The sequence below is a fragment of the Falsochrobactrum shanghaiense genome (assembly GCF_003149535.1).
In the GTDB taxonomy this organism is placed as follows: domain Bacteria; phylum Pseudomonadota; class Alphaproteobacteria; order Rhizobiales; family Rhizobiaceae; genus Brucella; species Brucella shanghaiense.
The window spans coordinates 113062-170732 of sequence record NZ_QGDB01000003.1 but is presented as its reverse complement, the minus strand read 5'-3'; the positions used below and the strand labels follow the sequence as shown (position 1 = coordinate 170732).

Sequence of the window (57671 nt, the reverse complement as noted above, 5' to 3'; positions counted from 1 at the left end):
GCCATCCTCGACGGACTGAACTGGCTCGGCCTGAATTGGGACGGCGATGTTATTTCCCAGTTTGAGCGCGCACCGCGCCATCGTGAAGTCGCCGAAGAACTGGTGGCGAGGGGAAAGGCCTATTACTGCTACGCCAGCCCGCAGGAACTGGAAGAAATGCGTGAGAAGGCCCGCTCCGAGGGGCGCCCGCCGCGTTATGACGGACGATGGCGCGACCGTCCTGCTTCGGAAGCCCCCGAAGGGGTCAAACCGGTCATTCGAATCAAGGCACCGCAAGATGGCGAAACGATCGTTCGGGACGCCGTACAGGGTGATGTGCATTTTCCGAACAAGGATCTGGATGATTTTATCATCCTGCGCTCGGATGGCACGCCGACCTATATGCACGCGGTCGTGGTTGACGATCATGATATGGGCGTGACCCATATCATCCGCGGCGACGACCATCTCACCAATGCGGCTCGCCAGACGGTCATCTACGACGCAATGGACTGGGATGTGCCGCAAATGGCGCATATCCCGTTGATTCATGGCGCGGATGGTGCAAAGCTTTCCAAGCGTCACGGCGCTCTTGGCGTCGATGCCTATCGCGCCATGGGCTATCTGCCAGAGGCGCTTCGCAATTATCTCGTCCGCCTTGGCTGGAGCCATGGCGATGATGAAATCATGTCTGACCAACAGATGATCGAATGGTTCGACGTCAAGGACATTAACAAGGGCGCCGCCCGCTTCGACTTCCAGAAGCTTGAAGCGATTAACGGCCTTTATATGCGCGCCAGTGGCGACCAATCCCTGTTTGATGCACTCATTGCCGTTTTGCCGGAACTGGAAGATTGTCAGGACATAGCGGACGCACTTAACGATGAACGCCGCCGTGCCCAGCTTCTTGCAGCAATGCCGGGGCTCAAAGATCGCGCCAGAACTTTGAAGGAACTGGCTGATGGCGCACGTTTCATCTTCGCAACGCGTCCCCTCGCTTTGGATGAAAAAGCCGCATCGCTGCTCAATGATGAGGGCCGGGCGATTCTCCGCGCGACCCTGCCGCATCTCGAAGCTGTTGAGGAATGGACTGTGGAATCACTGGACGCCGTGATACGCGCTCAGGCCGAAGCACAGGGATTGAAACTCGGTAAAATTGCGCAACCGCTGCGCGCTGCCCTCACCGGCAGGGCGACTTCTCCGGGTGTATTCGATGTACTATCCGTGCTTGGCCGCGAAGAGTCGCTTGATCGCATCCGCGATCAAATCGGTTAAGTGGCGGCTTTCACGACGACGTGACAAATGCGGCAGAAATAGTTCAAATTTTGCATTGCATCGCGAAATCATTGGGATAGTTTGGCGGACGAAATCGTAAGGATAATGCCCTCGTGCGAAGTTTTCTATCAAATGATGAATTCCCGATTTAATAGAAGACGAGTAATAACGACGAATAGAGTTCTGCCGTCGCAAGGGCAGTCAAGTGGATACGAAAGGAAACAGGATGTCAGATAAGACAGCAAGCTTTATCCTCGGCGGGAAAACGTTCGACCTGCCTGTACGACAAGGCACTGTCGGGCCGGACGTCGTCGAGATCGGTCCGCTTTACAAGAATGCCGACGTGTTCACCTATGATCCGGGCTTCACTTCCACAGCCTCGTGTGAATCGAAAATAACCTATATCGATGGCGACCAGGGCGTTCTGCTTTACCGCGGATACCCGATCGATCAGCTTGCCGAACACGGCGACTTCCTCGAAACCTGCTATCTGCTCCTTTATGGCGAATTGCCGACGGCGACTCAGAAAGCTGATTTCGATTATCGCGTGACCCATCACACGATGATCCACGAGCAGATGACGAAGTTCTTCACCGGCTTCCGTCGCGACGCCCATCCAATGGCCGTCATCGTGGGCTGCGTCGGCGCGATGTCTGCTTTCTATCATGACTCGACCGACATCACCGATCCGCATCAGCGCATGGTCGCCTCCATCCGTCTGGTCGCCAAGCTGCCGACACTGGCCGCAATGGCCTATAAATATCATATCGGCCAGCCATTCATGTATCCGCAGAACGATCTCGATTTCGCGTCGAACTTCCTGCATATGTGTTTTGCTGTTCCATGCGAGGAATATAAGGTCAATCCGGTTCTGGCCCGCGCCATGGACCGTATTTTCATCCTCCACGCCGACCATGAACAGAACGCTTCCACTTCAACGGTCCGTCTTGCTGGCTCTTCAGGTGCAAATCCATTCGCATGTATCGCCGCAGGCGTCGCATGTCTGTGGGGTCCGGCCCATGGCGGCGCCAATGAAGCAGCCCTCAACATGCTTGCTGAAATCGGCTCGGTCGATCGTATCCCCGAATATATCGCGCGTGCAAAGGACAAGGACGATCCGTTCCGCCTGATGGGCTTCGGTCATCGCGTCTACAAGAACTACGATCCGCGCGCCAAGATCATGCAGAAGACCTGCCACGAAGTGCTGGGTGAACTGGGTATCAAGGACGATCCGCTTCTCGATGTCGCGATGGAGCTGGAAAAGATCGCCCTGACCGATGAATATTTCATCGAGAAGAAGCTCTATCCGAATATCGACTTCTATTCGGGCATTACGCTTAAAGCGCTGGGCTTCCCCACTGAAATGTTCACTGTCCTGTTCGCCCTTGCCCGCACTGTCGGCTGGGTGGCACAGTGGAAGGAAATGGTCGAAGACCCGCAGCAGAAAATCGGTCGTCCGCGCCAGCTTTATACCGGCTCGCCCGAACGCGATTATGTTCCGGTTGCAAAGCGCCGCTAATCTGCGCTCTCAAGAATATAAAAAGCCCCATGTTTATGAAAACATGGGGCTTTTTTTAAACAACGACTCAGTTTTGTTCAGACACGAACCGCTCTAACGCTTCCTGCCGTTCTCCGCGAAATCGAGCAGGATTCGTGCGCCTATTTCCCCTGATGGCTGTTGTGTCGCCATAAGTGACGCCACTTTGTCGAAACCATCCAGTTGCGCTTGCCGTGCCGAGCCGGGGCGCATGAGCATTTCGACATAACGTGACAGCATGCCCGCCCGGACGAGTTCATTAAAAAACTCGGGAACGACCGGCTCATCGGCGATGATATTGGGAAGCGCGGCACTCCAGATCGTGATTCTCGGCACCAGGAACTGGCGCGCAAACCAGTCCGCCTTGTAGCACAGGACTGTTGGAATACGCGACAAGGCCAGTTCCAGTGAAACCGTGCCCGACGCCGCCAGCGCAGCATCCGCACTGCGAAAAGCCTGCCATTTTGCGTCTTCCCCCACGACGACAAGGGGCTTGACCGCCCAGTTGCGTGAAATATCACGCACCATTTCTTCAATCCGCGGCAGCGTCGGCAGGATCACTTCAAGCTTGCCGATACGCCCCGCAAGTTCTTCGATAGTTCTTCCAAAAGGCTCCATCAGCATCTGGATTTCAGAGCGCCGCGATCCGGGCAAAAGCAGCAATCGCCGCGTATCGCCATTCCAGCGAATCGGCTCCGCAGCCAGTTGTGCCGCCTGCGTTGCCACTATCGGCGCATGGCTGCTCAGCCTATGACCAACATAGGTCGATTGAGGCCCGTTAAGCCGCTGCATGACCTCGACCTCGAACGGCAATACGGTCAGCACATGATCGACATAAGCGCGCATCGCGCTGGCGCGTTGCGGTCGCCAGGCCCACACGCTGGGCGCAATATATTTGACGATGGGGATGGAAGGATCAGCCGCACGGATCTTTCTGGCAACCCTGTGCGTGAAATCCGGGCTATCGATCAGCAGAACGCAATCAGGCTTTTCGGCAACGATCTTCAGGGCTGTCTGGCGAATGCGCACAATCAGCCCCGGAAGATTTTTCAGGATCGCGCCCAGCCCCATCAGTGCGATTTCATGCGGATCGAAAAAGCTTTTCAGACCTCGCTGCGCCAGATGATCTCCACCCACCCCGACAATATCCACCAGCCTTTCCGTCTGGCGACGCATGGCGTCGATAAGGTCGGCCCCCAGAAGATCGCCGGACTCCTCTCCGGCCACGATTGCAATTTTCAAGGGCCGGCTGGTGCTGTTCACTTGGCTAGTCCTTCCCGCCTCGACTGATCGTTTCTATGAAAAGGCCTTTTTCATTTGCTGCCGCAATCGTTTCGCCAAAACCGAGAATGAATGTCCGCCCCGCTTCAAGCGCAATTCCCGATAGTCCCGCACGCGCGGCATTTTCAATCGTCGAAGGTCCGATGGCTGGCAGATCGGCCCGCTCATCCTGTCCCGGTTTGGCCATTTTGACAAGAACACCGCCGCGCTTTGAAATTCTGCCCGACTGCCGCAATTCACGGACACGCTCGAGCATGAGATCGGTGCCTTCCGCTCCCTCAAGGGCAACCACGCGGCCACCTGCCGCAACAGCACCCTGCCCCACATCCAGATTACCGAGCTTTAACGCAGCTTCCATTGCCAGTGCAATGTCGTTTCTCGCGCGTGCATCGGGCTGTAAACGGGTAAGGCAGCGCGCCGGAGCAGGAGAAAGCAGATCGGGAACCACTTCATGCGCGCCGACCATTTCAAAGCCGAATCGCTCCAGCAGCCGCATGAAAGCCCGCAGCAATGCATCATCGCCCTTGCCAAGCGCACCCAGCACATAGGGAACGGCCCGCAAGGTCGGCCAATTGCACTTCAAATCGCTCAGATGCGGGCGATTGAGAACCCCGCCGGCCAGCACCACCCGCGACACGCCTGCTTGACGCATGGCGCGGATCAGCAGGCCAAAATCCATGACGGAAATTTCCTGATGTTCATATTCATAAAGCGATGGATCGGCTTCGCCGCGAAGCGGAAGCACAAAAGGCGGACTTCCATCCGCCTTCAAAGCCGCCGCCACCCGGATCGGAAGCAGGCCGTTGCCCGCAATAATGGCCGTACGGGAGCGGGATATTGCGCCCTGACCCCGATCATGATCAATCGTCGTCACCATCCTGCGCTCCGCCGATGGAGTTGCCGAGCGGCGGCGTACAATAGGCCCGCTTCGTACTGACCGAAACAAATGCAATCAGGTCTGCGACTGGCGCGGAATTAGGAAAAGCCTGCTGCACATCCAGCGCACGTTCACGCATCGGCTTCGTGCGGTCAAACAGCATATGCACCGCATGACGCATTTCATGAATGCCCTGCCGCTTCATGCCCGAACGCTTCATGCCGATAATATTGAGACCGCCGAGATAGGCATGCACGCCGATTGCACTGCCATAGGGAATGAGATCATGAGCCAGCGCCGCCATTCCGCCGACAAAGGCATGATGGCCGACGCGGACAAACTGATGAACCGCAGCACCTCCGCCCAGAATGGCATGATGTCCGATAACCGTATGACCGCCAACCATGACATTATTGGCGAAAGTGACATAATCGCCGACATCGCAATCATGCGCGACATGCGCATAGGCGAGAAACTGGCAATTGTCGCCAATCGACGTATAACCACGGCTGCTGTCGGAGCCGCGATGCATCGTCACGCCTTCGCGAATCTGGCAATTGATGCCGATTTCCAGTGTCGTCGGACCGCCCTTGTGCTTGCCGTTCTGCGGATCACACCCCAGCACCGCATGTGGATAAACCCTGGCGCCTGCGCCAAGCCTGACGCCACTGGTTGCCACCACATGGCTCATCAGCTCGCAATTGTCGCCAATCACGGCTCCCGACTGTATATGACAGAAAGGCCCGACGGAGACGCCAAGCCCCAGTTCGACCCCAGGCTCAACGAGTGCGGTGGGGTGAATGAAAGTTTCTTGCATAGAGGTGCTCACAGCTTTTCTTCAGCTACGCCAACCATGGCGGCGACTTCAGCTTCGGCAACCTTGATGCCATCGACCTCTGCCGTACATTCGTATTTCGAGATATTGCCGCGCTTTTTTACTTTTTTCACATGCAGACGCAGCTGGTCTCCGGGAACGACCGGGCGACGGAATTTTGCCTTGTCGATCGTCATGAAATAGACGACGCCCGGCGCATCGGCGCCCATATTGAGAACCGTGATCGCCCCGGCGGTCTGTGCCATGGCCTCGATGATCAGCACGCCCGGCATGATGGGCTTGTTGGGGAAATGGCCCATGAAATGGGGCTCGTTTATAGTAACGTTCTTGATTCCCGTCGCCGAATCTTCGCCATCGATGTCGATGATGCGATCGATCAGAAGAAACGGATAACGATGGGGAAGCGCGCACAGGACCGCTTGAATATCAGCGCTTTCCAGCGTCTTCGGCTTCATGTCATTCATCTGAGGATTGCTCCTTTCTCGATTGCCCGATGCTGCGGATATTCGCAATATCACGGAACCATTGCTTGATTGGCCGGGCAGGAAGCCCTCCCCAGCGCTCGCCGTCAGGTATGTCGTTCATGACACCGCTTCCCGCTGCAATCTGCACCCGTGATCCGATGATCAGATGATCGGCAAGCCCAACGCGTCCGCCCAGCATCGTCTGGTCGCCGATAGTGCAGCTTCCGGAAACGCCGCAATGAGCCGCAATAAGGCAGAACCGGCCAATGCGAACATTATGCGCAATTTGCACAAGATTATCGATCTTCGTGCCTTCACCGATTATCGTGTCACCCAGTGCACCGCGGTCAACGGTCGTATTCGCGCCGATTTCCACATCATCCTGAATAATCACGCGGCCCAGTTGCGGTACTTTTTCGATGCCCGCAGGCCCCGGCACATAGCCGAAACCATCCTGGCCGATGCGCACTCCGGGATGTAGATTGACCCGATTTCCAATAAACGCATGCTGGACAGCAACACCCGGCGCTATATAGCTGTCGCGCCCGATCTGGCAATTTTCACCGATAACCGCCGTGGCAGCGATCAAAGTACCCGAACCGATGCTCACACCCTTGCCGATAACCGCGCCCGCCTCGATCGTCGCGCCATCCTCAACCTTAGCGGATGGATGGATATAAGCCCCTGTCGAAACACCCGTTTCGCCAAGCCAGCTTGTGGGCCGGGTCGAGCCGGGAAACAGCATGCGCCCGACTGAAGCAAAATCTCGTTGTGGATGACGCGTAACAAGAGCCGCAATATTGGAAGGAACGATGTCAACCACCGCTTCCGTGCACAGAACGCCCGCCGCCTTCACACTCTCCAGCGCCTGCGCGTTCTTCTTGCCGTCAACAAAGATAAGCGCATCTTCATCCGCATCATTGAGGGAAGCAAGACGCACAACAGAACGCGGTGCAAGGTTCGGATTACGAAGTCTTGCACCGGTGAAATCTGCAACATCGCCGATCGTGAGTTCTCGCGACGGCTTGAAGAAAACGGGATCTGCCATCAAAGCACTTTCTTGCCCGGGGCATGACTGCCCCGGGAAAAGGCAAATCTATCGGAGCGGTTCATCTTAACTAAAATTCAGAACCACTCTAACTATTTGTCTTACATACTTCCAGATGGAAAAGCAGAAGCTGCTTTTCCTGAAGATGCCTAGAACCGGGTCGACACGCCAAAGTTAAAGTTCTGAACCTTGTCGGTGTTAGCCTTCGCAACCGGGAATGCGTAGTCAAAGCGCAGCGGACCGAACGGCGACGCCCACATCAGGCTGAGGCCGGCCGAGGCACGAAGCTTCTTGTCGTCTCCCAACGCGCCCTCTACGTCATTACCATAAAGCGTTGCTGCGTCGGCAAACACGGCGCCACGGATACCGAGACTTTCGGGAACCAGAGGCATCGGGAACTGCACTTCAGCCGTACCACTGAAATAGGTCGTGCCGCCCAGCCAGTAACGGTTGCCGTTTCCGGCATCCTGATAAGGACCGATACCGTTGAATTTGAAGCCGCGAATAATGTCCGTATTGTTCTTGAAAAGATCAAAAATACGAACGCCATCGCTATCGAATTCATGGATATAACCGGCACCCACGCCAAGCATACCGATAATGTCGGCTTCCTGCATGAGGGTGGCGTAATAATTGCCCTTGAACGTCGTCTTCATATATTTCGCATCGCCGCCAAGACCTGCGAATTCCTGCGTGAACCTGCCGAAAATGCCTTCACGCGGGTTTTTCATGTCGTCGATGGAATTATAGGTCAGCGTATAGCTGACGGACGAACGCAGCCATGGGCTGTGCTCACCGGCTTCAATCAATGCCGGTGCGTAATAATTCGGATCAGGTTCGCCATCAACTGTCCTCGTCAGGTCATATTTTTCCTGAACCAGATTATAGGCAAGTCCAACCGAGAAATTGTCTGTGATCGGAAGACCAAAACGGATGGTGCCGCCAGTCTGCTCGACATCATAGCGACCGCTTGTATCCACGCGGTACGACCGCCGGAAGACATCAAAGCCTGCGGACATGCGATAGCCAAGGAAATATGGCTCGGTAAACGACAGGCCATAATTGCGCATATCGTCCTGACCGGCACCGGCGCTGATACGGATATATTGGCCGCGCCCAAGGAAGTTACGCTCGGTAACAGCAGCTTCCACCGAAGCACCCGGCGTTTCGCCGCCCGTGGTATAACCGCCACCGATGGAGAACTCACCCGTCGACTTCTCGACAACATCCACGACCAGCACCACCTGATCCGGCTCAGAACCGGGAGCAGTGGAGATATTGACCGTCTGGAAGAAATCAAGCGCTTCGAGGCGACGTTTTGCGCGCTGGACCATAACCTGGTTGAAGGCATCGCCTTCATTCACGTCGAACTCGCGACGGATCACGAAATCGCGCGTCTTGTCGTTGCCGCGAATCTCGATGCGCTGAATATAAGCGCGCGGACCCTGATCGACACTGTAGATAACCGAAATCGTATGATTTTCGAAGTCACGGTCACCGCGCGGCTCGACCTTGGCGAAGGCATAACCGCTTCCAGCGACATTCTCGGTGATCGCCAGAACGGAATCTTCGATTTCCTTGGCGCTGTAAGGCTTGCCGCTGCGCGTATCAACGAGATGCTCGAGCGATTGCGTATCAACACCTTCGACCGTGCTTTCAACGCCGATATTGCCAAACGTATAACGCTGGCCTTCATCGACAGTGATCGTGATCGTATATTCATTGGTTGCCGGATCAAGGACCGCATCCGACGAGAGCACGCGGAAGTCCGCATAGCCGCGATTATAATAGAAACGACGCAGCGTTTCCTCATCGGCCTGCAAACGGCCTTCGTCATAAACGTCATTACGCGTCAGCCACGAAAGCGGGTTCGAGCGCTTTGTGGAAATAACGTCACGCAGACGGCGGCCACTATAGGCGCTGTTGCCGACGAAATTGACATCCGCAATCTTGGTACGCGAGCCTTCCGTGATTTCATAAACCACATTCACGCGACCCTGCCCCAGATCGACCGTGCGCGCATTCACGACCGCATCGCTACGTCCGATATGAGCGTAGGCGGCCTTAATCGTTTCCTTGTCCGATTCCATGGTCGCGGGATCGAAAGGCGAACGCGGCTTCAACTGAACAGCGCGGGCAAGATCAGGATCCTTGACCTTCTTATTGCCCTGAAACAGCACATTATTGACGACCGAGCGTTCACTGACCTGCACGATCAGCGCGCCACCGGACTGATGAATGCGAACATCGGAAAACAGGCCCAGCGCGAAAAGACGCTTCACAGCAGCATCAATATCGGTCGCGTTGAAAGCCTTGCCGGGGCGAATATCGATATTGTCCCGGATCGTCTGCGCGTCGACGCGCGAATTACCCCGAACCTCAATGCGACTGACAACCGCTGCCTCAGCAGCATTGACCGACGCCAGGGAGAGCGCGACCGTACCCGAAGCTACTAGAGCTACCGACATGGCGAGCGCAGAAGCTGCGCCAAAGAATTTAGAACTTGCCGTCATAGGCTTTCCGAACCTTCGTTTCTGTCTGTCCCCGGGACGATTCACCCAGAAAAGCACGCATAGATAAAACCGTAATAGCCGGTTTTTCCATACAAGCAAGCGCTGTGGTTAAATTCTGTTTACTTAGGCAATCAGCGTGACATCGATGCCACGCGATTCAATGGATATGGTAAACAGATCACTTCACTTTTCTGGCTTCCGCTCCCATCGTTCACTTCTAATTAATGTCTTGGCACGGTTTTCCATGCACCTGGGCTTCATGGGAATCCGCGTTTCTCGCCATTCCGGCGCCACGCATCCGCCGTCAGCCTGCCGCAAGTGGTCTAGCAGGCAAACAGGTCATTGAAAAGTACGAACCCCATGAATCCCATGACAAAGAGGAACCCCACCCGATAAAATACTTCCTGGGCGGCAACCGAAACCGGACTGCCCTTGATCGCCTCCACCGCATAGAACACCAGATGCCCGCCATCGAGCGGCGGCAACGGAAACAGATTGAGAATCCCGATGCCGATGGACAGCATGGCCGTCAATTGTATAAGCCAGTCGAACCCCTGACTGGCGGCCTTGCCCGCCATATTGGCAATTTTCACCGGCCCGCCCAACTGACATTTGTCTTCACGCCCTACGGCAAAACGCTTGAAGAATTCCCCCGTGCGGCTGATGATATGGCCGGTTTCAACGACGGCCTGCCAGACCGACTCGAGCGGTCCATATTCGATACGCCGAAAATTGCCGATCTCCTGCGTCGTTTCCACGCCGATCACGCCCATCCGGATCGTATTACCCAGCGGGTCGGTTCTTTCGACCAATGCCGGAACGGCTTCCAGATCGACCAGTTTACCGTCGCGTTCAACCGTGAAATGCAAGGAATCGCCGGAGCGCCCTGAAACAATACGCTGAACATCGCCAAATGTGACGATCTTCTCGCCCTCTACACTGACGAAGCGGTCACCGGGTTCGAACCCGGCTTCAGCAGCCGGGCTGTTCGGCTGCACGGCAGCAACCAGCGGATCTGCAACCTGCCGCCCATAAAGAGCAAAAAATACACTGAAAATCGCAATCGTCAGAATGACATTAAAAGCAGGGCCGGCAAAAACCGTAGCCGCCCGCTTCCAGACCGCCTGCGTATGAAACGCCCTGTCGCGTTCTTTTTCGTCAAGTTTTGTATTATCGACGCCGACCGGAGAACTCGTCGCGCTCTCGTCACCGATGAACTTTACATATCCGCCCAGCGGTATGGCCGAAAGCTTCCAGCGCGTCCCGTGCCGGTCGGTAAAGCCGAGCAGTTCTGGACCAAACCCGACTGAAAAGGTGCTTGCGCCGATGCCGCACCATCTGCCTACCAGATAATGCCCCATTTCATGAACGAAAACGACGATCAGCAGCACAAAAAGAAACGGAATGATGGTTCCGACAAGCAGGCTTTCGCTACCGAAAAAATAGGCCAATGCGTCCTGCAAATTACCACTCCTACAAGTTCAGCAGCACTCAAAAACTAAAAAAGAAAGCGGACGGCACGTCTGGCTCCGCCATGAGCGCGCCAAAGAGATATAAAGCCGCAGCCGCAGCGACAAGCCCGTCAACACGATCGAGAACGCCGCCGTGCCCCGGCAGCAACCGTCCGGAGTCCTTTGCTCCAAACTGGCGCTTTACCCATGATTCCGCAAGATCGCCGATCTGTGAAATAATCGACAGGCACAGCGCCAGCAAAGGAACACGCCAATTGCCTGCCGGAACGGCGAATGACGCAACCAGTATGCCGCCCGCGATTGCCGCAGCCGCGCCGCCGATTGCCCCCGACCAGGTCTTGTTGGGTGAAAAGCGCGGCGCCAGTTTCGGCCCGCCAAGAGCGCGTCCGTTAAAATAGGCTGCGATGTCGGTGGCCCAGACGATTGCGAAAAGAAAGATAATCGCCGTAAAGCCAAAGGGCTCATCCCCGCGCAACAGGGAAAGGGAGACGGTCGCGAATCCGGCGTAAAACAGACCCGCCGCCGCCCAGCCGCGCGCGGTTTTCCATTGCGTCGCCAATAAGATGAGACACCCGGCGACAAGCACCCCGATCGTCAGCAATGCGCTATAGTCAAGCACAAGAAGAATGGCGGTGACAATCAGCCAGCCCCACCCGAAAATGCGGGAAAATACCGTCTGCCTGGTCGCAGTCAATCCGATCCACTCGTAGAACATCGCCAATCCGATGGCGACGGAAAACAGGCTGAATCCCAACCCGCCGACCCAGGTCAGCCACAAGGCTGCTGCGCCCAGAATTACGGCAGTCAGAATACGGGTTTGCAGATTGGACATTCAGACCTTTCAAGTGAGCAGACTGACTGCATCAGGCGATTTCTACTCATGCACGACTAAAGCATGTCGCCCGAAAGTGGGAACCGGTTTCGGGATATCGCGACACGCTTTAGACAGCCGCCCCTTTGACCGGAGGACGAGAAACAATCATCTCATATTCTTTTGGCTGTTCCTGCACTTCAACACCGCCATATCTGCGCTCCCTCTGGCGAAACGCCTCATAAGCTGCATCCAGATCGGCGGCGGCAAAGTCGGGCCAATGGCAGGGTACGAACAACAGCTCTGAATAGGCCGCTTGCCATAGGAGAAAATTGGAAAGCCGCATCTCGCCGCTGGTGCGGATGATCAGATCGGGATCGGGTATTTGCGCCGTATCGAGATTGGCCGAAATCAGCTCAGCAGAGATCGACGACGGATCGAGCAGCCCTGCTGCAATATCACGCCCGATGCTCTGCACCGCACGGACGATTTCGTCCCGCGCCCCGTAGTTGAATGCAATGACCAGATTAAGGCCGCTGTTACGATAGGTCAGCGATTCCGCCTCATTCAGCAGGCTGCATATATCCGCCGGCAGCCCTTCCCGCTCGCCAATAACCCGCACTCGGACATTGTTGCGATGAAGTTCTGCGAGATCGCGCCGGATGAAAAGCTTGAGCAGCCCCATCAGATCGCCGACTTCGCCGCTGGGGCGCGACCAGTTCTCCGAAGAAAATGCAAAGAGAGTAAGGAAGTCCAGACCCCGCTCGCCCGCCGCCCTGACGACATTGCGCAACGCTTCGACGCCGGCCCGATGGCCGGCGCTGCGCGGCAATCCGCGTGCCTTCGCCCAACGGCCATTGCCATCCATGATAATGGCGATGTGGCGCGGATCGGACATGGCGGAATTCTCCCTCATAGAAATCACGCAGGGCTCTAGACCTGCATGATCTCCCCTTCCTTGACCGTGACGATCTTGTCCATTTCAGCGATGGTGTCATCGGTCAGTTTCTGAACCTTTTCCGACAGAACACGGCTCTCATCCTGACTGATCTCGCTGTCTTTCTCCAGTTTTTTCAACTGATCCATGCCGTCGCGACGCACATGACGGGCGGCGATACGGCCCTGTTCGGCATATTGGTGCGCGATTTTGACCAGTTCCTTGCGGCGCTGTTCATTGAGTTCAGGCAACGGAATACGCAGCGTCGTGCCGTCGGTGATCGGATTAAGGCCCAGGCCGGAATCACGAATCGCACGTTCGACCGCGCCAACCATGCTCTTGTCCCACACCGAAACAGACAGCATGCGCGATTCAGGAACACTGATATTGGCAACCTGATTGATCGGCATGGACGAACCATAGGCTTCGATCGTGATCGGTTCCAGCAGGCTCGCAGAAGCGCGCCCCGTACGCAGGCCGCCCAGATCGTGTTTAAGCGCATTGATTGCGCCTTCCATACGTCGCTTCAGGTCGTTGATGTCAAAAGCATCGCTCATACATGTTCTCCTTCAGTGCGCGACAAGGCCAGCGAAAGTTTCACGTTCAATGATCTGAAACAATCGTGCTGCGGCCCCCGCCTTTCAGAATATCGGCCAAGCCGCCGTTTTCATGGATAGAATAAACTATTATCGGAATGTGGTTCTCGCGTGCAAGAGCGACAGCCGCTGTATCCATGACAGCAAGCCCGCGATCAAGCACTTCCTTGTGCGTAAGCCGGTCAAAGCGGGTCGCCTTGGGGTCTTTTTTCGGATCGGCGGAATAGATGCCGTCAACCTGCGTGCCCTTGAAAAGCGCATCAGCACCAATTTCAGCCGCGCGCAACGCGGCAGCGGAATCTGTGGTGAAGAATGGATTTCCCGTCCCGCCTGCAAAAATCACGACCTTGCCCTCATCCATATAAGCGGTCGCCTTGCGCTGGGAAAAGCTTTCGCAGATTTCCGGCATGGCAATCGCCGAAAGGACCACCGCATCGACGCCGACCCGGTGCAGCGACGTGCGAAGCGCCAGCGAATTGATCACGGTTGCAAGCATGCCCATATGATCGCCGGTGACCCGGTCGCCACCCTTGGATGCGACGGCCACGCCCCGAAAAATATTGCCGCCGCCAATGACAACGCCAACCTCCACGCCAAGCGCGCGCGCCTGGCTGATGTCGCTTGCGATACGATCCGCCACCGAAACGTCGATGCCGAAGCCCTGACCGCCCATCAGCGCCTCGCCGGAGGCTTTCAACAGGATACGCTTATAGGCGGGTTTGACGGACATGGAGTGTTCTCCGCAGAAGATGGTCATTGATAGTGTTCGGTTGCGATACACGAAGGGCACCGCGTTGTCACGCGGTGCCCTTCGTAATCAAAAGCCTTTTATGGCAAATGCGATCAGTTCTTGACCGCAGCAGCGACTTCAGCCGCAAAATCGGTTTCTTCCTTCTCGATGCCTTCGCCAAGAGCGATGCGCACAAAGCCCGTAATCTTGGCCGGAGCGCCAATGGACTTTTCAGCGTCCTTGAGTGCTGCCTCAACGGTCAGGTCGGGATTGACAACGAAAGCCTGCGACAGAAGAACGACTTCCTCGTAGAACTTGCGCATACGGCCTTCGACCATCTTTTCGATGATATTGTCAGGCTTGCCCGATTCACGCGCCTGCTCGATGAAGATCGCCTTTTCACGCTCGACCGCAGCCGGATCGACATCGGCATTGGTGAGTGCGAGAGGATTGACAGCGGCAACATGCATGGCGACCTGACGGCCGAATGCGTTGGCAGCTTCTGCATCGCCAGCGGTTTCAATGGCAACGAGAACACCAAGCTTGCCCAGGCCGTCAGCCACGCCATTATGAATATAGGTCGCAACCACGCCTTGCGAAACATCCAGAGCAGCCGAACGGCGGAAGCCGATATTTTCACCAATCGTCGCGACAGCGTCCTTGGCGGCCTGCGTTACCGACTTGCCGTCGACATCCGCTTCAGCAACGGCTTCGGAGGAGCCATCGGTCTTCAGCGCAGCCTGAGCGATCTTGCGGACCAGTTCCTGGAATGCCTCATTGCGAGCAACGAAGTCGGTTTCGGAGTTAACTTCGACAACGACAGCCTTGTTACCGGCAGAAGCGACGCCGATCAGACCTTCGGCAGCCGTGCGGCCAGCCTTCTTGTCCGCCTTGGCAATGCCCTTTGCGCGCAGCCAGTCGACAGCGGCTTCAATATCGCCATTGGTTTCAGCAAGGGCAGCCTTGCAATCCATCATGCCTGCGCCGGTGAGGTCGCGGAGTTCTTTAACCTGTGATGCGGTGATGCTCATAATGTCGCCTTTCACGAAAGCGAAGGCACACCAGAAGGTGTGCCAACTTTTGACCGGCGCCATATGCGCCGGAATGAAACGAAACTATCCACCCGCCATGACGGGTGGATGAAATTCTCCAGCGCTGATTATGCGCCTTCAGCCGGAGCTTCGAGAGCCGGCTCGACAGGAGCTTCAGCCTGCGCACCAATATCGATGCCCATTGCGCCCTGCTGACGGGCAATGCCGTCGATTGCAGCCCGTGCGATGAGATCGCAATAAAGGGAGATCGCACGGGCAGCATCGTCATTGCCCGGAATCGGGTAGTCGATCTGGTCCGGATCGCAGTTGGAGTCGATGATTGCAACAACCGGAATGCCAAGACGCTTGGCTTCCTGAATGGCAATCGCCTCCTTGTTGGTATCGATGATGAACATCAGGTCCGGAACCGAACCCATGTCCTTGATACCGCCCAGAGCGCGATCGAGTTTTTCACGTTCGCGTTCGAGGTTCAGACGCTCCTTCTTGGTGAAGCCCTGTGCTTCGCCAGCCAGAAGTTCGTCGAGCTTGCGCAGACGCTGGATCGAATTCGAGATCGTCTTCCAGTTGGTCATCATGCCGCCAAGCCAGCGGGCATTGACGTAGTACTGGGCCGAACGGCTGGCGGCATCGGCGATGATGTCCGAAGCCTGACGCTTGGTGCCGACGAACAGAACGCGACCGCCACGGGCTACCGTGTCGGAAACGACCTTGAGCGCGTTGTGCAGCAGCGGAACGGTCTGCGACAGATCCATGATGTGGATATTGTTGCGGGCTCCGTAGATGAAGGGAGCCATCTTCGGGTTCCAGCGGTGCGTCTGGTGGCCGAAGTGAACGCCAGCTTCCAGAAGCTGACGCATGCTGAATTCAGGCAATGCCATCTGTATTTTCCTTTTCCGGTTTGACCTCCACGGGCTGAGGCAATTGCTCGCCACCGGAGGCTGAGGCCGGATTTCTCCCGGCAAAAGCCCAATCCCGTGTGTGGAATAGCCGCGCTGTTAACTTATCGCGCCCCAAATTGCAAGCCTTGCGGCTATCAAAGCTCGAAAGACAGGCGGCAGCAATTTATTTACACGCGGCATTATCGCCTTTTGCATCGAAAACGTCGAGCTTGACCAGCTTTCCATGCATGGAAAAATCACCGTAATCCATTGTCAGATCCCGGGTAATGCCGTTTCTGTAGAGCTTGAAATTGATACGATAGATCGGCAGGCCGTCCTGCTTTTCCTTGTCGTCGAAATAAGCGATCGTCACCGGCCAGCTATGTTCGTCGGTGAACGGGCCCATCACCTTGGCCTCATCTCCCTTGAGCTCCTGCTCCTTGCCCACGACGATTGTCGTGGACACGACCCGGTCGGCATCCTCGGAAGCATCGAACAATTCGGTTTGGTAGAATTTTTCGCCCGCTTCCGCCTTGCCGATCAGTTCTTCCATGTGAGTGGTGGGAAACTGCGTCAGCGGCAAGGCAAGCCTGCTTTCCTTGGGTTTCTTCAAGGCAACGACAGTCTTGTCTTCATTCAGCGTAGCGTCGCCGCGCACCTCCTTGATCAGTTCCTGATCGACGAAGGTCTTGTTGACAAAGCGAAAGTCCTTGCCGTCCCCACTCTCGAATGTCGTGGTCTGCTGATCTGTCAGCCGCTGCGGCTGCTCATCCATATCGATACGCGTGACAAAGCGAAAATTGGTCGTATAACCCTCACAGGCCGAGCCATTGAACTCATAGACCATGCGGCCCGTCAGCCCGCTGATACCCGATTTTTCATCGGCGCTGTCGAGCGTCAGATCATAAACCGCGCGATGTGGCACAAGCGTCACCGAAGCGGCAATAGCGGAACCGGCCATTCCGCTCCAGACACCAATCGCTGCTCCGCCTGTCACAAGCGCCACTCTCAAAAATCGCATATAGGAATCTCCCGGTCTGTTACGCGTCATGATAAAAAAACTCGTGGCGGAAGCGAGGCAAAAAACGCACCATCCCACAAAACTTTACCGATTCTTCCAGTAAAGCTCAGATAAATTCATTTCCAACCAGGGAGACACTCAAATGACCGACACAATCGACAGCCGCCTTGCCGATCTTGGCATCACCTTGCCGGAAGCTGCCGCCCCCGCCGCAAATTATGTTCCCTTCGCGCAAAGCGGCAACCTGCTTCTGACTTCCGGCCAGCTTCCGCTTGAAAATGGCAAGCTGGTCCTCACCGGCCAGTTGGGAAGCGGGCTGACGGTTGCGCAGGGCCAGACGGCGGCTCGTGCCTGTGCAATCAACGTTCTCGCACAGGCGAAGGCTGCTCTTGGCGACCTCAATCGCATCAAACGCGTGGTGAAGATTACCGTATTTGTTTCCTCCACCGCCGATTTCACCGAGCAGCATCTTGTTGCCAATGGGGCATCTGATCTGCTCGTCAACGTTCTCGGCGACGCCGGAAAGCATGCGCGTTCGGCTGTGGGCGTTGCGAGCCTCCCCCTGAATGCGCCGGTTGAAGTCGAAGCGATCATCGAGGTTGCCTGACATGTCAGCGCTTGACTGGCTTACAAAACAACCAATCGCCCATCGCGGGCTGCATGATCTCAATCAGCAACGCTGGGAGAACACTCTCCCGGCCTTCGACGCTGCCGCCAAGGCTGGCTTTGCCATCGAATGCGATGTGCACCTGACCAGTGACGGCGGAGTTGTCGTTTTTCACGACGATGATTTACAGCGCCTTGCAGGGCGCGAAGGCAGGATCAGCGAGTTGACCCTCGCACAGGCCACCGCCTTGCATATCGGCGGCACCACGGATCGCGCCCCGACGCTTCGCGAAATGCTTGATCTGGTCGATGGCCGGGTTCCGCTGGTCGTGGAACTCAAAGGGATCGAAGGCCGCGATGAGGGACTGGTTGCAGCCGTCGCCGCGCAATTGCGCTCCTATAAGGGCAAGGCGGCGATCATGTCTTTCGATCATCACCTGATCCGTCGCTTCAGTACGGATGCGGCTGGAATTCCAGCCGGACTGACCGCGGAAGGAACACGGATAGAAAACTTCGAGGCGCATTTCTCCATGCTGGCGCACGGAATTTCCTTCGTGTCCTATAATGTCCATCATCTGCCCAATCCTTTCATCCGTTTCGTGCGCGAAAAACTGCACATGCCGACCATCAGCTGGACAGTGCGCGATGCGGAAACACAAAGGCATAGCGATCTGAATGTGGACCAGATCACCTTTGAAGGGTTCGATCCGCGGGCGCTTGTCGCTTGACGCGATATTGCCCGCGCCGCAAACTTGCCCGCACATTTCCGGCAACTTAAAAAAGCGGCAGAGGAACAGCGGTGAGCGACGAGAACAGGCAGATGGAACAGGGCTTCGTTCTTCGCGTCGTCGAAAGTATCGACGATTTTACGCAGGATGAATGGAACACACTTGCCGGGGCCTCCCGGCAGGACAGGGATTATAATCCCTTTATTTCCAAAGCCTTTCTGTCGGCTCTTGAACAGTCCGGCACCGTATCGCGCCAGACGGGCTGGCTACCGCGTCACCTGCGCCTTGAAGACGAGAACGGCGGTCTGGTCGGAGCAGTGCCTAATTATCTTAAAGGTCACAGCCAGGGCGAATATGTTTTCGACCATGGCTGGGCCGACGCCTTCGAACGCGCCGGCGGGCATTATTATCCCAAATTTCAGGCAGCAGTGCCGTTTACCCCTGCCACCGGCCCCCGGCTTCTCTGTAATCCGCAATATAATCGCGACGCTGTGCAACTGGCTCTCGCCACCGGTTTGCGTCAGTTGACAGACCGGGCCGGTGTGTCTTCGGCCCATGTGACTTTCGCGCCTTTCAGCGAAATAAATGCCTTGATACAGGCTGGATTCCTGCATCGAACTGACCAGCAATTTCATTTTATAAACAATGGCTTTTCTGATTATAATGAGTTTCTAAATGAGCTTACATCGCGAAAGCGCAAAGCCCTCAAGAAAGAGCGTCGCGATGCCATTTCAGAAGGAATAGAAATCGACTGGCTTACCGGCAGCGACCTCACGGAAAACGTCTGGGACGACTTTTTCAGCTTCTATGTCGACACCGGCAGCCGGAAATGGGGGCGCCCCTATCTTAACCGGACCTTTTTCTCGCTGATCGGTGAAACCATGACCGACGATATTCTGCTGGTCATGGCGCGGCGCAACGGGCGTTATATTGCGGGTGCGATCAATTTCATCGGCAGCGATACGCTGTATGGCCGCCATTGGGGATGCATCGAGCATCACCCGTTCCTGCATTTCGAGGTCTGTTATCATCAGGCCATCGATTTTGCCATTGAGCGCAAACTGCGCGTCGTGGAAGCAGGCGCGCAAGGGGAACATAAGCTGGCGCGCGGCTATGAGCCGGTTACGACCCATTCAGCGCACTACATCGCCCATGAAGGACTGCGCAATGCCGTTCGCGATTACCTTGAGCATGAACGCCATGAAGTCGACCTGCTTCATGAGGCGCTCAAAGAACATTCCCCTTACAGGCTTGGCTGATCTTGCATGGCGTCGATGAATGCCGTCAGACTGAATCATTCAATTATTGGAGAGAATCGCATGTCTGCCACCTATGATAATGACAACATTTTCGCCAGAATTCTGCGCGGTGAAATCCCTTCAACCCGCGTTTACGAAACGGATCATGTGGTCGCCTTCATGGATGTCATGCCGCAAGGCACCGGACATACACTGGTCGTTCCCAAGGCACCGTCGTGTAATCTGCTCGATGCGGAACCCGAAGTTCTCGCGCAAGCCATTCAGGCCGTGCAAAAAATCGCCAATGCGGTGAAAAAGGCCTTCAATGCCGATGGCGTGACCGTCATGCAGTTCAATGAACCGGCATCGGGGCAGACCGTTTACCATCTGCATTTTCACGTCATCCCGCGCTTTGAAGGAATCCCGCTCAAGCCGCATAGCGGACAAATGGAAGACCCTGCTGTTCTTTCAGCAAATGCTGAAAAAATCATTGCATCTCTTTGATAGAATTGACTTATATTAGAGCGAATTCCGAAAAGTGTGAAGCGGTTTTCGGAAAAAGATGCGCGTTTAAAAAAGGTTAGAGTGCCGATCTGATTCAATCAGACCGAAACGCGCTCTAAAAGAAGCCCGGACACCAGCAGGGCTTCTGCCACCACGATTCCCACCAGCATGCGCTTGCCGGCGATAAGATAGGCGATAAATCCGATGGCTGCGGCGCCTGACCGCAGCCATATCGGCGAATTGGCAAGTTCCCCATTCGGATAGAAAATAAGCTGGGCAATCACCCCCGCCACGAGCGCCGTCGCCACACAGCGCACCAGCACGAGAGCCTCGGACTCTTCCCGGATGCGCCCACCGATCACAATGCCCAGAAAACGAAACAGATAGGTAGGCAGCGCCCCCGCCAGCAGGATGAAAACATATGGCCACCACCAGTCTGGAAAACTGCTCCAGGTCATTTTTCTCTCTTCCAAACGGTGCCGGAACGATGAACTGCAAAGGCGATAAGCCCGCCCGATATGCCCGTTAGCAGCAGATCATAACCCGGGGCAAGATAATGAAATGCGGGCAGCAGCGCGATGCCTGAAAGCATGGCGACCTGCCCTGCCCGTTCACGCGCCGAGCGCCAGAGCGATGTCAGGAAATACATCGGCGTCAGCATGAAAAGCGCGGCAAACACGATCGGGGAAAACGATGCCGACAGCATATATACCGCGACCACGACCAGCGTATTTGTACCCACAAGCACAGTGCCGATACCGGCAAAATAGCTGGTTCGCATATTGCGCGGCACATTGCGCAATTCTTCCATGGCCATCACCCAGGCAGTAACGGCGACAAAATGGCAAAGGAACGCCAGCGTCAGCATACGCGTACGCGGACCTTTGAGTTCCGGCAGAAGGGCGACGACCATCGGCATCAGCCGCACCGACGAAAGCCCAACCGCCAGCGCGATGGCAGGCAGCGACGCTCCGGCACTGACCGCTCCGATCAGTACGACTTTGGCTGGCAAGGCCCACATGGTCAGCGTCATGAAAACGGTCTGGCCCATCGACATGCCGCTCTGGATTGCCAGCCCGGCAAAGCCGACAAAGGAACTCATCAGCAAAACGGCGGGAATGCTGGCAATACGTCTGGTGCCGCGCAGAAACCACCGCAAATGACGGCTATCGTCCGGAGAAGAATAAACGGGCTGGGGCGAACGACTCAGTGGCATGACGCCACGATAAAGCACGCCGCGCAAAAGTGGAGATGTGTTTTGTTTTCAAACTCGCCTGCATGCAGGCTGCCCACCCGTCATGCAGGCTGAATGAAAAGGCCCTGTCCAATGACAGGGCCTTTGCAATAGTCATTTCTTGCGCGGCACTTTCGGCACCGATGATTTTGGTGCGGAAGTCCGGCTTGAAGGTTTTGCCGCTGGCTCATCCTTGCCGGCCAGAACCTTTTCCTTTTGCGCCTTGGCTGGCGCTGAACGCCTGCGTTGCGGAAGCTTCTTTTCCGGCGGAATATCCTTTTTCGGCTTTACCGGCTTGTCGGCAACGCTTTCCAGATAAAGATCGGTTTTACCATCGGCTTTTGTCGTGACGTCCACCCGCACCGTGCCGCCATGCTTGAGCTTGCCAAACAGCACTTCATCCGCCAGAGGCTTCTTGATATGCTCTTGAATGACGCGAGCCAGCGGACGCGCACCCATGCGCTCGTCATAGCCCTTGTCCGCAAGCCATGCGGTAGCTGCATCGGTAAGCTCGAAAGTCACGCCGCGTTCGGCAAGCTGGGCTTCGAGCTGAAGCACGAATTTCTGCACGACCTGATGAATGACCGGCACCGGCAGCGGGCCAAATGGCACAATGGCATCGAGACGGTTGCGGAATTCCGGCGTAAACAGCCGGTTGATCGCTTCCATATCGTCGCCTTCACGCCGCGTCGAGCCGAAGCCGATAGCGGCTTTCGCCATATCCGCCGCGCCCGCATTCGTGGTCATGATCAGGATCACATTGCGGAAATCGATCTTCTTGCCATTGTGGTCAGTCAGCGAGCCGTGATCCATCACCTGCAACAAGATGTTGAACAGATCCGGATGCGCCTTTTCGATCTCGTCAAGCAGCAACACGCAATGCGGATGCTGGTCGACCCCGTCCGTCAGAAGACCGCCCTGATCGAAGCCGACATAGCCGGGGGGCGCGCCGATCAACCGCGAAACGGTGTGACGCTCCATATATTCCGACATGTCAAAGCGCAGAAGCTCGACACCGAGCGACGCAGCAAGCTGCTTGGCCACTTCCGTCTTGCCAACGCCCGTAGGACCGGAAAACAGATAGGAGCCAATCGGCTTGTCGGGTTCACGCAGCCCCGCACGCGCCAGCTTGATTGATGCGGTCAACGCTTCGATCGCCAGATCCTGGCCGTAGACCACCCGCTTGAGTTCGGAATCGAGATTAGAAAGGACGACTTCGTCATCCTTGGAAACCGATTTCGGCGGAATCCGCGCCATGGTCGCAATGGTCGCCTCGATCTCCTTGACGCCGATTGTCTTCTTGCGCCTGCTTTCAGGCAGAAGCATCTGGCTTGCGCCCGTCTCGTCGATCACATCGATCGCCTTGTCGGGCAACTTGCGGTCGGTAATGTAACGCGAGGAAAGCTCCACCGCGGACTTGATGGCGTCAGCCGTGTATTTGACCTTGTGGAACTCCTCGAAATAGGGCTTGAGACCCTTCATGATCTCAATCGTATCCGGGATCGACGGCTCGTTGACGTCGATCTTCTGGAAACGACGCACCAACGCCCGGTCCTTTTCGAAGAACTGGCGATATTCCTTATAGGTCGTCGAACCGATGCAGCGGATCGCGCCGGACGACAATGCGGGCTTGAGCAGGTTGGATGCGTCCATCGCGCCGCCCGAAGTCGCGCCAGCCCCGATCACCGTATGAATCTCATCGATGAAGAGGACCGCACCGGGATATTCTTCAAGCTCCTTGACGACCTGCTTCAGCCGCTCTTCGAAATCGCCGCGATAGCGCGTACCCGCAAGCAGCGTGCCCATGTCGAGCGAGAAGATGGTCGCATCCGCCAATGCCTGCGGCACCTGCCCTTCGACAATACGCTTGGCCAGACCTTCGGCAATCGCGGTCTTGCCAACGCCCGGATCACCCACGTAAAGCGGGTTGTTCTTGGAGCGGCGGCAAAGCACCTGAATGGTGCGGTTGATCTCGCTTTCACGACCGATCAGCGGATCGATGCGGCCGCCTTTGGCTTTCTCATTGAGATTGACGCAATAAGCCGTAAGAGCATCCTGCTTTTTCTTGGGCCCCTCTTCCGCCTCGGCGCCAGTGCGGTCCTCACTGGTGCTTTCAGCACCACGCGGTATGCGTGGTTCGTTATTTTGCGCGCGCTTGGAAATACCATGCGAGATATAATTGACCGCGTCATAGCGCGTCATCTGCTGCTCCTGGAGGAAATAAGCAGCATGACTTTCACGCTCCGCAAAAATGGCGACCAGCACATTGGCGCCGGTCACTTCCTCACGGTTCGAGGACTGGACATGAATGACTGCGCGCTGGATCACGCGCTGGAAAGCGGCTGTTGGCTTGGAATCCTCATCATAACCGGTGATGAGATTATCCAGTTCACGGTCGATATAATCCGTAACGATACGTTTGAGGTGTTCCAGATCCACGTTACAGGCGCGCATTACCGCGCCCGCATCCTGATCATCGATCAGGGCAAGCAATAAATGTTCGAGCGTCGCATATTCGTGATGCCGCTCGTTAGCGATTGTGAGGGCTTGATGCAAAGCCCTTTCAAGGCTGGGGGAGAACGATGGCATATCACCTCACTTTTTCTCCATTACGCATTGTAATGGATGCTGGTTTTGTCGAGCAAAATCCATGACCTGACTTACTTTGGTCTCAGCCACCTCATATGTAAAGACGCCGCATTCGCCCACACCATGATTATGGACGTGCAGCATGATGCGCGTGGCGTCCTCCAGGTTCTTCTGAAAAAACCGCTGCAGGACATGAATGACGAACTCCATCGGCGTGTAGTCGTCATTAAGGAGCAAGACCCGATATAGGCTGGGTTTCTTGGTTTTAGGTTGCGTCCGCGTGACCACGACAGTGCCGCTATCGGGACCGTTGCCGCCGTTGGTCTTGCTTTGCATGACTGTATCGAACTGCCTCATCAAACCCATTACCCGGATGCGCGTCTATCTGGCTTGCCCACTCCATTATGTAGGGAAGCATCACCCAATTTTAAGCCCTTCGGCAGCACTTGCAACCGGAGACCTCGCAATCATACCTGAATTATTGAGCCGTATTCTTAATTTCATCCAGCCGCTTCATACCAGCGGGCAAAGTTTTCGGATTTTATGAATAATGCGCTTACCATAAACGGATTGGTAACGCTGTTGGCAGTACGATCCCCGAATTCGTTCGCTGTGTGCCTTTCGAGCCGCAGCCAGAAAAAAATCGGGATACAGGCAGGTCATCATCGTGCGTATCGCATTCAATCAAATCGCCCGTGCCTTGAAAAAGGCGGCGCAAGCCACCCTTCTTCTTGCAGTTGTGACGGGGTGTTCCACCGCTTCGACAACCGTGCCGGCCATTGCTTCGAACGACAGATATGCTGCAATCGTAGTCGATGCGAATACGGGTAAGACCATGTTTGCATCCAATGCAGATGCCAGGCGCTACCCGGCCTCCCTGACCAAGATGATGACAGTCTACATGGTTTTCGAAGCCATGAAGGCGGGCCGCGTCAACAAGAACACCATGATTCCGGTATCATCCTACGCGGCTTCGCGCCCGCCCACGAAAATCGGCTTCCGCCCCGGACAGAAGATCAGCGTCGAGAATGCTATTCTCGCGATGATCACCAAATCGGCAAATGACGTTGCCGCCGCCACCGGCGAATATCTTGGCGGGTCGGAGGAACGTTTTGCCCAGATGATGACCGACAAGGCACGTCGTCTCGGCATGCGCAATACGACATTCCGCAATGCGTCCGGCCTTCCCAATTCCGCGCAATATACCACAGCGCGTGACATGGCCATTCTCAGCATGGCGCTCCGTCAGCACTTCCCGCAGGAGTTCTCGTATTTTTCCCGCCGCAGCTTCGTGTTTCGCGGCAAGACGATCAATGGTCACAACCGTCTTCTTGGACGGGTGCAGGGCGTTGACGGCATCAAGACCGGCTACACCAACGCATCCGGCTATAATCTGGCTTCCTCCGTCAATCTCGATGGCCGCCGCCTCGTCGCCGTGGTCATGGGAGGCAATACCGGTGCGAGCCGTGACGCACATATGAGGCAATTGATTCAAAAATATCTGCCCGCAGCCAAGCGCGGACGCGCCTCCGAGCCGCTCATTGCAATGCGTGCCGAAGTTCCGCAGGTCGTTGCATCCGTCGCTCTTCCCACCGCACGCAACGCGCCCGTACCGGTGGCACGTCAATTGGTGGCTGTCGAGGACGTCATCAACAATGAAAGCGGCGAAGGCGACGCCGATCAGCCGCAACTGCTGGCGCTCGCAGCCCCTGCTCCGCGTCCTGCCGCGCTGGCGGTTCAGGAAGCTGTTCGTCCGGCTCCAAAAGCTGCCATACCCGCAGCCCCCGCAAACGACATCGATCCTTTCACCACCGCTTCCGCCCCTGCAGCCGGCGGCTGGGCGATTCAGGTCGGCTCACTTCCCAGCCAGGAACAGGCTCACCAGATGTTGGCCAAGGTCTCCGCATCCGTCGATTCGCTGCGCTCAGTGTCGCCCTATACGGAAACCTTCGTCAAAGGCAGCTCCACCTTCTATCGCGCCCGCTTTGTCGGCTTCGGCTCCAAGCAGGCGGCATGGGATGCCTGTGCTTCGTTGAAGAAAAAGAAAATCGGCTGCTACGCAGTCGCAAACTGATCCCGCAGGGGAGAACCCATTCGGGACCGCTTAAACCCACAATTGTTATGCGTAGAGGGTTTTGAGATGTCGAATATGAATGAAACGCTCAGACAGCAATCGCCTCTTTTTTCGCCATGGGCGGCGCAACAGCCCGAGCGCCCTTCGGCGCTCAGCGCGCTGTTTTCAATCCAGTCGCTGAAACAGGCGGCATTACGAATTGCCGATATACGCCATGGCGGAAGTTTTCAGACCCGCGATCTGGTTGCCCTGCTGGTCAGCCACGCTGCGCGCAATAAGCGTTCGATGCAGCCGCGCACGGCGATGCGCATGACCTTGCCGGTCAGTCGCAACAGGGTTTCGGTGCGCCTGACCATAGAAAGCTGAAACTCAACCCGCCTTCCGGCGGGTTTCTCTTTTCTGCTCCTACGCAAAACCGCTCCGCATTATTGTAAGAGTACTCTAAAGAAGCCCCAGTTCCGCCAGTTCCTGTCGCAATGCAGGCGGCAATGCGGCCCGTCCAGCCTTCCCCGTTGCCTCGTCCAGAGGTGCTTCGTTTTCGGCCAGATAACGCCAGCCCTGAAAGGCACGGCGCGGTTGCCATTGTGTGGGAATGATCCGGGGTTCAAGCACCAGATGGCAGCGATTGATGCCCTGACTGTCGGTAAAGGGGCGCACATCCAGCAGCCGCTGACGGCATTGCACATTGCCCTTGATCACCCAGTAGAGCGATCCACCATCGAGAAGCTCATCCACACGCTTGGGCACCATGCGGGTGGTATGAAACTGTTCGGGCACCTGCCCGGCAGCGCGCTGCTCGGCCAGCCGGAAGTCGATCCACGCGGCGAGGTCTTCGATACTGTCGCAACCGACGCATAATTTGACGAGATGAAGTGTCATGGAACGGATTTAACCAAGCCCGCCGCATGCTTCAAGCCATATGCACAGCAATGCAAAAAAGCCGCGGTCAGCAAGCCACTACATTAACGGCAAGTCCGCCCTGACTGGTCTCCTTGTAGCGCTCGCTCATATCATGACCAGTCTGTCGCATCGTCTCGATGCAGGCATCAAGCGGCACAAAATGCTTTCCGTCGCCCTTTATGGCGAGAGACGCCGCAGTCACCGCCTTTACCGCGCCAAAGGCATTGCGCTCGATACAGGGCACCTGAACCAGCCCCGCTACCGGATCGCACGTCATGCCCAGATGGTGTTCAAGCGCAATTTCAGCCGCATTTTCGACCTGTTCGGCAGTTCCGCCCATAATTGCTGCAAGTCCCGCTGCCGCCATGGCGGAAGCAGACCCCACCTCGCCCTGACAACCGACCTCTGCTCCGGAAATTGATGCATTGTGCTTGATAATGCCGCCGATAGCCGCCGATGTGAGCAAAAAGTCGCGAATTCCCTTCTCGTCGGCATCGTCGTGAAAATGCAGATAATAACGCAGCACGGCAGGCACCACGCCTGCGGCGCCATTCGTCGGCGCCGTCACAACCCGACCGCCGGACGCATTTTCCTCGTTGACCGCCATCGCATAGACCGAAAGCCAATCATTGGCGAGCAACGGGTTGGCCCTGTTATTGCGCCAGTCTTCCTGCAATTTATCGTGAATCTGGCGCGCACGGCGGCGGATTTTCAGACCGCCCGGCATAATGCCATCCTGACTGAGCCCGCGTTCGATGCAGGAGCGCATTGCACCCCAGATGCGATCCAGACCATTATCCAGCTCGGCGCAGGAGATATGGCATTCCTCGTTGGCGCGCTTCATTTCGGCGATGGAAAGGCCGCTCGAATGAGCCATATCCAGCATTTCCGCAGCCGTGCTGAATGGATAAGGAACACGACTATCCGACTGTTCCTCGCGCTTGCCGCCGCTGCTCTGGATGCGGCTCAATTCTTCCCCCGTGACGACGAAGCCACCACCGATGGAAAAATAGACACGGCGCAGCAGCAGCCGTTCATCCCGGTCATAGGCTTCAAAAGCCATGCCGTTCGCATGACCCGGCAAAGGCGTCTTACGGTCGAGGATCAGGTCTGTCTTGGGATCGAAGTGATAAGCCGGATGCCCCTCCGGCTGCACTTGACGCGCGACAGAGACCTTTTCGACCTCCGCCTCCATGATGTCGGGATCAATCGTATCCGGCTTATAGCCGCAAAGGCCGAGAATAACGGCACGATCCGTCGCATGGCCGATACCCGTAAAGGCCAGAGAGCCATGCAGACTGGCCCTGAGGCGATAAACCCTGGCATTGGCAGGCTTTGGCCAATCACCGCCGATCAACTCATCAAGGAACATATGAGCAGCCGTCATCGGCCCCATCGTATGCGAACTCGAAGGACCGATGCCAATCTTGTAAAGATCGAATACCGACAGAAACATCCTACACCTTCTTCAGCCTGCCCGTCTGTTTGCAGAACTGCATGGCCGCTGCGCGTCCGATCATTGCTTCCGCAATAATCATGCGCTCTTATCCTTATAGATAGTGTAGGCAAGGAACAGCGCAAGCGGAATGCCGAAATGCGTCATTAAATTTCCGCTTTACGCAACATCTGCGATCGCTGAACGGCAAGCCGGTTCAGGCAATAAAAAGATACGCAATAAGAATGAGAACAGCGAGACCCATAACTGCCCGCAGCGTAACGCCCCAGCAGGACTTTTGAACGGTGTCGTCCATGGATTGTTTTTGAAAACCTTGTTGTGCAGATTCCGACCAAAGCGCACTTAATATCGCTCTGGCGACGATATAGGCCGGGCCGTATGAAAACGCAATCGAAGAAAACGGCCAAAGGAAGGCACAGTCAGCTGGCCCGCCTCCAGCCACAGAAAAAGATAGTTATAAATCAATTATTTAACTAAAATTATAATTAACAGATCCTTTGTAGAGGCGGCAAAATCATGGCATCAGGGTTGCGGCAGCAGCATATCTGTCTTGCCGGTCAGCCAGTAAGCCGTCAGCCCGACCCATTCGCGCATGGCCACACTGAATCGTGACAGCGCGTCATTTGGGGATTCAAGATAGATCGAAAAGCTTTCCCTGGCGGGTGTCTTAAAATCAACGGCCCAGGCGGTGACGTTGAAACCGGCCTTTCTGAAACAGCCGATGGAACGCGGCATATGATAGGCTGATGTTACGAGCAGCCACGTTTCCCCCTCCTTTGGCTCGGCAAGAGCTTTGGAAAAAGCGGCATTTTCCACGGTATTGCGGGATTTGTTCTCGAAAATGAACCGCTCTCCGGAAAATCCCAGATCGGCAAGCATGCTGCGCGTACTCTCTGCTTCGGGAAGCGCTTCTTCGAAAAATGCGCCATCTCCGCCCGAAATTATCACTTTGGCATCGGGATAAAGCCGGGCCAGCCGCATGGCTTCGAATATCCGGTCTGCCGCGCTGTTGAGTTCAAAACCCGGCCTTCCCGCATTGATGTCCCCATTCATATAACCGCCAAGGACCACAATGCCATCCACATGTGGCGGCGGAGCGTCCTGCTTTGGAAAACGATCTTCCAACGGCGCAAGAAGCAGGGAACCAAGTGTCGTATAGCTGCTGACAAACAGGATGGCCCCCATCGCGACCAGCGCCGAAAGAGCCAGCCGTCGATAGCCTCTCCATAACAGGACAAGCGCAATCAGCAGAAGCACGAGAAGGATCGTCAGGGGCTGAAAGAACAACCAGAAAATTTTGGACAGGCTGAAAAACAATGCAATCTCCGAAATGGCGCATCAGCCCGCTTTCTCGTTATGTCCGGGGCGATTCTGACGACAGGATACTATAGCCAGACTGGAACCTGTGTTAACAATCTGCCGGATTCGGCATTCGAGGTCGCAAGCAAGATGCAAAGCGCCGCTAGAGCGAAATTAATATCCCCTTCACGCCCCCGGCTCGGGCGCGTCGATATTGCGCGCGGCATCGCATTGCTCGCGATGGCGATCTATCACTTCGGATGGGATCTCGAATTCTTCGGCTATCTGGCGCCTGCCACAACGGCGCAAGGCGGGTGGAAGCTCTTTGCCCGCTGCATTGCTTCCAGCTTTCTGTTTCTTGTCGGTTTCAGCCTCGTCCTCGCTCATGGAAATGGCATACGCTGGCGCGCAATGGGCAAACGGCTTTTGCAGATTATTGTCGCCGCTGCGGCGATTTCTGCCGTTACTTGGTATATATCACCTGAAAGCTTCATTTTCTTCGGCATATTGCACCAGATTGCCCTGGCAAGTGTGCTTGGGCTTTTATTCCTTCGCCTGCCGCCCGTCATAACGCTGTTCGTTGCGGCACTGGTCATTATCGCACCGCTCTATGCGCGGGCGGATGTCTTCAATTCCCTATGGCTTGCATGGGTCGGGCTTTCGACGATCACCATACGCTCAAACGATTATGTACCGGTTTTTCCGTGGTTCGGCGCGGTGCTGACCGGCATTGCCTGCGCGCGCCTGTGCGAGCGCTTCAACTGCCTGCCGCTGCTTGCCACGGATGGGAAAACACGTTTTCCACAAAAGCCGATCACCTTTATCGGACGGCATAGCCTCGCTTTCTATCTGATCCACCAGCCTGTACTTCTGGCGCTGCTCTATGGTTTTTCGCAGATCATACCGCCTGCAACGCTCACCCCGCGGCAGGCATTCACCCAATCCTGCGTGGCAACCTGTATGGAAAACGGCAGTGAATCTTTATGCCGGCAATTCTGCGGCTGCGTCGTGAGCGAGCTCGACAAGGCAAAGCTCTTTGATGACGTCTTCAGCGGCAGGGCCGATCAGAGCAATAACAGCACTGTGCAGGATATAGCCGCAATGTGTTCGCCTGCGAACGAAAACTAGCTCCTGAGCCGGACAGTTTCAGGTATTGACGCCCAGTTCAGCGAGACGCTCGATACAGGCTTCATCCACCTGGTCAAGCTCACCAAGGATTTCATCAATATCGCGCCGCTTCTGGCGCAGACTTGCACGTTTTTCTTCCACCCGCTTCATGAGAAGTTTTAGCTGCCCCGTTTCACCGGGCGGCTCACGATACATCTGGATGACTTCATGAATCTCGGCGATTGAGAAGCCCAGCCGCTTGCCGCGCAAAATCTGCTTGAGAAGGTGACGGTCCGATGGGCGGAACAGGCGCGTGCGACCACGTCGCACCGGTGCGATTAATCCTTCATCCTCGTAAAAACGCAGTGTACGGGTGGATATGCCGAACTCCCGCGTCAGTTCCGTGATTGTGTAATATTCGCGCACCACAACTTCCGTCCTGTTCAATGCAGACAACTGTTGTGTCTGCCTGACTTACGTAAAAGTCAATATTAAAACGGTATTTCGCCTGATAAGCCCCGCGACGTTCGCTCGCTCGCCGGATGCGGACTTGCTATTGATGGCATGCTCATGCGTTATGATGCGAGACAAACGGCACTCGATAATGATTCATGCAGCGCTCGGTAAAATATACACTCATTGGTCTGGTTTTCATCACGCTTGCAGGAGCGGCTCCCTTTGCGGTCGAGCCGGTCGTCATGAAAATTGGCGAGAACTCGATCCGCCAATTGGCCCGGGACGGTAATTTCTGCACCACCCCCGACTGTGATGAGGGTATGAATTATGTCATCGGCTTTCTGGAAACCAATTACGAACTTTCTCCCGAAAACGTGAAATGGTGCATGGGCGTCGATGTCATTGCTCATTATGAATTGCCCTTTGGCAATACGATAAAAACGACACTCACCGACCATATGTACCGGCGCTGCGGCGATCCTGCGCGCGATGAGCCCGTACAAAATCAGACGACAGAATGAAAGCCTCTCTTTTATGACGCGATTTTTGCGCATCGCTGCCTGGCTGCTTCTTGTGACGATCCTTGTCGTTACAATAAGCCCGATCCAGTTGCGCCCCATGACCGGCGAGCCTGCGGATATAGAGCGGTTCGCGGCTTTTATGGTGGTCGGGGCGCTCTTTGCTCTGGCCTATCCGCGTCATTGGCTGGCGGTGCTCGTCCTCACAATCGGCTGTGCAGCCCTGTTCGAGCTTTTGCAGCGACTGGCTCCCGGACGTCATGGCGAGATTGCCGACTTTATAATCAAGGCCGCAGGCGCGTTCACCGGTGTACTTATCGGCCGCGTCCTGCATTCAATTCGTATACGTGTCTGACGCGTTCCGCAGACTGAATCTTTTCACTACGAAGGAACCAAAGGGCGCTACGCGCATTCTCCAATCATCAATTTGTACGGAGACATAACATGGCCGACAACAGCACTGCCAACGACATTCAGAAGGCTTTGGAGCAGCAGGTCGCAGAACTGCGTGGCGAACTAAAGCGACTCTCGCGTTCGCTGGCCTCCCGCTCCGATGATTTGAGAGACCGTGCGGATGACTTCATGGACGACGCTTCCGGGCGCTTTCGCCATGCAGCACAGACTGTGCGTGAGCGCGGACAGGCTGTTGCTGAAACAGTCAAGGAAAATCCCGGCACGGCAACCACCCTTTTCGGCACGGCAGGCGTTATCGGCATATTGATCGGCGTGGCCATTGGCTGCGCGATTTCTGATCGCCGCTGATCACCCCTGCACATTTGCCCGGAACCCCGTGACCGTAATGGTCGCGGGGTTATTGCCATATGGGCTTTACGTTCATTCCGGTGGCTGTTAGAGCGGTTCCTGTTTAAACAGAATCGCTTGAACCGCTCTAAGTTTTTGTTTTATCGCATTATCCGACGCAAAACCGTTTCACACTTTTGCTGGAAATGCTCTAACCAACACCCTCTGGTATTACGCCACCGGTCGCAGCCTACCCGGTCAAAACAAGGACAAGACAAGCATTTGCCTGAATGACCGACTGCGCCGTGGCTTTGTAGAAAAGACACGTAAATGACTGAAAAAACAATATATTCCGATTTGAAGCAATTGGGATCGAACACTACCGTTCCGCAATCGCCCGAAGAAGCCATTCTTGAACGGGTGTCAAATCCGCAATCAGGAACACCCTATTGCATCCGCTTTACAGCCCCCGAATTCACGTCCCTCTGCCCGATGACCGGACAGCCGGATTTTGCCCATCTCGTGATCGATTACATTCCTAGCGACTGGCTGGTAGAGAGCAAATCGCTCAAGCTTTTCCTCTTTTCCTTCCGCAATCATGGCGCTTTTCATGAAGATTGCACGGTCAGCATCGGCAAAAGGCTGGTTGAACTGCTCGATCCGCAATGGCTGCGTATTGGCGGCTATTGGTATCCGCGCGGCGGCATCCCCATTGACGTGTTTTATCAGACCGGAGCAGCGCCGCAGGATGTGTGGATTCCTGAACAGGCGGTTCCCAACTATCGCGGTCGCGGCTGATCGGCGCCAAAACCGCTATTGCCGCCCTGCATCCGCGCTTCTATTATCCTCCATCATAGGCATATGCACCGCAAAGGGACCCGGATGAGAAAGATCGCATTATTGATCACGCTTGCAGTGCTTTCCGGTTGCGGTGCCGGAAAAGCTGCGATGGATGCAGGCAAGGGCTTTGATCGTTTTGAATGCATGTCGCGCAATATGAAGGGCGAAACGCCCTGCCCGCAACCCGACAACCCGAACCAGACCCCATAAGCGGAAAGTGACCATCATGGCTGTTCAACCCGAAGACATTCTGAATTTCTGGTTCTCCCCCAAAATGCGGGAAAACTGGTTTGTGAAAAGCGATGAAATCGACACGGAAATACGCGACAGCTTTCTCCCGGCCTATGAGGATGCCCGCAATGAGAAAATGGAAGGCTGGAAACAACAGCCCGAAAGCGCTCTGGCGCTGACCATTTTGTTCGATCAGTTTCCACGAAACATGTTCCGTGGTTCGCCCCGTTCATTTGAAAGCGACGGCCTCGCACGCGACATTGCCGTTCAGGCGCTCGACCATGATTTCGACCGCCAGCTATCCGCCGACCAGCGCCAATTCTTCTATCTGCCGCTTATGCACAGCGAGAAATTGAGCGATCAGAAACGCAGCGTAGAGCTTTATGAAAAACTTGCGGACCCCGTTTCGCTCGACTTTGCCCGGCAGCATCACGATATTATCGAGCGTTTCGGTCGCTTTCCCCATCGCAACAAGGTGCTTGGGCGCGAAACGACAGCCGAAGAAGCCGAATTCCTGAAAGAACATACGGGCTTTTAATCTATAAGAGCCGGTATGGCAGAATTCCACGCCGGTCATGATCGACCGCGATCCGGCTTTTTAATGGCGGCACGGCGCGCTGCACGCATTCGGCGCGCTCGCAAATACGGCATGAAACCCCGATTGGATCAAAGGCTGAGCGTGCCGTAACATCCAGCCCGTCCGCATAGACAAAATCTCTGGCAAAGGCGATCTCGCATCCCAATGAAATTGCATAGCGCCGCTGAGGCGCATTAAACCCGCCATCGCTTTTGGTCAGTTCGGTGGCAATGCATAAATAACGCGCCCCGTCGGGTGTTTCGGCAAGCTGGCGAATAATCCGTCCCGGCGTTTCGAATGCCTGATGCACATTCCATAAGGGACAAGCTGCGCCATAACGGGCGAATTGCAGCTTGGCGGCACTATGCCTCTTGGTAATATTCCCCGCCCGATCAATACGGGCGAAAAATACCGGCACCCCGCGCTGCCCCGGCCGCTGCAAGGTGCTTAGCCGATGCGCCACCTGCTCAAGACTGGCACCGAAGCGCGAGGCAAGCAATTCCAGATCGTGGCGCAACTCGCGGGCTGCGGAAAGAAAGCTCTGGTAAGGCAGAATCAGCGCGCCCGCGAAATAATTGCGCAGTCCGATCTTGCAGATTTCGCTCGCTTCCGTGGAACGGAAATCAGCACGTTTCGCTATAGATGCGATGAGTTCCGCCATTTCCAGTTCGGCAATCTGAAACGCAATCTGAAAATTCCGCGTGGAAGCAGGCGAATAAGGATTAAGATAAAGAACGCGGGCGGCAGGATCGAAGCGACGCAGGATCGTCTCATCGGGCGTTGCGCGCGCAACACGCACGCGATGGCGGTTCTCCATATATTGCGGCAGCACCAGACTGGAATCACGTCCCGCAATATCGAGCTTGGCTGCAAGGTTTTCTGCAGCAATATCAAGTTCATGCATATAATTATCAATAAAATGAAAGAAGTCACGAACCTCTTCATAGGGCGCGGGTTCGGCAATCGACGATGCGCGGCCCAACTGGTTATCCAGACTTGCCAGTTGCTCGCTGTTACGCCGATAGGCCTGATGGCAGGCAATGAGCGCATGCGCCAATCCCGGCACATTCTGCGTAATCAGCTTTAATTCCTGCAAATTGGGTTTGTAATTATCAAAAACCGGGTCTGCCAGCGCTTCCGAAACGGCCGAAAGCAGCCGATCATCATCGCCCAGCGAAATTGCAGCAATATCAATCTGGTAATTTTCAGCCAGCGCGAGCAGCACCGCGGCGGAGACCGGGCGCTGATTATTCTCAATCTGGTTAAGATAACTCGTTGAAATTCCTAAACGTTCAGCAAATCCGGCCTGCGTGGCCTTATGCTGCTCGCGCAATTCCCGGATTTTTCTGCCGACGTAAAGTTTTCTGGGTGCCATATTTGCAAATTCACATTTTACTATTTGCAAATTTATAGATTACACAATCACACCTTTTCAAGCTTTCCGAATGCGGCATACTGGCTCTAAGCAGTAACAGAAAAAACGTCCCGATTTCATCCCTTCCCAAAGAGGCGGCAAACAATGCAGCAACTCCTCGAACAGCTTGAAGCCCGTCGTGCAGAAGCGCGCCTTGGCGGTGGCCAGCGGCGCATCGATGCCCAGCATGGAAAAGGAAAGCTTACAGCGCGCGAAAGGCTGGAAGTCCTTCTCGACGAGGATTCGTTCGAGGAATTCGACATGTATGTCACGCATCGATGCACCGATTTCGGCATGGAACAGCAGAAGGTTGCAGGCGATGGCGTCGTAACCGGCTGGGGTACGATCAATGGGCGACAGGTCTATGTCTTCAGCCAGGATTTTACGGTTCTTGGCGGCTCGCTGTCCGAGACCCATGCCCAGAAAATCTGCAAGATCATGGATATGGCGGTGAAGAACGGCGCGCCCGTCATCGGTCTTAACGATTCTGGCGGAGCACGCATTCAGGAAGGCGTCGCCTCGCTTGCAGGCTATGCCGAGGTCTTCAAGCGCAATGTCGACGCGTCCGGCGTCGTGCCGCAGATTTCCGTCATCATGGGCCCATGCGCAGGCGGCGCTGTCTATTCTCCGGCCATGACGGATTTCATCTTCATGGTGCGTGACAGCTCCTATATGTTCGTCACCGGCCCTGACGTGGTGAAGACCGTCACCAACGAGATCGTCACTGCGGAGGAACTGGGCGGCGCGCGTACCCATACGCAAAAATCCTCCGTCGCCGATGGCGCTTATGAAAACGACATCGAGGCGCTTGAGCAGGTGCGCATGCTGTTCGACTTCCTGCCGCTCAACAACCGTCAGAAGCCCCCTGTGCGCCCTTCTCATGATGATCCGGCCCGACTGGAAATGCGGCTCGACACGCTGGTTCCCAGCAGTGCCACCACGCCCTACGACATGAAAGAACTCATTCTCGCGCTGGCCGATGAAGGCGATTTCTTTGAAATTCAGGAAGCCTTCGCCAAAAACATCATCACCGGCTTTATCCGCATGGAAGGCCAGACCATTGGCGTCGTGGCCAATCAGCCAATGGTGCTCGCGGGATGCCTCGACATTGATTCCTCGCGCAAGGCAGCGCGCTTCGTGCGTTTCTGCGATGCCTTCAGCATCCCGCTGCTCACGCTGGTCGATGTACCGGGCTTCCTGCCCGGAACGGCGCAGGAATATGGCGGTGTCATCAAGCATGGCGCAAAGCTGCTTTTCGCCTATGCACAGGCGACCGTCCCCATGGTTACGCTGATCACGCGCAAAGCCTATGGCGGCGCCTATGATGTGATGGCCTCAAAACATATCGGCGCAGATATAAATTACGCATGGCCAACTGCGGAAATCGCCGTAATGGGCGCAAAGGGCGCAACCGAGATCCTTTATCGCTCGGAATTGGGCGACGCTGAAAAGATCGCGGCCCGCACCAGGGAATATGAAGAGCGCTTCGCAAATCCCTTCGTTGCGGCTGAACGCGGTTTCATCGATGAGGTCATCATGCCGCATTCATCGCGACGCCGTATCGCCCGCGCCTTTGCGAGCCTGCGCAACAAGCAGCAGGACACGCCGTGGAAGAAACACGATACCATTCCCCTCTAATCCGGTAAGCGGGCAGCAAGTTCATGATCAAGAAAATCCTTATTGCCAATCGCGGCGAAATCGCATGCCGGGTCATCAAGACGGCGAAGAAGATGGGCATCGCCACCGTCGCCGTCTATTCCGACGCTGACCGCAATGCGCTTCATGTCAAGATGGCTGACGAAGCAATCCATATCGGCCCGGCTCCATCCAACCAGTCCTATATTGTCATCGACAAGATACTTGATGCCATCAGCAAGACCAGCGCTGATGCCGTCCATCCGGGCTATGGTTTTCTATCCGAAAATCCACTTTTCGCTGAAGCACTCAAGGCTGCAAACGTCACCTTTATTGGCCCGCCGGTGAACGCCATAAAAGCCATGGGCGACAAGATCACCTCCAAGAAGCTGGCCGCAGAAGCGGGCGTTTCAACGGTTCCCGGCCATATGGGCCTGATCGAGAATGCCGACGAAGCGGTAAAAATCGCCGGGTCCATCGGCTATCCGGTCATGATCAAGGCTTCTGCGGGTGGCGGCGGCAAGGGCATGCGCATCGCATGGAACGCTGACGAAGCTCGCGAGGGCTTCCAGCTTTCGCGCAATGAAGCGAAAGCTTCTTTTGGCGATGATCGCATTTTCATTGAAAAATTCGTCACCCAGCCGCGCCATATCGAAATTCAGGTATTGGGCGACCAGCATGGCAATGTGGTCTATCTCGGCGAGCGTGAATGTTCGATCCAGCGGCGCAATCAGAAGGTTATCGAAGAAGCGCCCTCGCCTTTTCTCGATGAAGCAACCCGCAAGGCCATGGGTGAACAGGCCGTCGCTCTGGCAAAGGCGGTTGGTTATTATTCCGCCGGTACGGTGGAATTCATCGTCGATGGCGATCGCAACTTCTATTTCCTTGAAATGAACACCCGCTTGCAGGTCGAGCATCCGGTGACAGAGCTCATCACCGGCATTGATCTGGTCGAGGAAATGATCCGCGTTGCATCGGGCGAAAAGCTGCGCTTCTCTCAATCCGATGTCACACTCAACGGATGGGCCATTGAAAGCCGCCTTTATGCGGAAGACCCTTACCGCAATTTCCTGCCTTCAATCGGGCGTCTGACGCGCTATCGCCCGCCCGTGGAGGGCCGACGCGACGACGGCACCATTATCCGCAATGATACGGGCGTATTCGAAGGCGGCGAGATTTCGATGTATTACGACCCCATGATCGCGAAGCTTTGCGCATGGGGAGCGGATCGCGCCACGGCCATCGACGCAATGAGCGACGCACTCGATGCATTTGAGGTCGAAGGCATAGGCCATAACCTGCCTTTCCTTTCCGCCGTGATGGAACATCGGCGCTTTCGCTCCGGTGCGATCACCACAGCCTTCATCGCGGAGGAATATCCCGATGGTTTTACAGGCGTTCCCTTGTCGGACGGAGATGCGCGGACATTGGCGGCTGTTGCGGCGCAAATCACCCTCACTTTCGAACGGCGCAACGCCCGGATTTCCGGCAGGCTTTCGCCGGAACACCATAGGGCGACAACCGACCGTGTTGTGATGCTGGATGCATTCAGTCTGCCGATCAGGATGACGGAGGGCGAAGGCGGAACCGTCATTGAATTCACTGATGAAGCTGCTGATGTCAGAAGCCTCCCCGTCGCCGGCGACTGGCATCCGGGCAACCAGCTTGGTTCGTTCAGCATTGGCGGCAAGACGATTGCCGTGAAAACCTCGCGTTCCGGCACCGGCTGGCGTCTGCGCTGGCGCGGCATGGACGTGGTAGCCCATGTGCGCCGCCCGCGCGTGGCGGAACTGGCGAAGCTCATGCCGGTCAAGCTGCCGCCCGATACCTCGAAGATGCTGCTTTGCCCCATGCCGGGTGTCATCACCTCCATTCTCGTCAAGGACGGCGAAACGGTCGAAGCCGGTCAGCCGCTTGCAACCGTCGAAGCCATGAAAATGGAAAACGTGCTGCGTGCCGAGCGCCGTGCTACCGTCAAACGCATTACGGCCAGTGAAGGCGCAAGCCTTGCCGTCGATGAACTCATCATGGAATTCGAGTAAGGTCCAAAAATGAGCGAACGCCCCACAAAAGAAGACTGGTCCAAGCTGGCCGAAAAAGAACTCAAACGCCCTGCCGACAGCCTCGTCTGGCATACGCCCGAAGGTATTGATGTAAAGCCGCTTTATACGGCTGACGATCTGGCGGGTATCGGGCATCTCGACACCTTGCCCGGTTTCGAGCCGTTCCTGCGCGGCCCACGCGCCACCATGTATGCGGGCCGTCCATGGACGATCCGCCAATATGCGGGTTTTTCGACAGCGGAGGAATCCAACAACTTCTATCGCAAGGCGCTTGCGGCAGGCCAGCAGGGCGTATCCGTCGCTTTCGATCTGGCCACCCATCGCGGCTATGACAGCGACCATCCGCGCGTTGAAGGCGATGTGGGCAAGGCGGGCGTGGCAATCGATTCCGTTGAGGATATGAAAATCCTCTTCGACGGCATTCCGCTCGAAAAAATCTCGGTTTCCATGACCATGAATGGCGCAGTTATCCCGATACTGGCCAATTTCATTGTCGCGGGCGAGGAACAGGGCGTATCGCGCCAGCTTCTCTCCGGCACCATTCAGAATGATATTCTGAAAGAATTCATGGTCCGCAACACCTATATCTATCCGCCCGAACCTTCCATGCGGATCATTGCGGACATCATCGCCTATACCGCAGCCGAAATGCCCAAATTCAATTCGATTTCCATTTCCGGCTATCATATGCAGGAAGCGGGCGCGACACTCGTACAGGAACTGGCCTTCACCCTTGCAGACGGCCGCGAATATGTGCGCGCCGCGCTCAATAAGGGCCTCAATGTCGATGAATTCGCGGGACGCCTTTCCTTTTTTTTCGCCATCGGCATGAACTTCTTCATGGAGATCGCAAAGCTGCGCGCGGCGCGCCTGCTCTGGTCGCGCATCATGACAGAATTCGAGCCCAAAAAGCCCGGTTCTCTCATGCTTCGCACCCATTGCCAGACTTCGGGCGTGTCGTTGCAGGAGCAGGATCCCTACAACAATATCGTCCGCACGGCTTTCGAAGCCATGTCGGCAGCGCTTGGCGGAACCCAATCGCTTCATACAAACTCGTTTGACGAAGCCATTGCCTTGCCAACGGAATTCTCGGCTCGGATTGCACGCAACACCCAGCTTATCCTGCAAAACGAAACAGGAATCACAAATGTCGTCGATCCGCTGGCAGGCTCCTATTACATCGAAAGCCTGACCAATGAACTGGCGGAAAAAGCATGGGCACTGATCGAGGAAGTCGAAGCGCTCGGCGGCATGACCAAGGCAGTTGAAAGCGGTCTACCCAAGCGGTTGATCGAGGAAGCAGCCACCAGGCGGCAGGCTGCGGTCGATAAAGGCGAAGAGGTGATCGTCGGCGTCAACAAGTTCCGCTTGGAGCAGGAAGACGAGATCGACATTCTCGAAATCGACAATACAGCCGTCCGCCAGTCCCAGATTCGCCGGCTCAACCGCATCAAGCAGACGCGTGACAAGGCGAAAGTGGAAGCCGCTTTGAACGAACTTGAAAGGGTAGCGACAAGCGGAGAAGGCAATCTGCTTGCGGCAGCGGTAGAAGCTTCGCGCGCGCGGGCAAGCGTGGGTGAAATTTCGGACGCCATGCGACGGGTTTTTGGCGATCATGCCGCAGAACCAAAAGTCGTCAAAAAAGTATACGGGACGGCATACAAGGACGAGCCTGAATATCAGACCCTGATTTCACGTCTCGAAGAGTTTTCAGACAAACTGGGTGAAAAGCCCAAGGTAATGGTGGCGAAGCTCGGACAGGACGGCCATGATCGCGGCGCAAAGATCATTGCTTCCGCCTTTGGCGATATAGGTTTCGATGTGCTTGCCGGGCCCTTGTTCCAGACACCGGAAGAAGCCGCCGATATGGCGATCAAAGCCAAGGTCCATGTGCTTGGCGTATCATCGCTCGCCGCCGGACACAAAACGCTCTTGCCTCAGCTTGTCGAAACCCTCAGGAAAAAAGGCGCGGAAAACATCATTGTTGTGTGTGGCGGCGTGGTTCCACGGCAGGATTATCAATATTTGTTCGATCACGGCGTGGCTGCGCTTTTTGGCCCCGGCAGCAATGTAATGGATTGCGCCCGCGCCGTTCTCGATCTTCTTGAAGGCAAGAGACGCAACATATGATTTTTATATAAAATCATATGTTTAAATAAAAATCCTGTTTTATTGAACGAAGACTACCAAGGTGCCAGTTTACGATTTGGGATCGGCTGATGCCGGGATGGCGGAACTCGTCACCGATACCGGATCGCTGGCTGGAAATGTGTCTTCCAGCCCTTCTTCAAGCTGGCGTTCAAGTTCAGCCTTGTCACCTGCCCGACGCGCGCTTGGCCGTGTCAGCAGACTGGCCGGCTCGATGCCGCATTCCGCGCAGGCAACGCCGAATGCCTCCCCCAGCTTGCTGGCTGCACGGCGGATCACTTCATCGCGGCTAAGTTCCGCACCTGTATCATTTTCGACCTTGACTGTAACCCGCTCATCGCCCGGAGCGATAAATTCGACCGCATAAAGCTTGAAGCCACCAATCGAACTGATGCGTGTTTCAACAATCTGCATTTTCATTCCTCCACCTGCTTGCTGCGGGAAATAACGGATAGGAGGGCCGAAGGTTCCCCTGAAGGAACCGCCACAGAACTGAAGCGTTTTGTGCTCGGATAAGGGAGGCAGCAATGTCCAGATTTTTCACACGCCTGAGCGAACAGGCCGCAGAGCTTGCAGGCCATTATGCGGCATTCATTCTCGCGGCTTTATTTGTCATTCTTTGGGCCATCAGTGGCCCGTTCTTCAACTTCTCCGATACATGGCAGCTCGTCGTAAACACTTCGACGACGATCATTACCTTCCTGATGGTCTTCCTGATTCAGAACGCCCAGAACCGCGAAGCAAGCGCCACACAAGCCAAGCTGGATGAAATTCTCAGCATTGTCTCCACCACCCACAGCATCACCATAGGCGCCGAGCACCTCCCTTTGAACAAGCTGAAAGTCATTCTCAAACATCTGGAAGAGCAGTCTGAAATCGACCCGGACAAACACAAGAGCGCTTAAACTCGCTGCCGCGCCTATGCATCCAGACCGGCAAAATAAAGGCCAAATCCTTGCATCAGGCGGCGAATGGCATAATCGGGATTTTGTGAGGTGAAGACCGCTAGATCGTCATGATGATGGCGTTCTTCATCGCTCTGGCGTGGTGGTAGCAGCGATAAGGTACGCCGCGCGATTGCTTCCGCCGGATCAAGCCAGTCGACCGGCCACGGGGCAAGACGGCGAAAGACATTGACGAGAAATGGATAATGGGTGCAGGCAAGCACGACAATATCCGTACGCTGCCCGTTCCTTTCCACAAAGCATGGTGCCATTTGCTCGATTACCAGCGCATCGTCGATCTCCTCGCCGCGAATATGCGCTTCGGCAATGCTTGCCAAACGGTTTGCCCCCACAAGCCGCACATGGCATTGCGTAGCAAAGGATTGGATCAGATCGCGCGTATAGGCCCGCTTGACGGTCCCCGGCGTGGCGAGAACCGACACCAGCCCCGATGATGTGCGCTCGGCAGCAGGTTTGATTGCGGGCACCGTGCCTACAAACGGCACAGCCGGGTAGGCCCGGCGCAGATCATCTAGCACCAGGGTCGAAGCCGTATTGCAGGCAATAACGATAATCTCGGGGTCGTATTCCTCTATAAAGCGCCCGAAAAGATCAACAATGCGTGCACGCAGCGCTTCCTCTTCCCAATCGCCGTAAGGAAATCCGGCGTCGTCCGCGATATAGACATAACGCCGGTCCGGTATCAGCACCCGCGCCTCACGCAATACCGTCAAACCGCCAATCCCGCTATCGAAGACCAGCACAGGCCTTGCATTGCTTGCTGGCGGCCGACCGGAAATTGCGGCTGCGGGTGCATGTTTCATTCCGGCCTCTCCTCCTGCACAGCTTTGCGCGAGCGCCCTTCCGGCGCGCCCGATCCGCGCGGTTTTTTGGGCGTGAATATATCAAGCGATGTGATGACCCCACGCAGAAGCTTCAGCTCCGCAGAGGCAAACCCCGCGCGCGTGAGTACGGCGCGCAAATTATTGACCATGACTTCCTTGCGCGCGGCAGGGCGAAAATATCCCCGCACATCAAGTGCTTCTTCAAGATGGTTGAACAACCCCTGCAACTCGCCCTTGGGCGCGATTTCCATTTCCGGCCCACGAAAAACCGTATCGGTTTCCGCTTCAAGGCCCGACTTCATCCATTCATAGGACATAAGCAGCACGGCCTGCGCAATATTGAGCGATGCAAATGCAGGATTGACCGGAAATGTTACCAGCTCGTCCGCAAGCCCGACCTCTTCATTGCTCAGGCCGAAGCGTTCGCGCCCGAACAGGATTCCGCTCTTTTCGCCAGAGCGAAAACGCCTTCGCAAATCGCTGCTTGCTTCGACGGCGCTGCGCACCTGCTTGAAGCCGTCGCGCTCGCGCGCTGTGGTGGCATAGACAAAATTGAGATCCGCAATAGCCGACGGCAGATCGTCATAGACCTTGGCATTGTCGATGACGTGGTCGGCCTTGCTGGCCGCGGCGCGCGCCTTCTCACTGGGAAACTCTTCGCGTGGATTGACAAGCCGCAACTCACCAAGGCCGAAATTCGCCATGGCGCGCGCCACCATGCCGATATTCTCCGGCAATTGCGGATTAACCAGAATAATCGCCGGGCCTTCCGCGATGATTGCGCGCTGCTTGTCAGTTCCTGCCATGATATTTTCCGTCAATACGATTGGTTCACGGCGTTTCCCTGACATAATTGACACGAAATCTCAAAGATATTGTTACACGCTCAGCGGCGATGTAGGCATAGCTCCGCACGCATCGCACCACGCGATCCATGCGTCTAAAAAGCGTCGATCGCTTTATTTCACCACATGCCAGACGCCGCCTTTACCGTCGCCCTTCGCATCTCCGGCAGCCATGTCTTCATGGTAGAGATATAAGGGCTTGCCTTTATAGGCCCACATATCCTTGCCGTCAGAGCTTTTGACGATGCTGAAATCGCCTTCCGCCATGGCCGAACCTTCCGTATGAAAAGCGGGCCACATTTTCAGGCATTTTTCATCGCATGCCGATTTGCCGTCCTTGTCCTTGTCGAAAATGTAAAGCGTCATGCCTGCCGGCGTTACCAGGACTGTGCCGGCCTGCGTATCGGCCATTTTAGCGGGTTCCGCAGCAAAAGCGCCCACACTCGCAGCAACGACGATGCCGCATGCTAAAAGCAGATTTCTCATGGCTTTTCTCCCTGAACGGGAACATGGCGCGTTTCAATTCGAACGGCTCGAATGTTCCCGTCAGTAAGCTGCGCCCATTAACAGACAGAAATATGGCTAACGCTCCCGCAAGCGCCGTCCTTCGCATATTTTGATCAGGGAAATCCCCTTATTGGCTAAAGAATAAGCCTCCGGCGCTTTGCCTTCTGGCCTACCGATGCTATACGGACCCGACGCATTCAATAAGAGGCTTTATCAATGGCAAAAATCAAGGTTGCAAACCCGGTCGTTGAACTCGACGGCGACGAGATGACCCGCATCATCTGGCAGTTCATCAAGGACAAGCTGATCCATCCCTATCTCGACATCGATCTTAAATATTACGATCTGTCCGTCGAACATCGCGACGCGACCAACGATCAGGTCACCATTGACGCTGCCAATGCCATCAAGGAACACGGCGTCGGTGTGAAATGCGCAACCATCACGCCAGATGAAACCCGCGTTGAGGAATTCAAGCTCAAGAAGATGTGGAAGTCGCCAAACGGCACGATCCGCAATATTCTCGGCGGTGTGATTTTCCGCGAGCCGATCATCGCAAAGAATGTCCCGCGCCTGGTTCCGGGCTGGACTCAGCCAATCATCGTTGGCCGCCACGCTTTTGGCGATCAGTACCGCGCCACCGATTTCAAATTCCCCGGCAAAGGCAAGCTGACGATCAAGTTTGTCGGCGAAGATGGCGAAACCATCGAGCATGAAGTCTTCGACGCCCCCTCTTCGGGCGTTGCCATGGCCATGTATAATCTTGATGATTCCATCCGCGATTTCGCACGCGCTTCCCTTAACTATGGCCTGCAGCGTGGTTATCCGGTCTATCTGTCGACCAAGAACACCATTCTCAAGGCTTATGACGGTCGCTTCAAGGACATCTTCCAGGAAGTATACGACGCCGAATTTGCTGAAAAATTCAAGGAAGCCAAGATTTGGTATGAGCACCGCCTCATCGACGATATGGTTGCTTCCGCGCTCAAGTGGTCCGGCGGTTATGTCTGGGCGTGCAAGAACTATGACGGCGACGTCCAGTCCGACATCGTCGCGCAGGGCTTCGGCTCGCTCGGCCTGATGACTTCGGTTCTCATGACGCCGGATGGCAAGACCGTTGAAGCCGAAGCCGCACACGGCACCGTGACGCGCCACTATCGCCAGCACCAGAAGGGCGAGGAAACCTCGACCAACTCGATTGCTTCGATCTTTGCATGGACCCGTGGCCTCGCCCATCGCGCCAAGCTCGATAACAATGCCGAACTCAAGCGCTTTGCCGAAACATTGGAAAAGGTCTGCATCGATACCGTTGAAGCAGGCTTCATGACCAAGGATCTGGCCCTTCTCATCGGTCCCGATCAGCCCTGGCTTTCCACCACCGGCTTCCTCGACAAGATCGATGAGAACCTGCAAAAGGCGATGGCTGCTTAAATCGTCACCACGACCTGAAAACAAAAAAACGGCGGGAACTCCCCGCCGTTTTTCTTTGAACATTCCCAGTTTCCATACTGAATCAAAAAGGCCGGGTTTCGCCCGGCCTTCTGGTTGCAGAAACCTATATATCAGGCGATCAATGCCTTGACTGCCGCAACCGCATCATCGGCTTTGCTGCCGTCCGGCCCGCCCGCCTGCGCCATATCCGGACGCCCGCCGCCACCGGCGCCGCCCAGAGCAGCAGAAGCCGCGCGCACCAGATCGACCGCACTAAAACGGCCCACAAGATCATCGGTAACGCCGACAACGGCGCTGGCCTTGCCATCTTCACCGACGCCGATGAATACGACAATGCCGGACCCGACCTGCTTCTTGCCTTCATCGGTCAGCGGCTTGAGATCGCGCGGCGAGACGCCAGTAACGATCTTGCTGAGGAAATTCACGCCGTTCACAATCTCCACTGCGCTGCCGCCATCTGCGGAACCGCCGCCAAGCGCCAGCTTCTTGCGCATATCCGACAATTCACGCTCAAGCTTCTTGCGCTCATCAATAAGTGCTGTGACTCGATCGAGCGCGTCAGCCGGTGTGGTCTTGAGCGCGCTGGCAATGGCCTTGACGCGCTCATCCTGTTCCTCAAGATAAAGCCGCGCCGCCTCGCCTGTCAGCGCTTCGAGGCGCCGGACCCCGGCAGCGACCGCGCTTTCCGAAACGATCCGCACCAGTCCAATATCACCCGTCTGCCGCACATGCGTGCCGCCGCAAAGCTCTACCGAATAGGTTTTCCCGGCCTTGGGACCGTGTTTTGCGGTTCCCATCGAAACAACGCGCACTTCATCGCCATATTTTTCACCAAAAAGCGCCATCGCGCCTTCGGCAATCGCATCATCCACGGCCATCAGCCGCGTGGAAACGGGCGAATTCTGCAGCACGATTTCATTGGCCAGATTTTCGACTGTCGCGAGTTCTTCCGCAGAAATAGGCTTGGGATGCGAGAAGTCAAAACGCAGGCGATCAGGAGCCACAAGGGACCCCTTCTGCGCTACATGAGAACCGAGCGTTTCCCGCAGCGCTTCGTGAAGAAGATGGGTCGCCGAGTGGTTGGAGCGAATACGCGTGCGGCGATCAGAATCGACCTTCAATTCAACCGCTTCACCGGTTTTTGCCCGCCCTTTGGTAACTTCGCCGATATGAACGAAAACGCCTTCGCCCTTCTTCTGCGTGTCGCGGATGGCAATCTCAAAGCCTTCACCCGAAATAATGCCGGTATCGCCCTGCTGGCCGCCAGATTCCCCATAAAAGGGCGTCTGGTTAACCACGACCGAAATCGCCTCGCCTTCCGAAGCAGACGCTACTTCCGCGCCCTCGCGAACCAGTGCGGCAATCACGCCTTCGGCTTTTTCGGTTTCATAGCCAAGGAATTCCGTCGCACCGACCTTATCCTTAATTCCAAACCAGATGGTTTCGGTAGCAGCCTCACCCGAACCGGTCCAGTTGGCGCGCGCTTCAGCCTTCTGGCGTTCCATGGCGGTATTGAAACCGTCAACATCCACCGCAATGCCGCGCTGGCGCAACGCATCCTGCGTCAGATCAAGCGGGAAGCCATAGGTGTCATAAAGCTTGAAAGCTGTTTCACCATCCAGGCGATCACCTTCAACGAGCGTCTCAGAGGCCTCCGAAAGCAGTCCCAGCCCCCTTTCGAGGGTCTTACGGAAGCGGGTTTCCTCCAGCTTGAGGGTTTCGGAAATAAGGGCTTCCGCCCGCAGAAGTTCCGGATAAGCCTGCCCCATTTCACGAACCAATGTCGGAAGCAGACGCCACATCAAAGGTTCTTTCGCACCCAGCAACTGCGCATGCCGCATAGCGCGGCGCATGATGCGGCGAAGCACATAGCCGCGGCCTTCATTGGACGGCAGAACGCCGTCGGCAATCAGGAAGCTGGCTGCACGCAGATGATCGGCAATCACTCGATGGCTGGCACGGAAATCGCCTTCAGCCCTGACGCCGGTTGCGTCTTCCGACGCGCGGATCAGCGCCTTGAAAAGATCGATGTCGTAATTGTCGTGCACCCCCTGCAAGACGGCGGCAATACGTTCGAGCCCCATGCCTGTGTCGATGGAGGGACGCGGCAGATCGACACGCTGTTCAGGCGTAAGCTGCTCGAACTGCATGAAAACGAGATTCCAGATCTCGATAAAGCGGTCGCCGTCTTCCTCTGCCGATCCGGGAGGGCCGCCCCAGATATGCTCGCCATGGTCATAGAAAATTTCCGAACACGGACCGCATGGTCCCGTATCGCCCATGGCCCAGAAATTATCGCTCGTCGCAATGCGGATGATGCGCTCGTCCGGCAGACCGGCAATCTTCTTCCAGAAATTCGCTGCATCCTCATCTGTATGGTAGACGGTGACGAGCAGCTTGTCCTTGGCAAGACCGAACTCTTTCGTGATCAGGTTCCAGGCAAAGCTGATTGCTTCGTCCTTGAAATAATCGCCGAAAGAGAAATTCCCCAACATTTCGAAGAATGTGTGATGGCGGGCCGTATAACCGACATTGTCGAGGTCGTTATGCTTGCCGCCGGCACGCACGCATTTTTGCGCGGTAACCGCACGACTGTAGGGACGGTGCTCAAGCCCGGTAAAGACATTCTTGAACTGCACCATGCCCGCATTGGTGAACATCAGCGTGGGGTCATTTCGCGGCACCAACGGGCTTGATGAAACAACCTCATGTCCGTTCTTGTTAAAGTAATCAAGAAACGTGGATCTGATTTCGTTGACGCCAGCCATAATTCACCCTTGGGCTTCCCCGCCCTGCATGGATGCGTCCATACATAAGAACGCATCAATTTGTCTTTCTCACCCCGGCGCTACAGCAATATGCAACATTCTGATGCCGCCACGCTTTATCCCCCGACAAGGGACGCGCCATGAAGAGTTTCGGTTGATCGCTTTTAGCGGCGCGCTGCTTTTCTGTCCAGATAAGGAGTGCGCGCCACCAGAGCATTTCCATCAATGCACCGACGCAATGGCACAAAACAGAAAAAGCCTCGCACCATAAACAGGATCGTGCGAGGCTTCATCCGATTATCTGCTGAAGAAAATTACATTTCTGCAGCTTCCGGACCATCATCCGCTTCAGGCCCGCCATCTTCGAGGAACTGCTCGGCGATCAGGCCCGCATTCTGTCGCAGCGTGGTTTCAATCTCGCGCGCAACCTCGGGATTATCCTTGAGATATTGCTTCGCATTCTCACGCCCCTGCCCGAGGCGCTGCGAATTATAGGAGAACCACGCCCCCGACTTTTCAACCACGCCTGCCTTGACGCCAAGATCGACCAGTTCGCCCATCTTGGAAACACCTGCGCCATACATAATATCAAACTCGACTTGCTTGAAGGGCGGAGCCAGCTTGTTCTTGACCACTTTTACGCGGGTCTGGTTGCCAACGACCTCATCGCGCTCCTTGATGGAGCCAATGCGGCGAATATCAAGACGCACCGAAGCGTAGAACTTGAGCGCATTGCCGCCTGTCGTCGTTTCTGGCGAGCCGAACATCACACCGATCTTCATGCGAATCTGGTTGATGAAAATAACCATGCAATTCGAGCGCGAGATGGAGGCCGTCAGCTTGCGCAAGGCCTGACTCATCAACCGGGCCTGAAGACCCGGTAGCGAATCGCCCATTTCGCCTTCAATTTCGGCGCGCGGCGTAAGGGCAGCAACCGAATCGACCACCAGAACATCGATAGCGCCGGAACGCACGAGCGTATCGGTTATCTCCAGCGCCTGTTCCCCCGTATCCGGCTGGGAAATCAGCAGGTTCTCAAGATCGACGCCCAATTTGCGCGCATAGACAGGATCAAGCGCATGTTCCGCATCAACGAAAGCACAGATTCCGCCTCTTTTCTGCGCTTCTGCAATCGTATGCAGCGCAAGCGTGGTCTTGCCGGAGCTTTCAGGGCCGTAAATTTCCACGATACGCCCCTTGGGCAGACCGCCGACGCCCAGAGCAATATCAAGAGACAGCGAGCCGGTCGATACGGTTTCGATCTCCACGACCTGATCATTCTGACCAAGGCGCATGATCGAGCCTTTGCCGAACGCCCGTTCTATCTGCGACAGAGCCGCGTCGAGAGCCTTTGTCTTATCCACTGCATTTTCCTCAACAAGTCGCAACGATTTCTGAGACATCTTACACCATCCCCTCGTCTCGCTAGAAGCCCGGCAGGCTCGTTATCATCATATATTTGTATCTGCTTTGTTCTTTTTTTGCAATAGTCTCACCTTATTGATTTTATTATGTTTATTTATTTTGTTCTACCGATGTTCCGCGCTGCGACTGGAAAATTAACAGATTTATCTGCGCATTACTTTTCAGAAAAGCCAGTCCAGCTTTTCGCGATTCGCCTGCAATGCATAAAAAACAGCCCTTCTGGCGAAGGGCTGTTTCAAAACGGGCTTTATAATCTCGTTTGTGAATGGTCGCTCAGCTCGCAGCGCGCAGCGGCGAAATCTGAATTTCCACGCGGCGGTTCTGCGCGCGTCCTTCAGGCGTCGCATTGGTCGCGACAGGCTGGCTGGCACCATAGCCGATGACAGCGAAGCGGCGCGGATCGATCCCCTGCGAGCCGAGATAGCTTGCAACAGACGAGGCACGGCGCTGCGACAGCCCCTGATTATGGCTGGCACTTCCGGTGGAATCCGTATGTCCGTAGACATCGACAAGCGACTTGTCGAATTTACGCAGAACCACCGCGACCGAGTTCAGCGTTGGATAGAACTGGCTCTTCACCTGATCCTGATCGGTGTCGAAAGTGATGTTCGACGGCATGTTCAGGATGATCTGGTCGCCATTGCGGGTAACGGAAACGCCGGTTCCCTGAAGCTGCGCACGCAATTCCGATTCCTGACGATCCATATAATTGCCGATGGCACCGCCACCGAGCGCGCCGATACCGGCACCGATCAGCACGGCATTACGCTGTGCGCGACTGGAGCCGCCCACCATCAAACCGCCCAGAGCGCCGACTGCGGCGCCGATAGCTGCGCCCCCGGCTGTATTGGACATCTTTTGTTCGCCCGTATAGGGATCCGTGGTGCACCCTGCCAGAAATGTGGCACAGATAAATGCAATTCCGATTTTCTTCAGCATGTAAGCGTCGTCCTCAATTTGCGATTCGGCGGCAATGATACCTTCGATTAAGTCAGGATGGCATTTTTACGTTCATCGGCAGCAATTTTAGCCAATGCGCCCACAGGAACGCAATTGCGCCGCATAACGATTGGCCATGGATTGTGCACGCGCGGCGCCTTTTCGCGCCGTGGCACTCTTGCGCCAGCTTCCGCGTGCATAGCCGGCATGGCCGGAATAATAGGCCAGATAAAGATTATAGGCATCGTTGCGCCTGATCCCGTTCTTCAAATGGCTTTGATGGTGATACCAGCCGATAAAATGAATGGCATCCGAAAAATCGCTGCGGGAAGCCGCCCAGCGTCCGGTTTCGCGCTTATAGCGATCCCATGTTCCGTTCAGTGCCTGCGAATAGCCATAAGCGCTTGAAGGACGCTTCCACGGAATGAATCCAAGAAGCTTGGTGCGCGGCGGTCTCGCATAGGGCCGAAAACCGGACTCGGTATAGACCGTCGCCATCAATATCGGCACGGGAACACCAAACTCGCGCGAAACGCGCGTCGCGGCCGTCTGCCAATTATTTATCCATCCGTCGCGTTGATCAAAGACTGCGCAAACATTGTTGACTTGCCGCGGTGCGGTTGCGCAGCCTCCCAGAATGACGAGCGCGACGAGAAACAAAACGCGCATCATGGGAACCTCATTTGATTATTAAAAATTGATAAAATCTAAAGTTTAACGAGCCATTAAATTGAGGCATGGAATTTATTGAAGTTAATGAAATGTTAAGCGTGACATCCCCGACAGGCTGCCAACATGCCTGGTCGGCACTTCATGAAGCGGCAACTTTTAGCAAATAGACTGTGGGGATCAGATTTACTGGTCAAATCATGCAAACCTTCATGACACTCCTGATATATGTGCTTGCCGCGATTGCCGAAATTGCCGGCTGCTTTGCCTTCTGGGCGTGGTTCCGCCTCGATAAAAGCGCCCTCTGGCTTATACCGGGGACATTATCGCTCGTCCTGTTTGCATGGCTTTTGACGAAGGTGGACATGGATTTTGCCGGTCGCGCTTATGCTGCCTATGGCGGAATCTACATTATCGCGTCACTCTTCTGGCTTTGGGCGGTTGAAAACCAATCCCCTTCGCGGTGGGATATTGCCGGAGCAGCGCTTTGCTTGGCAGGGGTAAGCACGATTTTGCTCAATGGCATGAGCAAATAGAAGGTATCAGCGCCGCCCTTGCCGCTCGAGCCTCAGGCGATCCCAATATTCGAGCCGCTTGCGGATTTCCCGCTCGAAACCGCGTTCGGGCGGATTGTAATATCTCTGCCGCCCCATGCGTTCGGGGAAATAATCCTGTCCGGAAAAAGCGTCGGGCTGGTCATGATCATAGGCATAACCGTCGCCATAGCCTTCATTCTTCATCAACTTGGTCGGCGCATTGAGAATATGCTTGGGCGGCAGCAACGAGCCATGTTCCTTGGCAGAGCGCATTGCGGCCTTATAGGCCATATAGACAGCATTGGACTTGGGCGCGGTGGCAAGATAGACACAGGCTTGCGCCAGGGCCAGTTCACCTTCCGGCGAACCAAGATAATCATAGGCATCCTTGGCCGCATTGCAGACCGCCAGCGCTTGCGGATCGGCAAGGCCAATATCCTCGACGGCCATCCGCACCAGCCTGCGTCCGAGATAAAGCGGGTCTTCACCCGCATCGAGCATCCGGCTGAGATAATAGAGCGCTGCATCGGGATCGGAACCGCGCACGGATTTATGCAATGCGGAAATCAGGTTGTAATGCCCATCCTGTCCCTTGTCATAAATGGGGGCGCGGCGCTGGACGACATCCTGCAATTGTTCGGCGTCGAACACTTCGTCAGGACGCGCCGCACGCCAGACTTCCTCGGCCAACGTCAGCGCCGCACGCCCGTCGCCATCCGCCATTCGGATAAGGCTTGCGCGCGCTTCATCATCAAGCGGCAGAAAGCGCCCTTCCTGTGTTTCCGCGCGCGACAGAAGCGTTGCAATACTTTCGCTGTCGTGGGGATGGAAAGTCAGCACCCTCGCCCGCGACAAAAGAGCGGCGTTGAGTTCGAAAGACGGATTTTCTGTCGTCGCGCCAACCAGAATAACAGTTCCGTCTTCCATCACCGGCAGAAAGGAATCCTGCTGCGCCCGATTGAAGCGATGGATTTCATCGACAAACAGCAGGGTCTGCCGTCCGGACATGCGCCGGGCGCGCGCGCCCTCGAATACTTTTTTCAGATCGGCAACACCGGAAAAAATCGCCGAAATCTGCTCGAAAGCAAGATCGGTCTCACCCGCAAGAAGGCGCGCGACGGTGGTCTTGCCCGTTCCGGGCGGACCCCAGAAAATCATCGAGCCAAGCGAGCCGGACGCAATCATCCGGCTCAGAACCCCTTCCGGCCCCGTCAGATGTTCCTGTCCGGTTACATCGGAGAGGTGACGTGGGCGCAGGCGGTCGGCCAGCGGCCTGTTACGGTCCGCATTAGGATCAGCCGCCGTTGAAAATAGGTCGCTCATTCTTATGCTCAACTCATGCACTGCTGCGATCAATCAGGCATAGTCCCGCTTGCCGCAACATGCAACGCCAGCCCTGATTTTAGCGCACAAACTGCCGGATCAGCGCGCCGTTTCGTTCCAGCTCCAGCCGCCACGCCAAACCGCGACCGGCATCGAGCGCCGCCGTCAGATCATTGCTGTTGCGGATCGGGTTTCCATTGATCCCACGAATAATATCCCCTGCCCGCAAGCCCAAACGCGCAGCAGGCGATCCCGGCTGCGTCTCCATCACAACCACACCACGCGCATTATCGCGCATGCGCATCCGGGCGCTCAGAGACGGCGTTATGTCCTCAACCACCGCGCCGGCAAATGGATTATCCCCCTTGATCACCTGACGCTGTTCCGGCTTTGCTTCCGGCTCCTTGCCCAGCTTGACCGGCATATCGAAGCTCTTGCCATCGCGCATGACATCGAGGGAAATCGTATTGCCAATTCCCGCCGTGGAAAGCCGATAGGCCAGCACATCCAGATTATCGACGCGCACCCCTTGCACAGACAGCACCACATCGCCGACCTTCAGTCCGGCTTGCGCCGCTGGTCCGTCTTTGGAAACCGCAGTCACAAGCACACCAAAAGCCTTTTCCATGCCCAGCCCTTCGGCGACATCAGGCGTGATATTCTGGAATGTCGCGCCAATATAGGGGCGCGCAAAACTGGTGCTGCCGCTAAGCGCCGCATCCACCACCGCGCGCACCATATTGGAGGGAATGGCAAAACCGATACCGACAGAGCCACCCGAACGCGAGAAGATCGCAGTATTGATGCCGATCAGCCGCCCGCGCATATCGATCAGCCCACCACCGGAATTGCCCGGATTGATAGCGGCGTCCGTCTGGATGAAGAAGTCGAAATCCGAAACTCCGACCTGCGTACGCGATTGCGCCGAAACGATGCCGTTGGTGACTGTCTGCCCTACACCGAAGGGATTGCCGATGGCCAGAACCAGATCGCCCACCTCCACATCGTCGGAATCTCCCAGCGCAAGGACAGGAAATTTATCCTCTGATTCGATCTTGAGAATTGCCAGATCGGTGGTTTCGTCACGCAACAGAACCTTGCTTTCGAACTGGCGCCCGTCTGCAAGGGCCACTTTGATCTCGTCCGCATCCTTGATGACGTGATTATTGGTCACGACAATGCCCGACGCATTCACAATGACGCCGGACCCCAGCGATTGCTGAACGCGTGGCCTTCCAGCACCAAACTGGCCGAACCGGTTGCCGAAAAACTGCTCGAAGAAAGGATCGCCCGCAAAAGGCGAACGCGTCTGAACCTGTCGGGCGGCATAGACATTGACCACCGCAGGCGCGGTTTCCTTCACCAGAGGCGCAAAGGAGAGCTGCATATCGGCCCGGCTTAACGGTATCTGCTTCGCAATACCTGTCGCCTGCTCCTGCGCTCCCGCAGGTGCTATTGCCATGCCGATAAGACCGAAAAGAAATACCGTGAGCCTCAAACCTCGTAAATCCATTCATAAGCTCCATTATGCATGTTCAGACTGCGATTCCATGCTCCAAGCGGCTTCTGTTTAGAGCGCATCCCGAAAAGCGAGAAACGGTTTTCGGAAAAGATGCAAACCGCTTATTATGATTTCTTCCACAATTGCAGCCACTATACGGCAAGCCAAACAAACAAAAAAAGGGCCGCATGATGCAGCCCTTCTTAAAAGCGCCTTGCAGCAGTAATTATGCTGCGTTTTCTTCAGCAGCCTGCTCGGCTTCAACGCGTTCGCGATCTGCCTTGCCCTTGGCGTCGACATCGCGTTCGACAAATTCAACCACTGCCAGCGGCGCATTGTCGCCAGCGCGGAAGCCTGCCTTCATGATGCGGATATAGCCGCCATTGCGGGTCGCATAACGCGTAGCCAGCGTATCGAACAGCTTTGCAACGACCTTGGGGTCACGCACAGCCGAGATAGCCTGACGGCGGGCATGCAGATCGCCGCGCTTGCCGAGCGTGACAAGCTTTTCAACGATCGGGCGAATTTCCTTGGCTTTCGGAAGCGTCGTCACAATCTGCTCGTGTTCGATCAGCGAAGCGGCCATATTGGCGAACATCGCCTTGCGGTGCGAGGCAGTGCGGTTCAGCTTACGGTATCCGTTACCGTGGCGCATGAGCCTTCTCCTTTAATTCGTATCTTACCGGATTTGCCGGTCTTAATATTGGTCTTCGTAGCGCTTTGCGAGGTCTTCGATATTTTCCGGCGGCCAGGCTGGGATTTCCATACCCAGATGGAGTCCCATCGACGCCAGAACTTCCTTGATCTCGTTGAGCGACTTGCGGCCGAAATTCGGAGTCCGCAGCATCTCGGCTTCCGTCTTCTGGATCAGATCGCCGATATAGACGATATTGTCGTTCTTCAGGCAGTTTGCCGAACGCACCGACAGTTCGAGCTCGTCGACCTTCTTGAGCAACGCCGGGTTGAAAGCCAGTTCCGCAACCTGTTCCTGTGGAGCTTCCTTCTGCGGCTCTTCGAAATTGACGAAGATCGCAAGCTGGTCCTGAAGAATACGCGCTGCATAAGCAACCGCATCTTCACCCGTCACCGAACCATTCGTCTCGATGTTGAGCGTCAGCTTGTCATAATCGAGAACCTGGCCCTCACGGGTATTCTCGATCTTGTACGACACCTTGCGAACCGGCGAATAGAGGCTGTCGACCGGAATAAGGCCGATCGGAGCATCTTCAGCACGGTTACGGTCAGCGGGAACATAGCCCTTGCCCGTATTGACGGTGAGTTCCATGCGGATCTCGGCACCCTCATCGAGCGTGCAGATAACGTGATCGGGATTCAGTATCTCGACATCGCCAACCGTCTGAATGTCTCCGGCCGTAACCACGCCGGGGCCTTCCTTGCGGACGACCATGCGCTTTGGTCCTTCACCTTCCATGCGGATGGCGATTTCCTTGACGTTCAGGACAATATCCGTGACATCTTCACGGACACCCGGAATCGACGAAAACTCATGCAGGACACCGTCGATCTGGATCGCCGTCACAGCAGCACCGCGCAGCGACGACAGAAGGACGCGACGCAGCGCATTGCCGAGCGTCAGGCCAAAGCCGCGTTCGAGCGGTTCAGCGACGACGCTTGCATTCGTTCCCGAACCATTGGTGGTGAATTCCACCTTGTTCGGCTTAATCAGTTCCTGCCAGTTTTTCTGGATCATTTGGTTTTCCTCTTGCAACCCTCGCTACCATCCTATCGTAGCGATCAAGTGAAGAAACCGCAGAGGAGCCCCGGCGCTAATCCGGGGCTCATGCGGCATACGAATGAAAATCAGACCCGGCGCTTCTTGCGCGGACGGCAGCCATTGTGCGGGATCGGCGTAACATCGCGGATCGACGTGATAACAAAGCCGGCTGCCTGCAAGGCGCGCAGCGCGGACTCACGACCCGAACCCGGTCCGCAAACCTCGACTTCGAGGGAGCGCATGCCATGTTCCTGAGCCTTCTTGGCGCAGTCTTCGGCAGCGATCTGAGCGGCAAACGGGGTCGATTTGCGCGAACCCTTGAACCCCTGAGCACCGGCGGAGGACCAGGCAATCGCATTGCCCTGCGCGTCCGTGATGGTGATCATGGTGTTGTTAAACGTCGAATTAACGTGGGCAACGCCCGACGAGATGTTTTTACGCTCGCGGCGGCGAACGCGTGTGGCTTCCTTGGCCATGATAGTCCTCTCAAATTGATCTCTACACCGCCGTAATTCCAG

Annotated in this window: 57 protein-coding genes (1 of these 57 running past the window's edge); 21 read left to right on the top strand and 36 right to left on the bottom strand. The window is 55.8% G+C overall.

Annotation, left to right across the window (positions count from 1 at the left end; genetic code table 11):
* A protein-coding gene (gene gltX / locus DKP76_RS08645; protein WP_109706058.1) for a glutamate--tRNA ligase crosses the window boundary here: on the top strand, positions 1-1254 show its 3' portion. 171 nt of this gene lie to the left of the window's left edge; only the last 1254 of its 1425 coding nucleotides appear in the window; the start codon falls outside the window, past its left edge; the stop codon is at positions 1252-1254.
* A gap of 226 nt (positions 1255-1480) precedes the next feature.
* The gene (gene gltA, locus DKP76_RS08640) at positions 1481-2773 is read left to right on the top strand and encodes a citrate synthase (protein WP_109706057.1); all 1293 of its coding nucleotides are present in this window, start codon (positions 1481-1483) and stop codon (positions 2771-2773) included.
* 93 nt (positions 2774-2866) lie between these two features.
* Here gltA and lpxB read toward each other — a convergent pair whose 3' ends face one another.
* From lpxB to eipB, 14 genes are all read right to left on the bottom strand, one after another.
* Positions 2867-4054: a lipid-A-disaccharide synthase gene (lpxB, locus tag DKP76_RS08635; protein ID WP_109706056.1), complete on the bottom strand. Its 1188-nt coding sequence runs from the start codon at positions 4052-4054 to the stop codon at positions 2867-2869.
* A gap of 4 nt (positions 4055-4058) precedes the next feature.
* A complete protein-coding gene (locus DKP76_RS08630; protein ID WP_109706055.1) occupies positions 4059-4949 on the bottom strand; it encodes an LpxI family protein in 891 nt (296 codons plus the stop codon).
* Positions 4933-5766, bottom strand: a complete 834-nt coding sequence (gene lpxA / locus DKP76_RS08625) for an acyl-ACP--UDP-N-acetylglucosamine O-acyltransferase (protein ID WP_109706054.1) — start codon at positions 5764-5766, stop codon at positions 4933-4935. The genes DKP76_RS08630 and lpxA overlap by 17 nt, the downstream gene beginning before the upstream one ends.
* 8 nt (positions 5767-5774) lie before the next feature.
* Positions 5775-6248: a 3-hydroxyacyl-ACP dehydratase FabZ gene (fabZ, locus tag DKP76_RS08620; RefSeq protein WP_109706053.1), complete on the bottom strand. Its 474-nt coding sequence runs from the start codon at positions 6246-6248 to the stop codon at positions 5775-5777.
* Positions 6241-7296, bottom strand: a complete 1056-nt coding sequence (gene lpxD / locus DKP76_RS08615; RefSeq protein ID WP_109706052.1) for a UDP-3-O-(3-hydroxymyristoyl)glucosamine N-acyltransferase — start codon at positions 7294-7296, stop codon at positions 6241-6243. Before lpxD ends, fabZ begins: the two co-directional genes overlap by 8 nt.
* Positions 7297-7445: 149 nt before the next feature.
* A complete protein-coding gene (gene bamA, locus DKP76_RS08610) occupies positions 7446-9809 on the bottom strand; it encodes an outer membrane protein assembly factor BamA (RefSeq protein ID WP_109706051.1) in 2364 nt (787 codons plus the stop codon).
* Positions 9810-10132: 323 nt separating this feature from the next.
* Positions 10133-11272, bottom strand: a complete 1140-nt coding sequence (gene rseP, locus DKP76_RS08605) for an RIP metalloprotease RseP (protein ID WP_109706050.1) — start codon at positions 11270-11272, stop codon at positions 10133-10135.
* A 28-nt stretch (positions 11273-11300) separates the two neighbouring features.
* Complete coding sequence (locus DKP76_RS08600) at positions 11301-12113, bottom strand: phosphatidate cytidylyltransferase (protein WP_109706049.1); 813 nt, start codon at positions 12111-12113, stop codon at positions 11301-11303.
* 109 nt (positions 12114-12222) lie between these two features.
* On the bottom strand, positions 12223-12990 hold the full coding sequence (locus DKP76_RS08595) for an isoprenyl transferase (RefSeq protein WP_245410190.1): 768 nt from the start codon (positions 12988-12990) through the stop codon (positions 12223-12225).
* 35 nt (positions 12991-13025) lie between these two features.
* Positions 13026-13586: a ribosome recycling factor gene (gene frr / locus DKP76_RS08590; RefSeq protein WP_109706047.1), complete on the bottom strand. Its 561-nt coding sequence runs from the start codon at positions 13584-13586 to the stop codon at positions 13026-13028.
* Positions 13587-13632: 46 nt separating this feature from the next.
* On the bottom strand, positions 13633-14355 hold the full coding sequence (gene pyrH / locus DKP76_RS08585; protein WP_109706046.1) for a UMP kinase: 723 nt from the start codon (positions 14353-14355) through the stop codon (positions 13633-13635).
* Between the two features lie 113 nt (positions 14356-14468).
* On the bottom strand, positions 14469-15386 hold the full coding sequence (gene tsf, locus DKP76_RS08580) for a translation elongation factor Ts (RefSeq protein ID WP_109706505.1): 918 nt from the start codon (positions 15384-15386) through the stop codon (positions 14469-14471).
* A gap of 128 nt (positions 15387-15514) precedes the next feature.
* Positions 15515-16285: a 30S ribosomal protein S2 gene (gene rpsB / locus DKP76_RS08575; protein ID WP_109706045.1), complete on the bottom strand. Its 771-nt coding sequence runs from the start codon at positions 16283-16285 to the stop codon at positions 15515-15517.
* Positions 16286-16469: 184 nt separating this feature from the next.
* Positions 16470-17306: a cell envelope integrity protein EipB gene (gene eipB / locus DKP76_RS08570; RefSeq protein WP_109706044.1), complete on the bottom strand. Its 837-nt coding sequence runs from the start codon at positions 17304-17306 to the stop codon at positions 16470-16472.
* Positions 17307-17448: 142 nt separating this feature from the next.
* On the opposite strand from eipB, the gene DKP76_RS08565 reads away from it, so the two are divergent.
* The 4 genes from DKP76_RS08565 to DKP76_RS08550 all read left to right on the top strand — a co-directional run bounded on the left by DKP76_RS08565 (position 17449) and on the right by DKP76_RS08550 (position 20382).
* Positions 17449-17913, top strand: coding sequence for a RidA family protein (locus DKP76_RS08565; RefSeq protein ID WP_109706043.1), 465 nt, complete (start codon positions 17449-17451; stop codon positions 17911-17913).
* Between the two features lies 1 nt (position 17914).
* On the top strand, positions 17915-18640 hold the full coding sequence (locus DKP76_RS08560; protein WP_109706042.1) for a glycerophosphodiester phosphodiesterase: 726 nt from the start codon (positions 17915-17917) through the stop codon (positions 18638-18640).
* A gap of 92 nt (positions 18641-18732) precedes the next feature.
* Positions 18733-19899: a GNAT family N-acetyltransferase gene (locus DKP76_RS08555; protein WP_109706041.1), complete on the top strand. Its 1167-nt coding sequence runs from the start codon at positions 18733-18735 to the stop codon at positions 19897-19899.
* A 60-nt stretch (positions 19900-19959) separates the two neighbouring features.
* Positions 19960-20382, top strand: coding sequence for an HIT family protein (locus tag DKP76_RS08550; RefSeq protein WP_109706040.1), 423 nt, complete (start codon positions 19960-19962; stop codon positions 20380-20382).
* Between the two features lie 98 nt (positions 20383-20480).
* On the opposite strand, the gene DKP76_RS08545 is transcribed toward DKP76_RS08550, so the two are convergent.
* The 4 genes from DKP76_RS08545 to clpS all read right to left on the bottom strand — a co-directional run bounded on the left by DKP76_RS08545 (position 20481) and on the right by clpS (position 24562).
* Positions 20481-20840 (bottom strand): AzlD domain-containing protein, encoded by a 360-nt coding sequence (locus DKP76_RS08545; RefSeq protein ID WP_109706039.1) that lies wholly within the window; start codon positions 20838-20840, stop codon positions 20481-20483.
* Positions 20837-21598, bottom strand: a complete 762-nt coding sequence (locus tag DKP76_RS08540; RefSeq protein ID WP_109706504.1) for an AzlC family ABC transporter permease — start codon at positions 21596-21598, stop codon at positions 20837-20839. The genes DKP76_RS08545 and DKP76_RS08540 overlap by 4 nt, the downstream gene beginning before the upstream one ends.
* 132 nt (positions 21599-21730) lie before the next feature.
* Positions 21731-24205, bottom strand: coding sequence for an ATP-dependent Clp protease ATP-binding subunit ClpA (gene clpA / locus DKP76_RS08535; RefSeq protein WP_109706038.1), 2475 nt, complete (start codon positions 24203-24205; stop codon positions 21731-21733).
* A 6-nt stretch (positions 24206-24211) separates the two neighbouring features.
* Entirely contained in the window at positions 24212-24562 is a 351-nt protein-coding gene (gene clpS / locus DKP76_RS08530; RefSeq protein WP_109706503.1) for an ATP-dependent Clp protease adapter ClpS, read from the bottom strand.
* A gap of 310 nt (positions 24563-24872) precedes the next feature.
* Between clpS and DKP76_RS08525 the strand changes: the two genes are divergently transcribed.
* Together DKP76_RS08525 and DKP76_RS08520 are read left to right on the top strand one after the other, a co-directional pair.
* Positions 24873-26279: a D-alanyl-D-alanine carboxypeptidase gene (locus tag DKP76_RS08525; protein WP_109706037.1), complete on the top strand. Its 1407-nt coding sequence runs from the start codon at positions 24873-24875 to the stop codon at positions 26277-26279.
* 66 nt (positions 26280-26345) lie between these two features.
* Positions 26346-26645: a hypothetical protein gene (locus tag DKP76_RS08520; RefSeq protein ID WP_109706036.1), complete on the top strand. Its 300-nt coding sequence runs from the start codon at positions 26346-26348 to the stop codon at positions 26643-26645.
* Positions 26646-26720: 75 nt separating this feature from the next.
* On the opposite strand, the gene DKP76_RS08515 is transcribed toward DKP76_RS08520, so the two are convergent.
* The 3 genes from DKP76_RS08515 to DKP76_RS08505 form a co-directional block, all read right to left on the bottom strand.
* Positions 26721-27158: a DUF1489 family protein gene (locus DKP76_RS08515; RefSeq protein ID WP_109706035.1), complete on the bottom strand. Its 438-nt coding sequence runs from the start codon at positions 27156-27158 to the stop codon at positions 26721-26723.
* A gap of 67 nt (positions 27159-27225) precedes the next feature.
* Positions 27226-28635 (bottom strand): L-serine ammonia-lyase, encoded by a 1410-nt coding sequence (locus tag DKP76_RS08510; RefSeq protein WP_109706034.1) that lies wholly within the window; start codon positions 28633-28635, stop codon positions 27226-27228.
* A gap of 522 nt (positions 28636-29157) precedes the next feature.
* Positions 29158-29952 (bottom strand): YdcF family protein, encoded by a 795-nt coding sequence (locus tag DKP76_RS08505; RefSeq protein WP_109706033.1) that lies wholly within the window; start codon positions 29950-29952, stop codon positions 29158-29160.
* Positions 29953-30084: 132 nt separating this feature from the next.
* Between DKP76_RS08505 and DKP76_RS08500 the strand changes: the two genes are divergently transcribed.
* Complete coding sequence (locus DKP76_RS08500) at positions 30085-31062, top strand: heparan-alpha-glucosaminide N-acetyltransferase (RefSeq protein WP_109706501.1); 978 nt, start codon at positions 30085-30087, stop codon at positions 31060-31062.
* Positions 31063-31080: 18 nt separating this feature from the next.
* Here DKP76_RS08500 and DKP76_RS08495 read toward each other — a convergent pair whose 3' ends face one another.
* Positions 31081-31467: a MerR family transcriptional regulator gene (locus DKP76_RS08495; RefSeq protein ID WP_109706032.1), complete on the bottom strand. Its 387-nt coding sequence runs from the start codon at positions 31465-31467 to the stop codon at positions 31081-31083.
* 185 nt (positions 31468-31652) lie between these two features.
* On the opposite strand from DKP76_RS08495, the gene DKP76_RS08490 reads away from it, so the two are divergent.
* The 6 genes from DKP76_RS08490 to DKP76_RS08470 all read left to right on the top strand — a co-directional run bounded on the left by DKP76_RS08490 (position 31653) and on the right by DKP76_RS08470 (position 34365).
* The gene (locus DKP76_RS08490) at positions 31653-32018 is read left to right on the top strand and encodes a hypothetical protein (RefSeq protein ID WP_109706031.1); all 366 of its coding nucleotides are present in this window, start codon (positions 31653-31655) and stop codon (positions 32016-32018) included.
* A gap of 13 nt (positions 32019-32031) precedes the next feature.
* Positions 32032-32370, top strand: a complete 339-nt coding sequence (locus tag DKP76_RS08485; protein ID WP_245410189.1) for a VanZ family protein — start codon at positions 32032-32034, stop codon at positions 32368-32370.
* An 89-nt stretch (positions 32371-32459) separates the two neighbouring features.
* Positions 32460-32777 carry an ElaB/YgaM/YqjD family protein gene (locus DKP76_RS08480; RefSeq protein WP_109706029.1) on the top strand — a complete coding sequence of 106 codons (318 nt, stop codon included), beginning with the start codon at positions 32460-32462 and terminating at the stop codon, positions 32775-32777.
* A 309-nt stretch (positions 32778-33086) separates the two neighbouring features.
* Positions 33087-33554, top strand: a complete 468-nt coding sequence (queF, locus tag DKP76_RS08475) for a preQ(1) synthase (RefSeq protein WP_109706028.1) — start codon at positions 33087-33089, stop codon at positions 33552-33554.
* A gap of 84 nt (positions 33555-33638) precedes the next feature.
* Positions 33639-33806: a hypothetical protein gene (locus DKP76_RS19355; RefSeq protein ID WP_199224783.1), complete on the top strand. Its 168-nt coding sequence runs from the start codon at positions 33639-33641 to the stop codon at positions 33804-33806.
* Between the two features lie 16 nt (positions 33807-33822).
* Entirely contained in the window at positions 33823-34365 is a 543-nt protein-coding gene (locus DKP76_RS08470; RefSeq protein WP_109706027.1) for a DUF924 family protein, read from the top strand.
* Between the two features lies 1 nt (position 34366).
* Here DKP76_RS08470 and DKP76_RS08465 read toward each other — a convergent pair whose 3' ends face one another.
* On the bottom strand, positions 34367-35779 hold the full coding sequence (locus DKP76_RS08465) for a helix-turn-helix domain-containing protein (protein WP_109706026.1): 1413 nt from the start codon (positions 35777-35779) through the stop codon (positions 34367-34369).
* Positions 35780-35923: 144 nt separating this feature from the next.
* On the opposite strand from DKP76_RS08465, the gene DKP76_RS08460 reads away from it, so the two are divergent.
* Genes DKP76_RS08460 through scpA form a run of 3 tightly spaced genes read left to right on the top strand, consistent with a single transcriptional unit; the run spans position 35924 to position 41646 of the window.
* On the top strand, positions 35924-37456 hold the full coding sequence (locus DKP76_RS08460; protein WP_109706025.1) for an acyl-CoA carboxylase subunit beta: 1533 nt from the start codon (positions 35924-35926) through the stop codon (positions 37454-37456).
* A 23-nt stretch (positions 37457-37479) separates the two neighbouring features.
* On the top strand, positions 37480-39495 hold the full coding sequence (locus DKP76_RS08455) for an acetyl-CoA carboxylase biotin carboxylase subunit (RefSeq protein ID WP_109706024.1): 2016 nt from the start codon (positions 37480-37482) through the stop codon (positions 39493-39495).
* A gap of 9 nt (positions 39496-39504) precedes the next feature.
* Positions 39505-41646: a methylmalonyl-CoA mutase gene (scpA, locus tag DKP76_RS08450; RefSeq protein ID WP_109706023.1), complete on the top strand. Its 2142-nt coding sequence runs from the start codon at positions 39505-39507 to the stop codon at positions 41644-41646.
* A gap of 69 nt (positions 41647-41715) precedes the next feature.
* Here scpA and DKP76_RS08445 read toward each other — a convergent pair whose 3' ends face one another.
* Positions 41716-42078 (bottom strand): hypothetical protein, encoded by a 363-nt coding sequence (locus DKP76_RS08445; protein WP_109706022.1) that lies wholly within the window; start codon positions 42076-42078, stop codon positions 41716-41718.
* Positions 42079-42191: 113 nt separating this feature from the next.
* Between DKP76_RS08445 and DKP76_RS08440 the strand changes: the two genes are divergently transcribed.
* The gene (locus DKP76_RS08440; RefSeq protein WP_109706021.1) at positions 42192-42569 is read left to right on the top strand and encodes a low affinity iron permease family protein; all 378 of its coding nucleotides are present in this window, start codon (positions 42192-42194) and stop codon (positions 42567-42569) included.
* Between the two features lie 14 nt (positions 42570-42583).
* On the opposite strand, the gene murI is transcribed toward DKP76_RS08440, so the two are convergent.
* The 3 genes from murI to DKP76_RS08425 form a co-directional block, all read right to left on the bottom strand.
* Complete coding sequence (gene murI / locus DKP76_RS08435; protein WP_109706020.1) at positions 42584-43432, bottom strand: glutamate racemase; 849 nt, start codon at positions 43430-43432, stop codon at positions 42584-42586.
* A complete protein-coding gene (locus DKP76_RS08430; protein WP_109706499.1) occupies positions 43429-44259 on the bottom strand; it encodes an RNA methyltransferase in 831 nt (276 codons plus the stop codon). The genes murI and DKP76_RS08430 overlap by 4 nt, the downstream gene beginning before the upstream one ends.
* 153 nt (positions 44260-44412) lie before the next feature.
* Positions 44413-44784, bottom strand: a complete 372-nt coding sequence (locus DKP76_RS08425) for a COG4315 family predicted lipoprotein (RefSeq protein ID WP_109706019.1) — start codon at positions 44782-44784, stop codon at positions 44413-44415.
* A 237-nt stretch (positions 44785-45021) separates the two neighbouring features.
* Between DKP76_RS08425 and DKP76_RS08420 the strand changes: the two genes are divergently transcribed.
* Positions 45022-46236, top strand: coding sequence for an NADP-dependent isocitrate dehydrogenase (locus DKP76_RS08420; RefSeq protein ID WP_109706018.1), 1215 nt, complete (start codon positions 45022-45024; stop codon positions 46234-46236).
* A gap of 131 nt (positions 46237-46367) precedes the next feature.
* Here DKP76_RS08420 and alaS read toward each other — a convergent pair whose 3' ends face one another.
* The 4 genes from alaS to DKP76_RS08400 all read right to left on the bottom strand — a co-directional run bounded on the left by alaS (position 46368) and on the right by DKP76_RS08400 (position 52061).
* Entirely contained in the window at positions 46368-49025 is a 2658-nt protein-coding gene (gene alaS, locus DKP76_RS08415) for an alanine--tRNA ligase (protein WP_109706017.1), read from the bottom strand.
* 314 nt (positions 49026-49339) lie between these two features.
* The gene (recA, locus tag DKP76_RS08410) at positions 49340-50428 is read right to left on the bottom strand and encodes a recombinase RecA (protein WP_109706016.1); all 1089 of its coding nucleotides are present in this window, start codon (positions 50426-50428) and stop codon (positions 49340-49342) included.
* 295 nt (positions 50429-50723) lie between these two features.
* Positions 50724-51389, bottom strand: a complete 666-nt coding sequence (locus tag DKP76_RS08405) for a YiaD family glycine zipper/OmpA-like lipoprotein (protein ID WP_109706015.1) — start codon at positions 51387-51389, stop codon at positions 50724-50726.
* Positions 51390-51476: 87 nt separating this feature from the next.
* Positions 51477-52061 carry a transglycosylase SLT domain-containing protein gene (locus DKP76_RS08400; protein WP_109706014.1) on the bottom strand — a complete coding sequence of 195 codons (585 nt, stop codon included), beginning with the start codon at positions 52059-52061 and terminating at the stop codon, positions 51477-51479.
* Positions 52062-52270: 209 nt separating this feature from the next.
* On the opposite strand from DKP76_RS08400, the gene DKP76_RS08395 reads away from it, so the two are divergent.
* The gene (locus DKP76_RS08395; protein ID WP_109706497.1) at positions 52271-52594 is read left to right on the top strand and encodes a YnfA family protein; all 324 of its coding nucleotides are present in this window, start codon (positions 52271-52273) and stop codon (positions 52592-52594) included.
* 6 nt (positions 52595-52600) lie between these two features.
* Here DKP76_RS08395 and DKP76_RS08390 read toward each other — a convergent pair whose 3' ends face one another.
* The 5 genes from DKP76_RS08390 to rpsK form a co-directional block, all read right to left on the bottom strand.
* Entirely contained in the window at positions 52601-53917 is a 1317-nt protein-coding gene (locus DKP76_RS08390) for a replication-associated recombination protein A (protein ID WP_109706013.1), read from the bottom strand.
* A gap of 79 nt (positions 53918-53996) precedes the next feature.
* A complete protein-coding gene (locus DKP76_RS08385) occupies positions 53997-55379 on the bottom strand; it encodes a DegQ family serine endoprotease (protein WP_245410200.1) in 1383 nt (460 codons plus the stop codon).
* 265 nt (positions 55380-55644) lie between these two features.
* A complete protein-coding gene (rplQ, locus tag DKP76_RS08380; RefSeq protein WP_109706011.1) occupies positions 55645-56073 on the bottom strand; it encodes a 50S ribosomal protein L17 in 429 nt (142 codons plus the stop codon).
* Positions 56074-56115: 42 nt separating this feature from the next.
* On the bottom strand, positions 56116-57129 hold the full coding sequence (locus DKP76_RS08375; protein WP_109706010.1) for a DNA-directed RNA polymerase subunit alpha: 1014 nt from the start codon (positions 57127-57129) through the stop codon (positions 56116-56118).
* Positions 57130-57239: 110 nt separating this feature from the next.
* The gene (rpsK, locus tag DKP76_RS08370) at positions 57240-57629 is read right to left on the bottom strand and encodes a 30S ribosomal protein S11 (RefSeq protein WP_002964339.1); all 390 of its coding nucleotides are present in this window, start codon (positions 57627-57629) and stop codon (positions 57240-57242) included.
* Between the last annotated feature and the right edge of the window lie 42 nt (positions 57630-57671).

Bases quoted from the DNA above. Each gene is read 5' to 3' on its own strand.
- gltA (WP_109706057.1), top strand. From the start codon at position 1,481: ATGTCAGATAAGACAGCAAGCTTTATCCTCGGCGGGAAAACGTTCGAC.
- DKP76_RS08420 (WP_109706018.1), top strand. From the start codon at position 45,022: ATGGCAAAAATCAAGGTTGCAAACCCGGTCGTTGAACTCGACGGCGAC.
- rpsK (WP_002964339.1), bottom strand. From the start codon at position 57,629: ATGGCCAAGGAAGCCACACGCGTTCGCCGCCGCGAGCGTAAAAACATC.
- DKP76_RS08385 (WP_245410200.1), bottom strand. From the start codon at position 55,379: ATGGCAATAGCACCTGCGGGAGCGCAGGAGCAGGCGACAGGTATTGCG.
- DKP76_RS08550 (WP_109706040.1), top strand. From the start codon at position 19,960: ATGTCTGCCACCTATGATAATGACAACATTTTCGCCAGAATTCTGCGC.
- clpA (WP_109706038.1), bottom strand. From the start codon at position 24,205: ATGCCATCGTTCTCCCCCAGCCTTGAAAGGGCTTTGCATCAAGCCCTC.
- DKP76_RS08405 (WP_109706015.1), bottom strand. From the start codon at position 51,389: ATGCTGAAGAAAATCGGAATTGCATTTATCTGTGCCACATTTCTGGCA.
- bamA (WP_109706051.1), bottom strand. From the start codon at position 9,809: ATGACGGCAAGTTCTAAATTCTTTGGCGCAGCTTCTGCGCTCGCCATG.
- rpsB (WP_109706045.1), bottom strand. From the start codon at position 16,285: ATGGCATTGCCTGAATTCAGCATGCGTCAGCTTCTGGAAGCTGGCGTT.
- DKP76_RS08540 (WP_109706504.1), bottom strand. From the start codon at position 21,598: ATGCCACTGAGTCGTTCGCCCCAGCCCGTTTATTCTTCTCCGGACGAT.
- tsf (WP_109706505.1), bottom strand. From the start codon at position 15,386: ATGAGCATCACCGCATCACAGGTTAAAGAACTCCGCGACCTCACCGGC.
- DKP76_RS08460 (WP_109706025.1), top strand. From the start codon at position 35,924: ATGCAGCAACTCCTCGAACAGCTTGAAGCCCGTCGTGCAGAAGCGCGC.
- DKP76_RS08500 (WP_109706501.1), top strand. From the start codon at position 30,085: ATGCAAAGCGCCGCTAGAGCGAAATTAATATCCCCTTCACGCCCCCGG.
- scpA (WP_109706023.1), top strand. From the start codon at position 39,505: ATGAGCGAACGCCCCACAAAAGAAGACTGGTCCAAGCTGGCCGAAAAA.
- DKP76_RS08395 (WP_109706497.1), top strand. From the start codon at position 52,271: ATGACACTCCTGATATATGTGCTTGCCGCGATTGCCGAAATTGCCGGC.
- murI (WP_109706020.1), bottom strand. From the start codon at position 43,432: ATGAAACATGCACCCGCAGCCGCAATTTCCGGTCGGCCGCCAGCAAGC.
- DKP76_RS08630 (WP_109706055.1), bottom strand. From the start codon at position 4,949: ATGGTGACGACGATTGATCATGATCGGGGTCAGGGCGCAATATCCCGC.
- DKP76_RS19355 (WP_199224783.1), top strand. From the start codon at position 33,639: ATGAGAAAGATCGCATTATTGATCACGCTTGCAGTGCTTTCCGGTTGC.
- queF (WP_109706028.1), top strand. From the start codon at position 33,087: ATGACTGAAAAAACAATATATTCCGATTTGAAGCAATTGGGATCGAAC.
- DKP76_RS08445 (WP_109706022.1), bottom strand. From the start codon at position 42,078: ATGCAGATTGTTGAAACACGCATCAGTTCGATTGGTGGCTTCAAGCTT.
- DKP76_RS08425 (WP_109706019.1), bottom strand. From the start codon at position 44,784: ATGAGAAATCTGCTTTTAGCATGCGGCATCGTCGTTGCTGCGAGTGTG.
- DKP76_RS08480 (WP_109706029.1), top strand. From the start codon at position 32,460: ATGGCCGACAACAGCACTGCCAACGACATTCAGAAGGCTTTGGAGCAG.
- fabZ (WP_109706053.1), bottom strand. From the start codon at position 6,248: ATGAATGACATGAAGCCGAAGACGCTGGAAAGCGCTGATATTCAAGCG.
- alaS (WP_109706017.1), bottom strand. From the start codon at position 49,025: ATGGCTGGCGTCAACGAAATCAGATCCACGTTTCTTGATTACTTTAAC.
- DKP76_RS08560 (WP_109706042.1), top strand. From the start codon at position 17,915: ATGTCAGCGCTTGACTGGCTTACAAAACAACCAATCGCCCATCGCGGG.
- clpS (WP_109706503.1), bottom strand. From the start codon at position 24,562: ATGAGGCAGTTCGATACAGTCATGCAAAGCAAGACCAACGGCGGCAAC.
- lpxD (WP_109706052.1), bottom strand. From the start codon at position 7,296: ATGGCAGATCCCGTTTTCTTCAAGCCGTCGCGAGAACTCACGATCGGC.
- lpxA (WP_109706054.1), bottom strand. From the start codon at position 5,766: ATGCAAGAAACTTTCATTCACCCCACCGCACTCGTTGAGCCTGGGGTC.
- DKP76_RS08430 (WP_109706499.1), bottom strand. From the start codon at position 44,259: ATGGCAGGAACTGACAAGCAGCGCGCAATCATCGCGGAAGGCCCGGCG.
- DKP76_RS08595 (WP_245410190.1), bottom strand. From the start codon at position 12,990: ATGTCCGATCCGCGCCACATCGCCATTATCATGGATGGCAATGGCCGT.
- DKP76_RS08515 (WP_109706035.1), bottom strand. From the start codon at position 27,158: ATGACACTTCATCTCGTCAAATTATGCGTCGGTTGCGACAGTATCGAA.
- DKP76_RS08600 (WP_109706049.1), bottom strand. From the start codon at position 12,113: ATGTCCAATCTGCAAACCCGTATTCTGACTGCCGTAATTCTGGGCGCA.
- DKP76_RS08545 (WP_109706039.1), bottom strand. From the start codon at position 20,840: ATGACCTGGAGCAGTTTTCCAGACTGGTGGTGGCCATATGTTTTCATC.
- DKP76_RS08465 (WP_109706026.1), bottom strand. From the start codon at position 35,779: ATGGCACCCAGAAAACTTTACGTCGGCAGAAAAATCCGGGAATTGCGC.
- DKP76_RS08470 (WP_109706027.1), top strand. From the start codon at position 33,823: ATGGCTGTTCAACCCGAAGACATTCTGAATTTCTGGTTCTCCCCCAAA.
- eipB (WP_109706044.1), bottom strand. From the start codon at position 17,306: ATGCGATTTTTGAGAGTGGCGCTTGTGACAGGCGGAGCAGCGATTGGT.
- DKP76_RS08485 (WP_245410189.1), top strand. From the start codon at position 32,032: ATGACGCGATTTTTGCGCATCGCTGCCTGGCTGCTTCTTGTGACGATC.
- DKP76_RS08400 (WP_109706014.1), bottom strand. From the start codon at position 52,061: ATGATGCGCGTTTTGTTTCTCGTCGCGCTCGTCATTCTGGGAGGCTGC.
- DKP76_RS08555 (WP_109706041.1), top strand. From the start codon at position 18,733: ATGGAACAGGGCTTCGTTCTTCGCGTCGTCGAAAGTATCGACGATTTT.
- pyrH (WP_109706046.1), bottom strand. From the start codon at position 14,355: ATGTCCGTCAAACCCGCCTATAAGCGTATCCTGTTGAAAGCCTCCGGC.
- DKP76_RS08375 (WP_109706010.1), bottom strand. From the start codon at position 57,129: ATGATCCAGAAAAACTGGCAGGAACTGATTAAGCCGAACAAGGTGGAA.
- DKP76_RS08510 (WP_109706034.1), bottom strand. From the start codon at position 28,635: ATGTTTCTGTCGGTATTCGATCTTTACAAGATTGGCATCGGTCCTTCG.
- DKP76_RS08390 (WP_109706013.1), bottom strand. From the start codon at position 53,917: ATGAGCGACCTATTTTCAACGGCGGCTGATCCTAATGCGGACCGTAAC.
- DKP76_RS08455 (WP_109706024.1), top strand. From the start codon at position 37,480: ATGATCAAGAAAATCCTTATTGCCAATCGCGGCGAAATCGCATGCCGG.
- DKP76_RS08565 (WP_109706043.1), top strand. From the start codon at position 17,449: ATGACCGACACAATCGACAGCCGCCTTGCCGATCTTGGCATCACCTTG.
- recA (WP_109706016.1), bottom strand. From the start codon at position 50,428: ATGTCTCAGAAATCGTTGCGACTTGTTGAGGAAAATGCAGTGGATAAG.
- frr (WP_109706047.1), bottom strand. From the start codon at position 13,586: ATGAGCGATGCTTTTGACATCAACGACCTGAAGCGACGTATGGAAGGC.
- DKP76_RS08490 (WP_109706031.1), top strand. From the start codon at position 31,653: ATGCAGCGCTCGGTAAAATATACACTCATTGGTCTGGTTTTCATCACG.
- rplQ (WP_109706011.1), bottom strand. From the start codon at position 56,073: ATGCGCCACGGTAACGGATACCGTAAGCTGAACCGCACTGCCTCGCAC.
- DKP76_RS08520 (WP_109706036.1), top strand. From the start codon at position 26,346: ATGTCGAATATGAATGAAACGCTCAGACAGCAATCGCCTCTTTTTTCG.
- DKP76_RS08440 (WP_109706021.1), top strand. From the start codon at position 42,192: ATGTCCAGATTTTTCACACGCCTGAGCGAACAGGCCGCAGAGCTTGCA.